Source organism: Saccharicrinis aurantiacus (genome assembly GCF_001660705.2).
Lineage (GTDB): Bacteria > Bacteroidota > Bacteroidia > Bacteroidales > Marinilabiliaceae > Saccharicrinis > Saccharicrinis aurantiacus.
Map to the genome: position 1 here is coordinate 57,672 of NZ_LYBV02000027.1, position 57,671 is coordinate 115,342.

A 57,671-nucleotide genomic window follows, 5' to 3' on the forward strand; every position below is an offset into this window, starting at 1 on the left:
GTAACCCAGATAAGTTTACCTTAAAAGGGGAGAACGCCTTGGGAAAAGAGTTTTTTGTCGTATCTCAAGATGATTATCAAAATTGGACAGGCTATAATGGAGATGCTAATGAAAAAGCAGATATAGTTGCTACGGAAGATAACACCGTTGTAACAATTATACCAAAAGTTAATATTACCGGGCATACGGCCGATGTACCTTATACTATAAACCTAAATAAGGGACAAACTTATTGTATAGAGTATAGAGATATTGGTCATAACGCCTCTTTAGCAGGTACATACATTAATGCAGATAAAGATATAGCAGTAACTATTTCTGACGATTCTGTAAATGAATCAAGTCATCCACATGATCTTATTGGAGATCAAATGATTCCGACATCAGTTATTGGCTATGAATATATCGCTGTTAAAACTAGTGATCAGACTAATGCAACTCAAAAGGTTTATGTACTTGCAACTGAAGATAACACTCATATTTTTATTGATGGGGACAATTCTAAAGTAGCTAGTTTAAATAAAGGTGAGTTGAAGAGTTTTCATATTACCAATCATGCTATTCATATTAGAGGAACCAAACCTATATATGCCTATCAGTTATGTGGTTTAGTTAACGTTAATGGTAATGGAACAGCTAATGAACTTGGCTCAGCGTTGTTACCAACCATAGAATGTACGGGTTCTTCTTTTGTATCCTTTACAAGGATATTTGCCCGGTTATTTTGGGTTCAAATTTTAGCAAAGGAAAAAGATTTGAATTATTTTGTGATGCGTGATGAGAATAATAATGTTGTAGATGATATTAATAATTTAAGTTGGCATAAAGTTGCAGGTACTGATTCTGGAAGTAGCGACGATACATGGTACTCGGCAATCATAGATTTAAATATTACAACTGGAGTTCCTTATACTATTCAAAATACCAATGGATTGTTTCATTTAAGTGTACTTGATGAAAACGATCCTAGTAGCGGGCCTGGGAGTGTTAGTTATGGTTACTTCTCGTCATATGGTAGAATGAAACTTCAAGGGCCAACGCAGGAGTGTGTTGGTAATGCTATTGAGTTAAGTTCTAGCGTAGCAATGGATTCTTATAATTGGTTTTCAACCTTATCAAATGGAACTATTATCTCAACAGATCCCTCAATTAAAGTTACTGAATCAGGTAGATATTGGTTAACAGCAGAAACAAAATTAGGAGGTTGTGAAATTACGGATAGTATAGATGTGGATTTTATGCTACCAGAAGTTGACCTTGGTGATGATGTAGAAGTTTGCCCAGGAGAAACAGTATCACTTACAACGCAAGCTGGCTATCAAAATTATAATTGGAGCAATAATGCCTCAGGTAATAGTACCACAGTAACTACCTCCATTGGTTCATCGGAAACCATTAGAGTTGAGGTTACTGATGAGTTGGGGTGTGTGAATTCGGATGATGTTTTAGTTGAAGCTTTGCCGTTACCTCTTATAACGCTTGATAAAACAGTAGTGTGTGCAGGACAGGTAGTTACAAATACTAGTTCAGCTGAAAAATACGAATGGGAACTTGAAGGGAGAATCTTAAATGCAGATTTAACTCAAAATTTCATTATTCCTGAAAGATCAGGTGATTACACCATAAGGGTTTGGAATGCTGAAGGCTGTATGGCTTCACAGGTGTTTACAATTACTGTAAATTCGCTTCCTGTTATTACATCATTAGATCAAATTTTATGTGATGGGGAAGAGGGTACTTTCACTGCTCCTTCAGGTACAGGATATACCTATTTATGGCATGATGGATCTACAGCTAGTAATTTTGTACTAAGCTCTCCAGGTAATGTTTCTTTAACAGTAACAAATAATTTAGGTTGTGAGGCTTCAGATGAAGGTAGTTTATCCTGGTACGCTCCAAGTTCTATTGATTTAGGTGAAGATAGAGAAGAGTGTGCAGGGGTATCGTTAGAAATAGAAGAGCCTAACTTATATTCAAATTACCAATGGTCGTTTATTAAAGAGGGTACAACAAATGAGGTGATATTACCAACTCCAAGTCCTGAACATATTTACGAGATAGTAAATTCAGGTAGCGATAATAACGGAAACTATATTGTAAATGCTTTAGATAATAATGGATGTCCTGTGTCGGATGGCGTTAATGTTGAATTTACTGATACACCTGCTCCAACAATTACACCCGATAGAAATTTGTGTCAAGGTAATACGGTTGAATTGGTAGCTTCAGGTGGATATGATTCATATGTTTGGTATAAAGATGGTGTAGATATGAATGTATCGAGCAACCAAAATAAGGTTACCTCAACAGGAGCTGGAAGTTATGTTGTTGAAGCTACTTTTGCGGGTTGTTCTAAGCGAACAGAAGTTGATGTGATTGAGTATGCTAACCCATCAGTTATTTTAGTAAACGATTTCAATATTTGTGATGGAACCTCGGTAAATATTGAAGTGTCTAATTTTACGGATGGAGATGCAGTGTTCGATTATTTGGTTTGGAGTAATGGAGTAAGAGAAAATGATTGGAATACGGCTTTAATGCGTGTTGATGTAGCTGGTGATTTTTCTGTAACAGCCTACGATGAAAATGGCTGTTCTGATACCGACCAAGTTAGAACTTCAATGGTATCTCCTGTTATTGTTGATTTAGGAAATGATATACCAAGCTGTTTAGGAACATCGGTTACGCTAACTAACCCTGTTTCGCCTGTAAATAGTTATAAGTGGTTTAAGGTTGAGGCTACAGGAGATATTGAAGTGGCTGATAATTCTGATTATATCACCAATATTGCGGGTACTTATCTTTTAAAGGTTGAGGATATAAATGGTTGCGAAGCCCAGGATGATATTGTGCTAAGTAGCTTGCCATTGCCAGCCCTTAATTTAGGTGATGATGTTGATATATGTGCTGATTCTTATACCATTTCTGTAGATGATATATATAATATTTATGAGTGGAATAATGACCCACTATTAAATACGCACCAATTAGAGGTTATAACATCCGGAACCAATATTTTAAAGGTTACTGATTTAAACGGTTGTGTGGCGAGTGATGATGTAGATATTACCTTAAAGCAATTGCCAGTTGTTGCTTTAGATTATACACAGGCATGTGCAGGTGAAGATATGTATTTAGGTGTAAGTGGGAGTTCTTCTAATACATATTCTTGGTCTACGGGAGAGGCTACTAGCTCAATAAAAGTAACTCCTGGAACATATTGGCTCGATGCGATAAATATTGAAGGATGTACAACACGTGTTGAAGAAAGTGTTAATTGGTTCCCTGTTCCAAAAGTATCCTTAGGGCCTGATGTTATCGTTTGTCCAATGCTTTCATTAGAGGCGTTAGATGCAGGTAGTGGTTATGCTTCATATTTGTGGCATACGGGTGATCGTACTCAAATGATTTACCCTACCATATTGGATACAGTTAATATGGTTACTGTGAGTGATGCAAATGGTTGTAGTGGGTTTGCAACCAAATCAGTAAAACATGAAGCATATGAAGGTCCAAAGTTGATATCGGATACAACTGTTTGTGAGTTTGAGATTATTCAGCTTGATGCAGGGCCAGATTTTATTAGTTATAAATGGAACGATGGTGATGAATCGCAACTGAAAACGATTGAAGAAGCAGGGCAATATATAGTCGAAGTATCGGATGCGTGTTATATACATACTGATACTGCCAATATTGTACATTATGAGTCGCCTGTAATTGCAAGGCTTGATACGAGCATCTATGCTCAAGTTGTAGTCTTCGCTGAGGGTGGAAGAATACCTTACACCTATACTTTAAATGATGATTTTCCTCAAAATGAGAATGTCTTTAAATCATTAGATAATGGAGATTATACCGTATATGTAATTGATAGAAATGGATGTACTGCTGAAAATGCTTTTAGTCTCAATAATGTATTCGATATTGAGGTTCCATCATTTTTCACACCAAATAATGATGGTATAAACGATCGTTGGGAAATTGATGGAATTGATCGCTTCCCCGATAGTATCATTAAAATTTATGATCGTTTTGGTAAGCTCCTTATTAAATATAAAGCTTCTGCTCCAGGTTGGGATGGAAGATATTTAGGGCAGCCAGTAAAGACTGATGATTACTGGTATGTAGTAGAATTAGTAGAGGTGAAAAAAGCATTAAAAGGCCATTTTACTTTAAAACGATAATTATTAACCAACCATAAAAATAATACAACCACTAACTAAATGAAAAGGCACTATAAAGTCATATTATTTTTTTGTATCATGTCGATGTCAATGTCGGCACAGAAATATTATATCACAAATTTGTATGTGTATGATATGTTTTTAATGAACCCAGCTAGTGCAGGGGGTGATAAAACGTGCTATAACATTGGTGCTTTTTATCAGAATCAATGGTTAGGTATGGATAATTCACCTACCACTCAAATCATAAACTTTCAAGGTCCAATAACAGGTAAGTTAGGTTTTGGTAGTTATGTCTATAATGATAGAAATGGTAATATGGGGGAGCTTGGTTTGCATCAGGCTTTCTCTTACGAAGTGCTGCTTTCTAAAACACGGCGTCATATATCTTCTCTTTCCTTTGGTTTGGGATTTACGGCAGAACAAACTAAAATTGATGAGTCAGGGTTTGGATTGCCCGGGGCAAATGACCCTGCCATTTCAGGAGGCATTAATAGTGGGTGGGGATTTAATTTTAATTCAGGCTTAATTTATAAGTTTGATGATTATCAATTAGGAGTTTCTGTGACTAATATGTTGGAGCAAAATAACCCCTTATTTATGAGCCCCGAGGAACCTGAGCAGCCAATTGATTTTCATATTTACGCAAGTTCGATGTATAAAATTGTGGATAGAGATATTTATCTCGAACCAATTGTTATGTATCGACAAAATACACTTTTGGATAAACGACTAGATTTAACGCTTAAAGGTACTTTCCCAACACCTGATCCAGATTATACTTTATGGAGTTTGGTTTCATATAGGCATAATGTCGACTATCAGATAGGGAAAAGTATTGGTTTAGGTGCAACAGCCGGTATTAACTATAAAAAGATTGGTTTTGGTTTTGAGTATCAGTTAGGTTTAACGGGTGCTCAGCTTGATTATGGTAGTGCTTATCAATTGTTACTTCGTTATAGTTTTTGCACATCACGAGAAAATGGAGCTATCCCTTGTTCAATTGCGCGACAAAATAAGAAGTCGCGATATAAAGGTTTAAGTTGGTAGTATTGCTATATTGCGTTAGTAAAGTATGAATATCGATAGAGAATTAAATTTTAGCTTTAATCGAAAAGGAAGAAATCATATAGTTTTGGTTATCTTCCTTTTGTTGCATCTGTATATCAACGACGTTAGTGCTAGTAATTTGCCCATAGTAAACAATACGGTTATTGCCAATAGTGATATTGCCATTCTGATTCAGGGCGAGGAAATAAAAATTAATGTTTTAAATAATGATTTTGGTTTAGAGGATGGTGTAGCTAGTTTGGTAATTAGTGTTGAGTCTCAATATGCAGAAACTACAGTCACTGAGAATAATGAAATTCTGTATAAACCCGATCCGTCATTTAATGGTAAAGATGAGTTTACGTATAAGGTTTGTAACGTAAACGGAGGTTGTGATGAGGCCAAAGTAAGTGTTGAGGTATCTTATTTTAATTATATTCCCACAGCAAATAATGATACGGTTGTAGCTTTTGCAGGTGAAGATATTAATATAGATGTTTTGAATAATGATGAGGGTATATTCGATGCTCCACTTGATTTAATAATTATTACCGATTTCAATGAAGGGTATGCTTCAGTAAATAGTGACCTAAGTATTAATGCTATTTTCGATACTGGTTTTACGGGTGTAGATTCACTTCAGTATCAGGTTTGTGATGTGGATAATGATTGCGATGATGCATGGGTTTTTATTCAGATTGAAACTCCTGAAGGATATGAGGTTTTTATCCCGCAAGGTATTTCGCCCAATGGAGATGGTCTTAATGATGTGTTTTATGTGCCTGATTTTAAGGATAAGAATCTCGAGATTCAAATCATCACAAGTATTGGAGAGGTTGTTTTTAAGGATTTAAACTATCAAAATAACTGGGATGGCATTGCAAATACAGGCAAATATAAAGGGCAATTATTGAAGCAAGGGACTTATTATTACACTATAAAAGTGCTCGATTCTAAGGATGTATATAGTGGTTACGTTTATTTAAACTGGTAGGGGAGATGCGCATTAAGGTATCAAATATAACCATGTATATTACCTTGTTTGCAATTTGCATTGCAGGTAAGTTAAATGCTCAATTTGAGGTGTCGTCTTCTCAATTCATGAATACTCAGTTTTTTCTCAATCCGGGGTACACAGGCGTGCAAAAAGCGCTTAATATTAATGGTGCAGCTCGCCAACAATGGATTGGAATGGAAGGAGCGCCTAAGAAATATCAAATTGGTTTCGATTCTCCTTTAAATAATTCTCTTGCCGGTATTGGAATGGGGGTGCAAATTGAGCAGTATGGGCCTTATAAAATGAATCTTATTCATGCTAATTATGCCAGATTAATAAAACTATCCTCAAAAGGCTTTCTTTCGTTAGGGTTTACTGGCTCAGTGACTAACTACTCATTGGGCTTGCGCGATTTAGATTTAAATGACCCAAATGACCCCATGTTTGGAACGGATATCAGTAATAGTTTTACGCCTAATATTGGAGTAGGTGCTTTTTACTTTACCCAAAATTTCTACTTTGGCATTTCAATGCCAAAAATTTTAAACGAGAAACCATTTATTCAAGAAGATGGTGAAGACAATCCTTTGATGCGATATTCATACATCAGTACTGGTTATTTACGGGCAATAAATAAGAATGTTGCCATTAAGCCTACATTTCTGTTACAAATGAAAAACTCTAAGTTTAGCTATATCTCTGCGGGAGGACAAGTTATTTTTAATAATCTATTGTATTTAGGTGTGTTGTATCAAACTCAAAAATGGGTTTCTGCACTTGTTAATGCTCAAATATCAAATGCAATAAGTATTGGTTATTCTTTTGATTATGGTTTGGAGCAAGAATATTATAATAATTATTCCCACGAGATAACTTTTCGCTATAGTATTACAAATCTTTATAAGAGAAATAGAAAAAGAGATTTTACTACAAATAAGAAAAAGCGCGCCCTGCCTAGGGAAGAAAGTATGAAAAATCTGCGTGATTTTTAAGGTTTAAAACAAGGTTGAAAGTATTTTATAATTTTTAACTAAATTTGATTATTGCGGTTTTGTATTTTTAATTATGTTGAATAAGTCTGTGGTTTTATTGAATATATAAATCGGATGTTTATATTTGGGTGTTAAAATCTTTAATATAGATATGATCAAAGGATTGAATTTGCGTAACCTACTTATTTTAATTGTTATAACTCTATATGTTAGTTTAGTTCTTAATTTTCTAAGTAAGCCTAAAAATATGTGCGCTGGTGAGCTGGCTGTAAAATATGTAGAAATTACTGATACAGATTCAATAAAACACATTGTTGGTTCTGAAGTTTATCCAGTTATTTATAAAAATATACCAAACCTTTCGGAGTTGGATAAAGATGAAAAGAAAAGGATATTTCTTGATATCATGATTCCATCAATTTTAATGGCGGAAGAAAAAATCAAGCTTAAACAGGATAGTGTTATTCAAATCAAGCAAAAGGCTATTGAGGGAGATTTAAATCATCAAGATTCAATTTTTTTAAAACGGGTTACCAAAGAGTATCGTACAGATAGTTTGCAATACATTGTTGAATCGCTTCATTCGCACCCTTTATCTATAACTCTTGCCCAGGCTGCTATTGAGAGTGGTTGGGGAACTTCCCGTTTTTGTCAAGAGGCGAATAATGTTTTTGGTATTTGGTCGTACAATACAAGCGAAAAACGAGTGAGGGCAAATAATGCTAGAGGAGGAAAGGCAATTTATCTCAGAAAGTACGATTCTGTTTTTGAGTCGGTTTATAATTATCTCGAAACCATTTCTCGGGTTCACTCCTATAATAAGTTTCGAAAAGCGCGATCAAAAAGTGATAACCCTTATCAATTAATATGGCACTTAAGTAATTATTCCGAAAGACGTTATGAATATGTAAAGTCTCTGCGAGATATAATTGAACACAATCAGTTGAATAGGTATGATTCTGTGGAGTTAATGCCTTTTAAATCTGATGGCATATTTATTGATTAGTATAGCATTGAATGCATTAGAACAGTTGTAAGTATTAGTATATAATACGTACTTTAGTGAAGTAAATTATAAGTAATGAAGACGAAGTTAATTATAGGAAGTTTATTAATATTAATTCTATGTGCGGTTATCTTTGATTGGCAATATGGTTTAGAAATTGCGAATAGAATTGAGGCGAATATTGAGAATAATCCCTTAATTAAGAAGAATTTTTCCGAAGTATCTTATTCTCGGATTAAAGTCTCTCCAATTTTATCGAAAGTTACATTCATAGCTTTTAAAGCCAAAACTGATTATTTAATAGAGTGTGATGAATTGGTGATTAAGATGGCCTATGATGAGGCGCAAGAACTTGCTCAAACTAATAGATTGGAAAAGTTGACTAAGTTGTCTTTATCTGCTTATAATCTAAATGTGCTTAAAAACAAAGAGTGGTATAAAGCAAGTAGTTTTTTATTAACATTTAATGGTGATGTAAATCCAAATGATTTGTCAAATGCCTTAAGTTCGTCCCAGGATATTAACTTGGATGTTGAGAATATTAAAACTAGCGGAGAGATATTTGGAGATCTTAAGTGGAATGAGGAGATTGATGAAATAAATAAGTTTAGCGCATTATTATCAAATAACGCAGAAGCTAAAATGGCTACGTTAAAGAAAATGGATATTGTTTCTACGCTTATCAATGCAGACTTAAAAGCAAAGTATCATTACAATAATGACCTGAAGCCTGAAAAAGTCCAGTTTGTAAGCGATATTGCAAGTGTTGGTAATACCATCAGTTTTGGTGATATAAAGGATATGGGTTTGTATTCAATAGATGGTTTAGTTCAACGCGCTACAGGAGAAGTTGTTTTTGATGCTTTCGGAAAAGTAGATGATAAAAGAACAAGTTGTAAAACGTATATGGCCTTAAATAATGCAATCCTGGATTTCAATAAAGAAACAAGACGAATGTATACCAATCAATTGTCCTTGATAGGTGTTAGCCTTGATGATTTGCGTATCAATAAACTTGATTTTAATGGAGAGTTAAGAGGTGGAGATTTATACTTATCAGATACTAGACTATACTCCCCTTTGTTAAAAGCTAAGATACAATCTCAAATTAAGTTTGATTTTATTAAGCCACACGAATCTTTAATAAAGAGTTCTGCTGTGAATGTTAATATTATAGATCCTAATTTAAAAGGAAGTTTTGAAGGGATTGAGCGATTGTTCGGTTTTCAGATTCCTCGTTCTGGTGATGAATTAGTCCTTGAGCTTAAAGGTTCGCTTAAAAAACCACTAGTAAAAGGAGTGCATTATAGATAGTTAATTTGTGAAGCCAACCATTAAAGGAAAAGTAAATTAATATCCCTGATATATCTGCAATTTGTTTATCCCAAGGTTTGAGAAGCTAAGTTACTCCAAGTAATATTTCGTCAAGGCTGCATAATTAGGAGTGCGTTTCGCACTCACGTTTGTAAAACTATATTTCTCTATTGTAGGGAATAAAAGAGCATAAAAAAAGGGAGTCAATTTGACTCCCTTCTTATATTATTGTGACTGTAAATTACTTTACAGAATCCATGTACTGAATTAATTCACATACTTTAGCTGAATAACCCATTTCGTTATCGTACCAAGATACAACTTTTACGAAGTTATCAGATAAAGAGATACCTGCTTTAGCATCAAAGATAGAAGTACGAGTATCACCGATAAAATCGTTAGATACAACCATATCCTCAGTATAACCAAGAACACCAGCTAATTCACCTTCTGAAGCTTCTTTCATAGCAGCACAGATAGCCTCGTAAGAAGCACCTTTCTCTAAACGTGCAGTTAAATCAACAACAGATACATCTGGAGTTGGAACACGGAAAGCCATACCAGTTAATTTACCGTTAAGCTCAGGAATTACTTTACCTACAGCTTTAGCAGCACCAGTAGAAGAAGGAATGATGTTTTGACCAGCGCCACGTCCACCTCTCCAATCCTTAGCAGAAGGACCGTCAACAGTTTTTTGTGTTGCAGTAGTAGCGTGAACAGTTGTCATTAAACCTTCAACGATACCAAACTTGTCATTTAATACTTTAGCTACAGGAGCTAAACAGTTAGTAGTACAAGAAGCGTTAGAAACAAAGTTCATATCGTTAGTGTACTTAGTGTTGTTTACACCCATAACGAACATTGGAGTATCGTCTTTAGAAGGAGCAGACATTACAACTTTTTTAGCACCAGCGTCAATATGACCTTGAGCAGACTCTTTAGTTAAGAATAAACCAGTAGACTCAACAACATACTCAGCTTCTACGCCACCCCAGTTGATGTCAGCAGGATTTCTTTCAGCAGTAACACGAATCTCAGATCCGTTAACAACTAACTTACCATCTTTTACTTCAACAGTACCATCAAAGATACCATGAGTAGAATCATACTTTAACATGTAAGCCATGTAGTCAACGTCGATAAGGTCGTTGATAGCTACAACTTCAATAGTTCCTTTGGCAACAGCCTGACGAAATACGAAACGACCGATACGGCCAAATCCGTTAATACCAATTTTGATTTTTGACATTTTAATATGTTTTTTTAGAATTATAATTACAATTCCTTTAAAAATGAGCCACAAAAATATAAAATCAATTATTAATCTTCAAAGAAAAGCATATTGTTTTTCAACAATGTTTATTAAAAAATGTAAAAAGTGCTCGTAATATGTTTTTTAGCATACTTTAGGTCCAAAAAAAAAGGGGTACGACATTATCGTACCCCTTTTTCTAAATTTTTCTAGGTTAAGCTTTCTCCATGTTTGTCTCAACCTTAGCTTTGCTATAAGCAGGACAATCTTGTGTTGTTTTACAAGAAGTAAAACCTAATGCCAATATAAAAACAACTGCGACACCTACAATAAATGTTTTTTTCATAATAATATTATATCTAATTAATGACTCCTTAATTTCATAACTATTCAATCTTAACGAAAGTATATCGTAATGGGTTACAAATTTATTTTTTTTTATTATTAACGGCATATTTTATTTGACGAAAATCATAAGCAATTCAAATATTTACTTTAAACTCGATAATTATATTCATTAAAAGACCTTTTGGGGTTTATTTTCTAGCCAAATGAGACCCGTAATTTGTTATCGAAAGTTACCTTTGAATAAATTAGCGATTTATATTTTCTCGCAAAAGTGTTCAGTCAAGATTTAATGTAATAATGCATATTTATAGATTCGTATTGTTATTGTCATTCCTAGTTGGGAGCACCTTGCTATTTTCCCAAGAGGTAAAAGAAGAACCGCACTTTGTTAATTCAAAAGTTGTGAATGGCGATACCGTACCGCATATTAACATAGTTGAAGTTAAGGTATCGCCACCTAAAAAGTTTAAGAGTAAACGAAAGTATAGAAGGTATACCAAATTAGTGCGTGATATAAAAAAAACGTTACCCTATGCGCGTAGAGCAAACGAACAAATTATATTAATAGCTCAAACTGTTGATACTATTGTTGGAGAGAAGGAGCAAAAAGCATACTTAAAAAAAGCAGAGAAAGAACTTTTTGAGGAGTTTGAAGCTCCTTTGCGCAAATTAACTTTTTCACAGGGGCGTATGTTAATAAAGTTAATAGATCGGGAAACCGGATCGAATAGTTATAGTTTAATTAAGGAATTAAAGGGCGGATTTTCGGCGATGATGTGGCAATCAGTGGCACGAATCTTTGGTTCTAACTTGAAATCAGAATTTGAAGAGGAGGGAGAAGATGCTATGATAGAGTATATCATATATCAAATTGATTTAGGCTTACTATAGAAAAAAGATTTAAAAGACTGAATGATATTACCTAATATTAAAATAAGAGTATTCATAATACTCGCATATGTTTTCTGCCTGTCATTATTGCAAGCGCAAAGTGATGCAGAACTTAAGAAAATACGTTTTAAGGGTAATATTAGTGTCTCTAATTCACAATTACAGGATGCGATCTCACTTAAAAAGAGCAAACGATCTGATAAATCTTTTTTTTCTAACTCAGTCTATAAACAAGATGTTACTAAAGTCATTGAGCTATATCAACGATTTGGTTTTTTAAATGCTGAAGTGGCTGATGCAGAATTAAAGTATTCGCGTAAAGGTAAGGTGAGTGTTACATTTAATGTTGAAGAGAATGACCAAATTAGGGTTGGAGATGTACAATTCAGAATTAATGGTTCTCAGTCCTTAGATGAATTCTTTGCTACTTATAAATCTAGGAAGTTAATTAAAACACTAAGTGCTCGCAAAGGAAAGGTGTTTCGGGATGCTGCGGTTTATGAAGATGATGTTCTCATATCTCAAAGTTTTGAGAATATAGGCTATGCTTATGTAAAAGTAGAGCCAATAATAGATGTAGATGTTGAAAATAAATTAGCTTCCATTATTTGGGAGATCGATACTAGAGATTTATGTTTTTTTGGGGACATTACTTTTATTGGACAAACAAAGGTAAGGCAAAAGATATTGGATAAGCAGGTAGTATTTGATAAAGGTGACATTTATAACCCAAGAAAGATAGAACTCACACAGCATAATTTATATAACATTGGTGTTTATAGAATTGCCAGTACAAAAACAGTTCGGTCTGAGGAGCAGCGAGATTCCATTGCTACTTTAGTTAATTTGAGAGAGGCTCCTCGTTTAACCAGTAAATGGGGAGCTGGGTATGGAAAAGAAACCAATGTTAGAGTATTTGGGCAATTTACTTATTTGCATTTTTTAGGAGGTGCGCGCCGTGCTGAACTAAATATGAATCATTCTGCCATTGAACCCTATGATTTTAAGTTGAATTTAATTCAGCCCTCTTTTTATAGTCCAAAATCTCAACTTATTTTATCGCCTTATATCTCAAAAGAAAATGAGCAGGGATATTCTCTTGAAAAGAAGGGAGCTAGTATTACGATTTTGCAAAAAATAAGCAAGCGCTCCAATATGTCATTAGGTTATTTAAATGAGAAAGTGGATTTAGATACTACCAGTGTTGGTGATATTCCAGATGCGAGTGAATTACAATCGGCATATAATAAGGCCGGGTTTACTTTTGGATTTACCTATACAAATACACAACCTATTTTTGATCCAATTGGAGGTATATATTTGGCAGCAAATGTTAAAACAAATGATTTTTTTAAGAAAGGACCCTATAGTTTTAACAAATTTCTAGGTGAGTTTCATAAATATCATTTATTAAAATACGGTTGGGTATTGGCGTTAAAATTGAAAGCGGGTACAATATTAACCAACTCAAGTACAGAGTTTATCCCCATTGAAGAACGTTATTTTGGAGGAGGATCACAATCCATCAGAGGATATAATCGGCAAGACATTGGTCCTCAAGATGCCAATGGTCAACCCATCGGAGGTAACACCATTTTTGAGATGTCAATCGAAAACAGAATATTGCTTCTGCCAAGGTATGGGGTGGGAATGGTTTTATTTATGGATTTAGGAAATGTTTGGGAACAAAGTAGTTACTTTGATGCTAAGGATTTGTTGTACTCAGCAGGAATTGGACTTAGGTACAGCACACCCATAGGACCCATTGGCATTGATTTAGCAAAACCAATTATAAAGGATACAGGTAAGCCCTGGCAATTCTATTTTAGTATCGGTCATAGTTTTTAAGTACAATAAACGAGGTGAAGAAAGTTGTAAAATATATAATATGGTTTCTAGTTGCATCATTAATGCTTCTACTGCTATTGTTGTTGCTTCTTCAAAGTACTCCTATCCGAAAAAAAGCCGCTAGTTTGGCCATGGAGGAGCTAAATAAAAGCCTTCAAGGTACTTTCTCGATAGCAGGTGTTAGGGGTAACTTGTTTAACACAATCATCATTGATTCTATAATAATATCAGATTCTACCACCACAGTTTTAACTGTGGATAAAATAGAGATGAATTACGATTTGTTAGCATTATTAGACAAGCAAATAGTAGTTGAGAATTTAATATTACAAAATCCGACTGCTAATATTCATCAGGCTAGCAAAAAATGGAATATTGTATCGGTTTTTAAACCGAATACTGTAAAAGAGAAAAAAGAGAGCCAACCTTTTCCATTTTCTATATACGGGAAAAGTATACGTGTAAATGGTTTGAGTAGTGATTTTATTACAAAATCGAAAGTAATCCCAGAGCACCTGGATCAATTAAATCTTGATGCTGCTTTTTCGATGATTAACGGTGCAATGTTTTTATCACTAAAACATCTCGATGTACAAACCCAGAAGCCCATTTATAAAATCGATGATTTAAGGTTTAATGCAGTGTATGATTCTTTGGGTTTTAGTGTTGATTCCTTATTGCTCAATACTCCAAAAAACCATATTGCCATCGGAGGTAATTATCTTAATTTGTATAAGCATACAGTTTCACTTCAGTCCGATAGTATCAATGTTTCTGAATTCGAAATGTTTATTCCTCAATTGTATTTTAAAACCTTACCTAAGGTTGATATTAATATTCGCACTGAAGAATCTAAACTTTATTTGGAGTCAACCTTACGGCAGTTGTCTGAAGAAATAAATATTGAGGCTGTCTTTAATTTGGATGAATCAACACATAGTTTTATTCATAATTCGCCTTATGATTTAAAGTTAAAATGTAAAAATATTCATCCTTCAAATTGGGGAATAAAGCAAAATTTGCCTATTGAGTTCAATGGAGATATTCAGTTAAAAGGATCCGGATTCAAGTTTAAAGAGACTCCTATTAAATATCAATTTAACTTAAATGCAATAAATGCATATGGTTACGATGTTCAGCAGTTAAATGCTAAAGGTGTTTTGGAATACCCTAATGTAAATTCAGAAATTACAATTGTTGACCCTAAAATTAAAGCAGCTGCGAATATAGTTTTAACTGATTTTATAAAAAAGCAAGAGTATTCCTTAATGGTGGATGCTGATTATTTCAATGGAAATGCATTTAATAAGAAACAACTTGATGAGTTAGGCGGAGCAATTTCAATAGATGCAAACGGTTCTGGCTTTAATACAAACAGAGTGAATGCATCTGTAAATTTAAAATCCGACTCCTTGTATATAAAAGGAGTGACATTTAATAGCTTAATAAGTGATTTTAAAATAAATGATGGAGCTATAAAGGTGGATACTTTTTCTATGGGTAGAGGAGATGCACTAATTAATTCCTCTGGATATTATTCTTTCAAGAATAGAAATATTGAAGGAACCTATGCTCTTGAACTTGATAGTTTAAACATGTTGTATGCTTTAATTAATGATAGTAGTATTAACTCAAGTTTAATGGCTGAGGGTACGGTTACTGGGGCTACAGATTCATTGTTATTGAGTTGTAAATATCTTTTTAAGGATGTAGTTAGGAGTACCGTTAAACTCGATACTTTGGTGGGAGAAGCATCATTAATCATTGCAGATTCTTTAGTGGCAAATTCCAAATTCCAAACTTCCGGATTATTATTAGGGTCTACGCACGTAGATAGTTTAAAGGCAAGCGTTGCGTATACAAAAAATGAAATAGAGGCTCATTTAAAAGCTATTAAAACAGATACTCTTACAATCGATGTAGATTCAAAGATTTTGCTAAGTGACAGCATAACAATTCAGGTTCCGTATGCTTTTATTGAAACTCCTTTTTTCGATATTCAGAGTAGGTATCAATCCATGGCGTTTGTTATCGATTCAAGTAATATAAAATGTGTAGATGTAGCCTTTGTTGGAACAGAAAATGAAAAAGATTATGAATTAAATATATTAGGAAACTTCAATCCTAAGGGATATTCTGACTTAAATTTAAGTGTTGATAATTTTAGACTAAACATCCTAAACCAAATAATTAAGGAACGAGATTTTCAGGGACTAGTTTCTTATAATGCAAACCTAATAGGTGAGGGACGTAATCCTAGTTTTACTTCGTCTTTAAAAATCGATGAGGCGCAATACGATTGGATCAACCCCAATGTTGTTAATTTAGATTTCAATATTCTGAATCAACAAGCAAAAGCCGATTTATTATTGCTTGATAAAGCAAACGATACCCTTGCTGTAGATTTTAGTTTTCCGGTTTCTTTAAATTTTAAAGATTCTGAAATAGGCGTAAAAGATACTTTCGATATTAGTGGAAATGTGCATTCATCAAGGGTTAATTTGAGCGAATATACCAATCATAATAATAAAGGTATTGTTTTAGATGGTGATGCTGTACTTAATTTTACAGTTGGAGGAACCAATGTGAAACCACTATATTCTGGATATTTATCCTTAATTGATGGTTTGTTTAATATGGAAAAATATGGGATTAGTTATCACGATATTAATGCATCAATAAATGCTAATAACAGCCAGTTCGGAGTAGATTCATTAATAATGAAATCGGGTAATGGTTATTTAAGAGTTAATGGAACTACAGAAATAAATGATTCAATATTATCCGGAAAATATGGTAATCTCGATTTTAATTTGGAAGCTAAAAATTTTCATGTTTCAAATATAAAGGCTCACGATATTGTTATAGATGCGAATGCGCAATTAAAGTCAATAAACGATAGTGTTACGTACACGGGTAAAATTGATGTGTTACGCTCCAGTTTTTTCTTGCCCGATTTAGCTAGTTCGCAAAACTCAAAAGAGCAGGAAAAGCCTTTGTTAGTTCAAGCACTTAGAGCTCAAAGTGGCGATAGTCTATTTGTTGATGAACAAGGCCTTCGTTCTGATACTGTCAGTTTCTCTAATAGCGATTTTGTTGTACAAGAGCTGTTTGGTAGTTTAAAGATTATCATCCCTAAAAACACGTGGGTTAAGAGTGATGTACTTAAACTAGAAATTAATGGGGATATTGATGTGGTTAAAACGGGTCGTTTTTTCGAACTGTTTGGCTATATACAAGTCTCAAGAGGTTCATATTATCTATATGGTAGGCGATTTAATTTAGAGGGTGGAGAAATTAACTTTACCGGTGGAGAAACCTTTGAGCCAAGCTTGAATTTGAAAGCTGAATATGTTTTTAGAGGTGCTGATAAGGATGTGCAAACACTAACCTTAAATATATTAGGCACAGTAGTAGAACCCGAATTAAGTTTTTTAATTGACGGAAGAAGTATTACGGAGAGTGATGCAATTTCTTATATAATATACAATCGCTCTTCTGATGAAATAGGATACGATAATCAAAAAGGATTGGCCTCAGCAGTTTCCTCCGGAATTATGACAAAAATGGTATCTTCGCAATTGAGTAAAACTTTGGGTAATCAGCTAAATTTAGATATGATTGAGCTCAATACCGAAGATAATTTTCAGAGTATGGATTTTGTGGTAGGTAAATACATTACTAAAGATCTATTTATGAAGTATCAACGAGGTTTTGGTGAAAATAATAATAATGAAATTACACCGGAATCTGTTACTTTAGAGTATGAGGTAATTGATAATTTGTACTTTCAGGTGCAAAGCGGAAGCTCAAAAACTTCGGGAATTGATGTAACCCTTAAGTTTGAAAAAGAAAACAATTGGGATAATACATCTAAATCTCGAAAAGAGAAACGTAAAGAAAAGCGAAATCTAAAAAAGTAAAATCGCATGGAAATTCAGGAAATAAAAAAGTTAAATCAAGAAATCAATAATGCCTTGTGCAAAAAGCAAATAAAAGATGCTTTGGCAATGATTGGTAATTTAGCCAAGCAATTTCAAAGTGGTAGTATTATTGATGATCATTATAATATACAATTTACCTATAAAAGTTTGCTCTCCTATGCTGTTGAGGGAGTAAACGATCCTGAGCAACAAAAAATGTATGATAAAATTATTGGTGATACATTTAATTTATCCGACCGTTTGTTTTCGTTTATCTACAAGCAAAAATCGAGTGATTATTTATATCAGTTAAGACGGCAATCTGACAATGCTAATTCAGTTGAGAATGTAATAAGTAATTTTTATGATGCTTTAGAACGTGATGCATTAGCTGGTCAGATTGGTCAGCAGTCGAATACTGCCGATGAAAGCATTAAACACATTTTCAACAAATTATTTTCTGTTCATGATATTAGTTTATCCGAACATAAGGCTATTGTAGGTATATTATTAGATGAAGATGTAAACTATACATACCGAGCGCTTTTTGTTTCAGCCATCACTGTGGGACTTTTGCAAGAGTTTACGTTAGAAAAGTTGTTGGTTTTATTTGAAGTTTGTTCCAGTAAAACTCAAGAAGTGCGACAGCGATCTTTGGTTGGTTTAATTTTGAGTTTATATAAATATGATGATCGCTTAAAGTATTATCCAACCATAACAAAACGTATCGACTTATTAGTTGATGATGAAAAAAACATCAAGGCTATTTCGTCTCTACTTATTAATTTAATTAGAACTAGAGAAACAGAAAAAATCATAACCAAGTTGAACGAAGAAATTTTGCCAGAAGTGGTAAAAATGCATCCTAATCTTCGTAATAAGTTGGATATTGATGATATGATTGGTGAAAAATTTATTGAAGGAGAAAATCCTGATTGGGAAGATTTCTTTAAAGATTCACCAGAATTAAAAAGTAAGCTTGAGGAAATTACCGAGTGGCAAATGGAAGGTGCCGATGTGTTTTTAAGTACATTTAAAACACTTAAACATTTTCCATTTTTTAATGATGTACATAATTGGTTAATCCCTTTCGATGTGAAAAATCCTGCTTTAGCTCCAAATTATGGAGACGATCAGTTTATTTTTGGTAGTAAATCGGTGCAAGAGAGTTTAACAAAATCAGGATTCTTATGTAATTCTGATAAATATTCATTATTCCTAAGCGTTCCTTTTATGCCATCGTTTCAAAAAGATATGATGGCTAAAATGTTTGAGCAACAGCTCGAGCAAATAGAAGATATTGAAAAAGATGATTCCTTAGTTAAACCAGATAAAAAGGAAGCCAATATAAATAACCGTTATATACAAGACCTTTATCGTTTGTATAAATTATATCCGCATCGCAATCAATTTGAAGATGTTTTTGCATGGAAGATGGCTTTTCACAAAAAGCAGTTCTTTTCTATTCTATTTAAAGATCAATCCTATCTCCGTCAAATTGGAGAGTTCTATTTCAAAAAGCAGTATTATCTCGAGGCTTCTGAGGTTTTTGCAATTCTATTAGCTGATAATAGTAGTCATGTTGAGTTAATTCAAAAATCGGCATATAGTTTACAGCAAGTTGGTAAATACACTGAAGCTCTGGACTTATACCTCAGAGCAGATATTTTAAAGCCCGATCAGCTGTGGACCATTAAGAAAATTGCCTTGATGTATAAATCTATAGGGAAACCTCAGGAATCCTTAAATTATTATCTGCAAGCAGAAAAAATAAAACCTGAGGATTTACACACTCAGGCTCTTATAGGTCATTGTCATCTTGATCTTAAAAACTATAAAGATGCACTGAAGTATTATTTCAAGGTGGAATACTTAGATTCAACTAACACTAAGGTATGGAGTCCAATTGCTTGGTGTTCGTTTGTGTCCGGAAATTTTGAACAAGCAGAAAAGTATTATCAGAAATTATTGATTAGCTCCTCAAATAATCAAGATTTAATTAATATTGGGCATGTTTATCTTTGTTTAAAAGATAGAAAACAAGCGTTAGTGTATTACAAGAAGGCCATTAATTTAATGAATAATAGTGAAGAATTCTTCAATACATTTTACGAAGATAAAGAACAACTTATTCTGAATGGTGTAGATGAATTAGACTTGCCAATAATAATAGATCAATTAAAGTATAGCATAGAAGAGTAATGGCGAAAAAGAAAGTTAGCACAGAATTATATAGCTACGGAGTATATTCGAGATGGGATAGAGGTACTAAGGAATTACCTAAATTATTGGATATAACAGATCAAATACCATTGGAGCTTGATGTGGAATTTGGTTACGTGATAATTATTAAAGGAGCTAAAGGGAAGAGAGTAAAGTATAGAATTGATCATCCTCCATTTAAGGATGATCAAGGAAAGGTAGAACCTTCTTTTACTGGAGAATATTTTATTAATTCAAACGACTATGAGTTCTTTTTGGGAGATACCATATGGGCTCCCATCGAAGACAAACAAGGTGAATGGTGCTTAACTACATGGTTGGATGGTAAAATTATAGCTAAAAAATCTTTATTTATAAAAAGTCTTTATAAATAAAGGTTTAAGCTAAAACTACAGAAATTAAAAAGAAGGTAAATCCTAAAAGTGCTATAACTAATAATACTTCAATAACAAGAAACCAAAATATCTTTCTTTTTAATTTAATAGTTGTATCCTCCGTCTTCCTAAACATATCTCCCAAATTTTTTAAACTATAACTCATCATCTTTTATTATAATATTATCTCAAATTATTGATGTGTTTTTATAATGCATCCATTGCTTAAACACCTGCAAATTGAAAATAATTAATCGTTAATTAATGTTATTTAGCGAGAAGAAAACTGCTTTTCGCCCTTGCTATATTTTTAAAACTATTAAAAAAGCTACTGTTACACAAGTTAAAAAACGCTAATTGTACATATTCCCCCTATATTTAGTACAGATACACCACCTAATTGGACTTACAGGAAATCATGTGAACTTAAAAAGAATAAAAGTGAACTATCAAACACATTTCACCACCCTAAAACGACTTTTTTAACCCTATAATAATAGCATTCATAAGCGGGTGTAATTAACAAATGATAACGAATACCACAATTAGGCATTAATAAATATAACGTTATTTTATAAACGTTCTATCATTAGATGTTGTCGAGTGTGATCGAATTTTTATATAAGATTTTATCCAATAAGGTAGGACTAATCACTCATTAGAAACCAAGGCTATGATAAAATTACAATTAGAGATATAATTACCAGTATGTACTGTATTAAAAGAATTGTAGTTGGAAATTCGAGTTTAATTTTGAGTTTGTTCATGATGGGTGTTTGTTAAAGGGTTTATTATAAAGATAGTTAATATACATGGTACCTCATTCGCTAAATGAAACTAATTAGTGGAGTGCCCTTTTTTTTATATAAACTAGTCTGTTTTGTAAATAAAGCATATAAGTTTTTACTATTGAAAGAAAATTATGTTTGTAAGTTACTACCATAATCGTTACTTTCACATTTCATAATTAGTATACCAAGGCTACATATCTGAATAAAAATGTTGAGAACCATTATTGTTGATGACGAAAATAGTGCTCGTCAGAGTATTAAAAAAATACTAGAAATGTATTTGAACGATGTAGTAGAGGTAGTCGGTATGACCGATAATCTTGATTCTGCAGTTTCGTTAATAAAAAAAGAATCACCAGGACTTGTATTTATGGATATATCGATGCCTCAACAATCGGGCTTAGATGTATTTAATTATTTTGATGTCATAAATTTTGATGTGGTATTTATTACCGCACATAATCAGTATGCTGTAGATGCCGTTGGTTTAGGAGCTTCTGGTTATATTCTAAAACCGATTAAGCCAAAAGATTTAGTAGATACAGTTCTTAAAATAAACATGAAGCGTAAAACCAAACCAAATGAGCCAAAAAATGGCGATTTGGATTATGGTTATAGTAAGTTGATGGTAAATCATCAGAAGGGTGTTCACATTGTTGCTTATAATGAAATACGAGCTATTGAAGCAGACGGCAATTATTGTAAAATATATAAGGCTGATGGTGAGCCATTGTACGTGTCAAAAACAATAGGTAGTGTTGAGGAAAAATTACCAGAGTCACATTTTTTTAGGGTGCATAGATCGTGCTTGATAAATATTAATTACGTATCTGAAATTGATAAGGAAAAAAATATAATTCGCTTGGGAGAATTAGAAATGCCCTTAGCAGCTATTAATTTTAAACCACTAATTGAGCATATTTCTAAAATAGCTAACAGTTTTATTTAATTTTTGATAAATCTCTTATTTCGAATTCAACTACTTTACTGAAGTCTATTTTATTTGATTCAAATTCTTCATCATAAATGAATAAGTAACCGTTAACCAGCTCGCTAGGTTTTTCTTTTTTGCCTTTATACTTCTTGAAATATGTCTTTATCTTTTTAACCTCACTTTCGTGGATGGCAACAACGCACTCTAAGGCAGTGTTCTCAAACAATATATGTTCGTTTTTTATGCTTCTTAATATACCCATATTATAGTTTTATTTTCTCTAAATCGTCTTCGTAATCTAATTTGATATCTTCATGCAGAGTATCCATTGCTTTATAAATATTACTTACTTGGCGCTCATATAAATTCTTGAGTACTTTGCTATTTTTAAAAGGAACATTACAGTTTTTCATTACATAACAAAAGTGAATCAGTAATTCAATTTGAGTTGTTTTTTTACCTGAATATTTAATATGCTTAGTGACAATTCTAAGCACCTTGCGAATGGTCTTTTTTGCAAAGTATAAGGTGTTTTTATTTATACCTTTAAAACCATCTTCAATTTCTAGTTTAATCTCATTAATGTAATTTTCTTCGTCAGAGGCTTCGTATAGCAGGTAGTGTAATAACTCTTTATTTTCTTTTTTATACTTAGCTAAGCGTATACAATGCTCAACTAACACTTCTTTCGGAAGATCTTTGAGTTCTTTTTTTATTGTACTTATGCTATTTGTTTTAATGGGCATTTAACTTACCAATTAAGTTATCTAAATTAAATATCGTTCAAATATACATTAAGAAAGTGGTACAAATTAATTATTATCGATTATTCAAGTTGAAATTCTATAATGCCCAAATGCACTTGGGCATCATATTTCATGAAGTATACATTTATGAATGTTTTGTATTTTCTTTTATTTGAGCATCAATATTAGCAATGGTAATCATGTTAACAATTTCTCTCACCGAACTGCCTAATTGAAGAATCTGAACGGGTTTGTTTAAACCCAATACAATAGGGCCAATAGCCTCAGCAGTTTTCATTACTTGTAATAATTTATACGCAATGTTTGCTGCCGCAAGGTTAGGGAATACTAACACGTTGGGTTCGTTATTTACCAAGTCTGAAAACGGATAATTCTTTTCAAGCTCTGTTTGATTAAAGGCAAAGTTGGCTTGTATTTCACCGTCAGAAATTATTTCAGGATAGCGTTGTTTCATAATTGTGGCTGCTTCTCGAACCATTTTAGGTTCTTCACCATCTGTAGAACCAAAATTTGAATATGATAGAAAGGCCACTTTGGGTTCAATATCCATCATATTGCGCACTGTTGTTGCCGCCTGGTAGGCTATAGTTACCAATTCTTCGGCAGATGGTTTGGCAAGCATTGTGGTATCAGTAAAAAATAGAGGCCCATTTTTGGTGAGCATTAGATACATACTAGATGCTTTTACTTTCTTTTTAGTGCCAATAATTTGCAACGCAGGCTTAATGGTATTACTATATTTTCGGCTGATACCAGATATTAGCGCATCAGCATCGCCTTGATCAACCATCATGGCTCCAAAGTAATTTCTTTTAATCATTAAATTATGAGCTTCGTATTTATTGTAGCCCTTTCGCTTTCTTTTGTCAAAGAATAGATCGCCATATGCCGCAACAGTTTTGCTATTTGCACTTGAGGTTGGATCTATAATTGGGATATCGTGTAATTCGAGGTTGTGCTTTTTAATGAGTGCCTTTATTTGTTTAATATTTCCTAGTAGAATAGGCTTGGCAATACCTTCATCTAATGCAATTTGAGCAGCTTTAAGTACCCTGTAATCATCAGCTTCAGCTAATACCACCCTTTTAGGATTTTGTTTTGCCTTATTGGTTAAGCGTCTAATTATTTGCTTATCATTTCCTAGGCGTTGCGTTAACTCTGTTTTGTATTGCTCCCAATCTATAATTTCAAGTTGCGCAACACCACTTTCAATGGCCGCTTTTGCAACAGCAGGAGCCACTTCAGTAAGTAGTCTTGGATCAAGTGGTTTTGGAATAATATAATTGGTACCAAAGCTCATTGTCTCTTGATTGTAAGCTTTTATGACCATATCAGGAACTGGCTGTTGTGCAAGGTCAGCAATGGCTTTTACGGCAGCCAACTTCATGACTTCATTTATTTCGGTAGCTCTAACATCAAGTGCACCTCTAAATATAAACGGAAACCCAAGTACATTATTTACCTGGTTGGGATGATCAGACCTGCCTGTAGCCATTAAAACATCATTACGAGTTTTCATGGCAGTTTCGTATTCAATCTCAGGATCAGGATTTGCGAGAGCAAAAACAATTGGCTTAGGAGCCATGGATTTTAGCATATTTGCGCTTAGAACATTGCCTTGCGACAGCCCCAAAAATACATCGGCATCAACAATGGCATCTTCTAGTGTGTTGAAGTCTAGATTAGTTGCAAATTCGTTTTTTAGTTTGCTTAGGTTTTTTCGATCTGACCTTATAACTCCTTTTGAGTCGCATACAATAATATTGTCTTTGTTTAGGCCCAGTTCTATAAATATTTTAATGCACGACAGCGCTGAAGCACCAGCCCCAGAAACTACCAGTTTAACTTTGTTTCTATCTTTTTTCACTACTTTGAGGGCGTTAATCAACCCTGCCCCAGATATAATTGCCGTCCCATGCTGGTCGTCATGCATAATTGGGATGTTTAGTTCTTTCTTTAATCTGCTTTCAATTTCAAAACAATCAGGCGCTTTAATGTCTTCTAGATTAATTCCTCCAAAGGTGGGTTCAAGAGCCTTTACAACGGTTATAAACTCCTCGATATTTGAGGTGTTTAATTCTAAATCAAAAACATCGATACCAGCAAATATCTTGAATAATAAGCCTTTGCCTTCCATAACGGGTTTAGATGCTTCGGGGCCAATATTACCAAGCCCAAGCACCGCAGTACCATCAGAAATAACCGCAACTAAATTTCCTTTTGCAGTGTACTTATATACCTCTTCTGTATTATCAGCAATTACTCTGCATGGTTCTGCCACTCCAGGGGAATAGGCCAATGCTAAATCGCGTTGTGTTTTGGTGGCTTTGGTAGGAATAACTTCAATTTTTCCAGGCGTTCCTTTGGTATGATAATCTAAAGCATCTTGCTTTCTGATTTTAGAATTTGACATAAATGTAGATTTTAGTTCGTTGAGAAAACAATCAGAAGTACGTATTAGTTCGATGGGAAATTTACTAGATGTAATTTTATACAAATTGATAGGAAGATGACTTTGTAAACCTATTTTTCTACAATTAGAGTGTGTAATTGGTCTATATTTTACGTAATGTATTTTGGTGTAAGTTTCTGTTTATTAATATATATGTACTAATATTATTTATATATTTTGCTATATTAAGGCTATAGTGGCAATTTTGACAGACTGTATAGTCAATTGGGTTTGGATAATTCCTTACAAGGTATTATTTGATTTACGACAGTGAATAAAACGATTAAATAATTAGTTAAATATGATGCATAGAATAAGATTTTGTTGGATGTGTTTAATGCTTTTTGCGAGCATTTTAATAGGGGGATGTCAGTCGCCAGCTGATAAATTGATTACTCAAAATAGCGATAATGTTATTATTGATAGTCCCAAAGGGCAGATCGTTTTAACTCCCTTATCCGATTATTCTATTGAGGCGAAATATGAGGTTGAAGGATATTCTAATGCGCCTTCTTATGCTTTAACAAATGATATAACTCCGGTTGAAGCTTCTTTTTCGAGTAAAGAAAATTACTGGGAATACGCTACAAATTACATGTCGGTACGGATTGATAAGGAAACCTTTGCCTTATCTTATTTTGCTGATGATAAGCTTATTTTGTCAGAGGAGGAGGGATTACTTTATACCGACTCTATTAAAGGTTTCAGAATGAATCTATCGCCAGATGAGAAGTTAATGGGCGGTGGTGAGCGTGTTCTTGGAATGGATAGGAGAGGGAAACGATTGCATTTATACAATAGAGCTAGCTATGGTTATGAAACGCACGCTGATTTAATGTACTATTCAATGCCGATAGTTATCTCATCTAATAAGTATATGTTATTGTTTGACAATGCAGCAGATGGATATTTAGATTTAGGAGCAACGGAAGAGAATATCCTCCAGTTTGAAGCTGTTGGTGGTCGTTTGGCTTATGTTGTGGTTGCATCCGATTCTTGGAAAGATTTAACAAATAAGTATACTGAAGTTACAGGTCATCAGCCTATGCCGCCGCGTTGGGCATTGGGTAATATTACTTCGCGCATGGGGTATCGCTCTCAAAAGCAAGTTGAGAAAGTAGTAGATACTTATCGAAAAGAAGACTTTCCTTTAGATGCCCTGGTTTTAGATTTGTATTGGTTTGGACCCGATTTACAAGGGCATATGGGAAATCTAGAATGGGATAAAAAGGCCTTCCCTGAACCAGAGCAAATGATGCAGAATATTAAGGAGAAAGGCGTTAAAACGGTTTTAATTACAGAGCCTTTTATTTTAAAAGAGAGTGGTAAATATAAAGAAACCGCAGAGCAGAACTTACTGGGTACAGATATCAATGGTGAACCTTATATTTTCGATTTCTTTTTCGGAACAACTGCATTAATTGACATATTTAAGCCAGAAGCACAAAAATGGTTTTGGGGTATTTATAAAAAGCATACAGCAAGTGGTGTAGAAGGATGGTGGGGAGATCTGGGTGAGCCTGAGGTTCACCCAGATGATTTGCAACATGTTAATGGTTCTGCCAATACCGTTCATAATGCTTATGGTCACGAGTGGGCTAAAACCGTTTATGATGGATATGCGCAAGATTTCCCGAATAAGCGTCCTGTAATATTGATGCGTGCTGGTTTTGCAGGTTCACAACGTTATGGTATGATACCGTGGACCGGTGATGTGAACCGTACTTGGGGAGGTTTAAAACCGCAGGTAGAAATTTCGTTACAGATGGGAATGCAAGGTATGGCATATATGCACTCCGACTTAGGAGGTTTTGCAGGTAATTATAAAGACTCTGAATTGTATACGCGTTGGTTACAGTATGGAGTATTTCAGCCAGTTTATAGAACGCATGCCCAAGAAGATGTGCCACCAGAGCCCATATATTGGGATGAAAAAACGAAGGATATCACGCGCAGGTACATTAAACTACGTTATGCTTTAACACCGTATTTATATACAATGGCCTATAAAAATAGTACTGAAGGTACTCCTTTAATGCAGCCTTTATTTTATGTAGATGATAATCCTGAGTTATTAAACGAAAAGGATACTTATTTGTGGGGAGATAACTTTGTGGTTTCTCCGGTTACCGATAAGGGAGCAAGCGAATGGACATTACCACTACCATCAAATGCCAATTGGTATAATTTCTTCACAGGCGAAAAGTTTGTTGGTGGGCAAGAAGTAACTATTCCTGTAGATATACATAATATTCCTGTTTTTGTTAAAGGGGGATCTTTTATTCCAATGGCTCCTGTTGTAAATAGTATGGATGATTATAGTACTCAGAAATTAAATCTACATTACTATTTCGATGAGGATATCGCCTCGTCAGAAGATTTTATGTACGAGGATGATGGAGAATCCAACCATAGTTGGGAAAACAATCAATTTGAGAAGTTATTCTTCAGCTCTAAGTTTAATCATCAAAACGGATTGATAATAAAAATCCATCCAAAAGGATTCGATTATAAAAACAAACCCGAAAGCAGAGATATTCAATTAATAATACACCACCATCGTACCCAACCGAATTATGTGAAGGTTGATGGTGAGGAGGTTGATTTTGATTGGAATGAGATATCAAAAGAAATTAAAGTGGCCTTAACAGTGTCAAATAGTAAACTTAGTGTTGAAATAAAATAGTTCTATCCATTATATAATAGTATTATGAAAAAGTTAATATATAGTTTAGTTACAGTGCTTGTATTTGCAACTGTAGCTTGTACTACAGGAAGTAAATCGGAGCCTGTTAAAGAAGAAGGCCCTAAAAAGGCAGTAGTTTACCAAGTGTTTACACGCTTGTTTGGTAACCAAAATACCACCAACAAACCTTGGGGTACCATTGAAGAAAATGGGATAGGTAAATTCAACGACTTTACGGATAAAGCACTTCAGGAAATTAAAGACCTAGGGGTTACACACCTTTGGTATACTGGCGTGCCGCATCATGCCACCATTACGGATTATACCAAGTACGGCATCTCAAACGACGATCCGGATGTGGTCAAGGGTAGGGCAGGTTCACCATACGCGGTTAAAGATTACTATCAAGTAGATCCGGATATGGCTGTTGATCCAGCTAAGCGCATGGAAGAGTTTAAAGCCTTAATTGACCGTACGCATAAACACGGAATGAAGGTGATTATCGATATTGTTCCCAATCATGTGGCCCGTAAATACGAGGGAAAGAATAACCCAGAGGGAGTTATAGATTTTGGTGCCGACGATGATTCTTCGGTAGAATATGCAAAGAATAATAATTTCTATTACGTACCGGGTGCATCTTTTAAAGTGCCTGAAGCATTGGATGGATACAAACCTTTAGGTGGAGAAAAACATCCTTTATCGGATGCGAAGTTTGATGAAAATCCTGCAAAATGGACTGGTAATGGTTCGCGTTTAGCACAGCCACATCATTACGATTGGTACGAAACCGTAAAGATTAATTATGGCGTTCAACCTGATGGAACTTATGATTTTGCAGAATTACCAGAGGGATATGATAAAAAGAACCATGCAGAACATATGGCATTTTGGCAAGATAAAGATGTGCCAGACTCATGGAAGAAATTTACAGATATTGCTTTATTTTGGATAGAAATGGGTGTTGATGGTTTCCGTTACGATATGGCTGAAATGGTTCCTGTTGAATTTTGGAGTTACATTAACTCATCTATTAAGGTTAAAAACCCGGATGCCTTTTTAATGGCAGAGGTATACCAACCGCATCTTTACAGAGACTATATACTAAAGGGTAAAATGGATTACCTATATGATAAAGTAGATTTATATGATACCCTAAAGCACATTATGCAAGGGCATGGTTCAACAGATAACATTGCACCAATACAAAAATCGTATACTGATATTGAGCATAACTTATTGCACTTTTTAGAGAATCATGATGAGCAGCGTATTGCAGCCCCAGAATTTGCAGGAGATGCTAAAAAAGGAATGCCTGCCATGGTAGTTTCGGCAACTTTGAGTACGTCGCCTACTATGATTTATTTCGGACAGGAAGTTGGGGAGCCAGCAGCTGAAGATGCTGGTTTTGGAACCCATTCTCGAACCACCATATTTGATTATTTTGGCGTGCCAAATCACCAAAAGTGGATGAATAATGGCCAATTTGATGGCGGACAACTTAATGCTGAAGAGAAGGAATTGCGCGACTTTTACAAGCGCTTACTAAACTTCACTATTAATAGCGATGCCCTAATGGGTGAATATGCCGATATACATGCCTACAACCGCGAGAATACAAAAAAATATACCAATAAAGTACATTCTTTTGTTCGTTGGAAGGGAGCAGAGAAACTCATTGTAGTTTCTAATTTTAGCGATGCGGATGTATTTACTTTCGATTTGCAGTTGCCTAAATCTATACAAGTAAAAATGGGTTTAAAAGAGGGGAATCATAAAATTGTAGATCAGTTATACGGCACCGAAGCTATGACATTAGAAATTAATGATGGCATTGCTAAAGTACCCGTTCAAATAGAACCACTACAATCCTATATATTTAAGATTGAGTAAGGTAAAATATTCCATACAATACATATTGAATCCGATGTTTTCATAACATCGGATTTTTTATGCATTTATGTGCTATGTTTGTACGAACAATACCCAATATTGGGCGTTTATTCAACTTAAACGAACAAACACACATATTTGAACATGGCAGGAATTGGTCCTTTATTTTATATTATAGTTGCACTCATATTAATTGGCTTACTAGTAGTTTTACAACCCATTATATCCAACCGAAAGAATAACAAATCAAATAACAAGCCCAAAGGCACTCCCATAAAAGACACCTTAATTTTGTATGGTACGCAATCGGGTAACTCGCAATTGGTTGCCACCGAACTTCAGGCAGCTATGGAAAAAAGCGGATATGCGCTTGAGTGTCACAGCATGCTCAATACAAGTACAGAAAGCATCGAAGGCATCAAGCATTTGTATATTATAATTAGCACCTATGGCGAAGGCGAAATGCCGCCTCAGGCCGAAGACTTCTACAATAGTTTAAAGCAAAAACAAGCCGGTAGTTTATCCGCATTAAAATATAGCATTTGTGCTTTGGGCGACAGTAGTTACGATTATTATTGCGAATCGGGCTTGCAGTTCGATAAAGTTCTATCCCACTTGGGGGCAAAAGCAATCAGCACCATTCAAAAGTGCGACGAGGATTTTTCAGAAAGCGCACAGCAGTGGATCAACACCAGTAAAAAGCAGCTGTTAAAACAAGTGGGCAGTAGCCATCTCTCTAACAATTCCGAAGTATCTGTATTGAGTAATAATAAGGCCGAATATACCGCTACCCTTATTGAGCGATCGGTTTTAGCCAACGATTCTGATGAAAATACCATCATCCACCTTAGCTTAAAAGCAAACGGCAATTCGTTTCAATATAAAGCAGGAGATACCATTGAGGTACAGCCTAAAAATCCAGCAAGCATAGTTTCAGCCATCGCTACACAGTTAAAGCTTAAAGATGCTAAGGAGCTTCAGGATAAAGAACTCACCAATGTGAGTAAAAATACCTTAGTTGCCTATAGTGTTTTGGGCAAAAACCAACAGCTAAAAGCTTTGTTATCAAAGCCCGAAAAGTTGAAGGCATACTTGCATAAGGCCAATGTGCTCGATTTAATTAACGATTATAAAATCAACGCACCTCTTACAAAAATATTGGGTGTGCTACCATCCCTGCGCAAACGGGTTTATTCCATTGCCAGTAGTCCTTTGGTATCGCCACAGCAAATCGATTTGTGTATAAAAACCATTCGCTATCCCTTTAATAATGCTGCTCACGAAGGGGCTGGTTCAATCTATTTAAACGAAACCACAGCCTTGCAATCAACGCTCAGTTTTACCTTAAAATCGAACCCTAACTTTACACTTACCAAAAGCGATGCACCTATTATAATGATTGCCACCGGAACAGGTATTGCTCCGTTCCGCTCCTTTATACAAGAACTTTCTCAGCGCAATGCCACACGCAGCACTTGGCTCATATGGGGACAAAAGTTTAAGGCCAATTACGCAATGTATCACCACGAGTTTGAACAAATAAAAACCGAGGGTTATAATTTGCAATTCACGCCCTGTTTTTCAAAAGACGAGAGCGAGTATGGTTATGTACAAGAAGCCTTAAAACACCAAAAACAGCATTTGTTGCAATTATTACAACAAGGTGCTATGGTTTATTTGTGTGGATCTCAGGCTATGGCCGCAGGCGTTAGGGATACCTTTAATCAGCTATTAAAAGGCAGTGCAACCCCATCAATTTCTGTTTTAATGAAGTCAGAAAGATGGTTCGAAGATATCTATTAAACCCACATTCGGTATCCATTCAGTTATCAGGTACAAGCGCCAAGTGCCTCTTGTATCTATCTGAACTTTTGTTTTAACCCGCAGTATGCATTAGAACTTTGTTATCAATATTGAAATAGGTTTTATAATGCATATTCCGAGTTAAAAGACTAAAAGGTGTTTTATTTTTGCTACACTGATTTTTGTTGGCTTTTTGCTGCTTGTAAATAATTAGTTTTGCCCACACATCATATAAGTTATTGATGTTTAACTAACGTATACTAGCACATTATGGAAAATACCAACACACAATACACTACTTATTTAAATATATTAAAAGAAGAGTTGGTTCCCGCCATGGGATGTACCGAACCCATTGCCATTGCCTATGCAGCAGCCATGGCGCGTAAAGTTTTAGGTGCTTTGCCTGAGCGCATCGAGGTTGAGGTAAGTAGTAATATTATTAAAAACGTAAAAAGTGTTGTTGTACCCAATACGGGCAATTTAAAAGGTATCGAAGCCGCTGCCGTAGCTGGTGTAATTGCCGGAGATTCAGATAAAGTGCTTGAGGTAATTTCAAAAGTTTGCGAAAAAGGAAAAAAGGACATTGCCGCATATTTACAAAACAAAGAAGTAAAAGTAATTAACTCGCAAAGCGGATTAATATTCGATATCATTGTAACCGTTTTCTCTAATACCGATGAGGCAAGCGTACAAATATCGCACTTCCATACCAACATTGTTAAGGTAACTAAAAACGGAAAAACCCTGGTTGAAAACTTAGGTTGTAACGATACCCCACAGCCCGATAAAACCGACCGCTCGCAAATGACCGTGAAGGGCATTTTCGATTTTGCCCAGGAGCTCAATGTATCCGATGTAAAAGAAATGCTCACCACACAAATCACCTACAATACCGCCATTGCCAACGAAGGTATTAAAGGAAAATGGGGCGCTAACGTAGGCTCGGTATTGTTAAACACCTGGGGTAACGATGTTAAAGTACGCGCCAAAGCCATGGCTGCAGCAGGTTCCGATGCACGTATGAGTGGTTGCGAACTTCCTGTGGTAATTGTTTCAGGCAGCGGAAATCAGGGACTAGCCACCTCTTTACCCGTTATTGAGTATGCCCGCGATTTAAAAGTAGACAACGACAAACTCATGCGCGCCTTAGTATTGGCCAATTTGGTTACCATCCACCAAAAAACAGGCATCGGCCGTTTATCCGCCTATTGCGGAGCCATTTCAGCCGGTATCGGTGCAGGAGCCGGCATTGCCTACCTATTAAGCGGCGAGTACAAAGTAATTAGCCACACCATAGTAAACGCCTTGGCCATAGTTTCAGGTATAGTGTGCGACGGCGCCAAACCATCATGCGCAGGCAAAATAGCCTCGGGCGTTGAAGCCGGAATACTCGGATACCATATGTATAAAGACGGACAACAATTCCTTGCCGGCGATGGTATTGTAGAAAAAGGCGTTGAAAACACCATTAAAAACGTAAGTCGCCTGGGTAGCATCGGCATGCGCGAAACCGATAAAGAAATCATTAAAATGATGCTAGGCGAGTAGTTTAAAAATGTAAAGTTATAAATGGTTTTACAACTTGCTTGTATTACAGCGTTTATAACTTATCATTTACCACTTATAACTTTCTATGGCGCTCATTCCCGCTATCCGTTATAGCCTTTATAGCTTGCTTTAAGTGTAGCTAAGCAATTCGTGTGCTCCTCTGGTCGCATCCGTTTGCTAAGCTACACTAAAACCAATCCACAAAGGGCTGCCACTTCTATCGTGGCGCAGGTTAGCATAAACCATAAGGCATGCAGATTTTTCTGTCAATCCATATTCACTTTCACAAGAGTAAAATATATTTCCAGAAGGAAATAACCTTGTTCTTAAGAAAATTAACCACCTTCTTAATAGTAAAATACACTTCCATATAAAAATAACTTTGTTCTTAAGAAGGATAACCACTCTCATACGGGTATAATATACTTACAGAAGGGAATAATCTTATTCATAAGAACGATATTATTGCACAAGATAAGTTGTGTTGTAGAATAAGGGACAAGAGTTTATTAGAATAGGCGGAGTTTTAAATTAAAACAGGGAGCAAGCTTATTTTTCATAGGTTTAGCTCCTTGTTTTTGTGTAAAGCCCTAATTTATTCTTAATCCAAATGTATTTTATGCCAATTAACATAAAATATTTTTTTACATTCACATCAAATTATGTATTCTCATTGATGCGTATATCACAAAATAAAGTGCGTATGCAGCATATGGGTTAGCTATATGTAGGGAGTGAGGATATCAGAGAGTTCCTAAACATTACAAACAAAATTTAAGTACACTTAAACCCAATTATGTACCAAATCAAATTAGTAGTTGATAGCTACGAACGCTGGCTTACAGGTCTGCATTATGAGTATTTCTGCCCCATTGAAGTAGATAAAGCATATTACAGAAAGTTCTTACAAAAGAATTTTCCATATGAAATGGGAGATGCCTACAACTTACATCCTTACGCAAATAAACTGCCATTGGTAAAATGGAGTCAATTGGACGAAAGATTACAACAAGATTGTATGCGCCAAGCGCAATCTGATTTCTACCAAACTACTCCAAAATTTAACGACCTATGCTTAGGTGAATTTGGCGAGAGTGATACTAAAAAGGTAGGCTATTACAATACCCTTGCTATGGCAAGGCATAAGGCAGGTCTCGATTATGGAATTGTTCCCAATTACACTCACAACTACGATAAATACCTTAGCCCTGTTCAGAACATTACTGCCCGCACTACTTACAACAAAATTGGCGGACTGTTTAGTTTAGAGCTTAATAGTTCCGAAAATGATGATTATTTATACGAGTGGCTATTAACAAGCCAAATGCGCCAAGGCAAATTGGTGTTTTACGATGGCGATGGCGACCAAGCCTTTAAAATTGAGTTTTGGGATTGCTTTTGTATAGGTGTGCAAGAAAACATGAGTGCCGAGGGTAACACTGCCATGAAAATGAATGTTCGTCTATCGCCTGCCATCACTCGTAACCGCAGTGCAGAACACCAAAAGGTGTGGAAAGTTACCGATATAACACCAACAAATAGAGCCTTCGGACCTAGTTCTGTAAGCGAAGAACCTGACGAGGAAAAGCAGAAAGATAAATTATTAGTTAAAAAAGTCGAAGGTCCGTTTTTTGAGAATGGGCAAGTTGCCGAAGAAATGATTGAGGGTAATACCTATATCTATAAAGCAACAGAATATACACAAGCAGAAGGAGACAAGCTAGCACTTACCCAATGGGCCGAACAGCTTAGCGATGATGGGCAAATAACAAATATTAGAGGTGCTAAATCATATTTAGATAATGATGGTGTGATTTGTTTTAAATATAAAGCCAAGAAAGCGGAGAAAATAAGGATTTATGCTTACGTAGAAAGTGCTGCTGAAAGGGTTAGTGTGCTAACTAATACAATAGTTAAAGAAACTATCATAATCGTTGGAACAGAACAACATTCAGCTAATTCTGCAAATAAACTAATGTTTCCAGCACAAGCTGTTAGGGAGGTTAGGGAAAACTTAAGTGAATACCCTTATCTAAAAATACTTATTTTTAAAGATGGGTACACCAAAAATCAATTAGAAGCTTTTTCTAAGGTAATACTTTCTTATAACGAAAAAGCAAAAGTTCTACAAATTAATAGTATAGAAGAGCTAATTAATTTCATTAATGGAGGTTCAATAAAAATGAACAAGGAGAGTAAATATCGAGATTCTAAAAAAATATCTGATATTAAGATTTTTGCACATGGTTATGTAAGAGATAAAACTAATGAAGGTGTAATTGCTTTTGGACTTGATGGAAAAAATGCTAGTAAACAAGAATTAGACTATAAAACTTTTAGTGAAATAAAGGAGAATGTTTTTCTAAAAAATAATCAATCCCATTTATACTCTTATGCTTGTAGAACAGGCATCGGTGTTTCCTCTGAAATTGTAACGAACCCATTAAAATCAAATAGTTTAGCTCAAAAAATATCAAATCACAGTCAAATTATAGTTCACGCATATATGAAAAGATCTTTGTACGAAGACACTTGGGGTACTCAAAATCATAGAGACACATATATTTCAGATAATGATAAAGGAGAATCGTTTTTTGAAAACCTAAAGACGGACATAAAAGATGTATTTGCTGATGACCCAAAAGATATGAATTTGTTTACTACATATATATCAACAGAGAAGAAAATTGATGGAGCTATTTGGAATTCAAAAGGCGCATATTTACCAGTAAAAGCTGGAGACTTTCCTAAAGGAATTTCCAGTAATTATGAAACTTATAAACCTCAATAAAAATGCGTAAAAGAAAAATTAAAAGTGCATTAACAATTAGTTTACTGTGTGCCATATTTGGCGCATTACAAATGTATTGGTTCCTTCCTGATGGATTATCTTGCATTGATGCTAAAAGCGGTGTTGTAGAGGCAATTTTTAAATTTATGGGAATTCAATTTTTAGTTGTCTTTTTTATTCAATTAATATTAAAATCAAGTTTTAAGCTTTATGTCATTGCGGTATCTTTATGTTTTTTTTGGTTTTTTATTAATAAAAATGAGTTTACTTACAGATATGCATGCTGGTCAACATTTTCTAGTTCGGATATATTATATTATTCGTTTAAAAATTCTATTGCACCTATAATCACTTGCTTAACAGTTTTAATACTGAGTATTTACTTTTATAAATCAAAAAGTAAATACTAACATTAAATTTACTAGTAATATAAATGAGGGAAAAATAGAGCGTAATGATAAAAGAGAAAATTGATAATCTACCTGAATTTAAAAGCCTATGAGAATGCTTTGCATACGTCAGTTGTTGAAGTATCTATTTTACCTTGGGGACAAATAAGAATATCTAATAAAAATGAAAAAGAACCCTTTTTGTGGCAGTACGAGGTTGATATTACTGTTTGCGATGAGGTGAAGAGCAGAATTATATAAAGAATTAACTGAATGGCTTATTAGCTAAATACATAGTATGCGTAATTGAAGCATTCAATTACTTCTGCATAGCTTTATTCCTCAACTTTTCTTTAACAACGCAGCCAACTTCGCCCTCTCGGTAACAACCGTTACATGAAACGCATCGGGGCTTATATTCCTTATCTTTTTTCCATTTATTTACTAGGTCGGGTTCAAAAAGCAAAGGCCTCGCAATTGAAAAATATTTAATATTGCTTTCATCCAAAATGCTTTGTAAACGATTAAAGTTTCTGTTTCCGCCCATTAATATAATAGGAATAGAAACGGCATTTGCTATTTGTTTGGTGGGCTCTAAAAAATAAGATTGCAACTCGGGTTTATGAATTTTTGTACGTGCCGGCCCAATACCTTTCCCCGAAGTTTCATTCACACCACTGATCTCTAACATATCGGCACCAGCCTGTTCAAACATTTTAGCTACTTCAATGGCTTCAGTAACAACCAGGCCTTCGCCTTCATCCATATAATCATCATGATTCATTTTTACCATAATGGTAAAGTCGTTGCCAACAACCTTACGGATACTGGAAATAACTTCAACAGTAATACGTGCTCTGTTTTCAATGCTTCCCCCATACTCATCTACTCGTCTGTTACAAAATGGAGTTAGAAACTGGCTTAACAAATACCCATGTGCACTGTGCAATTCAACGGCATCGTAGCCCGCTTTTTTAGCGCGTACCGATGCGTTGGTAAAGCTATCTATTACATGCTGAATATCCTGCTTGCTCATTTCTTTGGGCGTAATTCCGGTAACTCGATTTTTAACAGCAGAGGGGCCAAATAACTCGGTATTCTGAAAATCAGGATGATTGGTTTGTGAACCACCATAGGCCAGTTGAATTGCAATAGGCGTTCCATTAGAGTGCACCTTTTCTACCAATTTGCGGTGTTCATCAATAAAGGTATCATCATAAATTCCCATCATGCCAGGGTTTGGTCTGTCATTTGGGTCAACCATTGAGTAACCTGTAATGATTAATCCAACGCCTCCTTTAGATAACTCTTCATACACCTGATAAAGCTTAGGGGTAATGTGCCCATCTTTATCTGCCATATTCATCCATAATGCCGAACGAATTAAACGATTATTTAAACCTACATTTCTAACCTTCGATGCTTCTAAAATCTTCATAACAACAATCCCTTAAGTTTCTGACGCAAAATTATTGCAACATTTAGTTCTATACAAATAATACAAATCATATATTTGTATTATAATTATAATAGATATGGTGAATTTAGAATGGTACCGTACTTTTAAAGCGGTGTACAACACACAAACAATGACAGCAGCAGCCGAGGCCTTATTCATTTCTCAACCAGGGGTAAGTCTGCATTTAAGTTCCTTAGAAAGTTATGTAGGGTCAAGGCTTTTTGATAGGGTGGCAAAAAAAATGATTCCTACAGAGCAAGGAAAGGTTTTATATAACGCCATTAGCGAGCCATTATCTAAATTAGAAGAGGTAGAAAAGCGCTTTCAGAAAAGTACAGAATTGGAGGTTCCTACAATTAACATTGGGATGTGTTTTGAAACATTTCAGCACATACTCGAAAGGCATCTTCATACCTTAGATTTTAATATAATTAGTAGTTTCTCGGGATATCAGAACTTATTAAGAGACTTAGAGAAGGGCCTTATAGATATTGTTATTACGCCAACAAAAATTGATATTAAAGGTGTAAAGTATGTACCCATTGGCATTGAAACCATTGTGTTGATAGGAGGTAGGGATATTGATAAAGCTGCTTTTACATCTGAAATTACAAAAAGTAGTAATGCCGAGATACTTGCGCTTTTGAAACAAAACAAGTGGTATGGCACATCGAGCGATAATGAGCATTTTAAACGTTTTTGGTTGACCAACTTTAAGGCGTTGCCTGATTTTAGAGCAAATTATATAGTTCCTAATTTTAAGTCGATCATTAATAGTTTAAGTTATGGCAGTGGATTAGCTATTGTGCCAGACTTCCTCTGTAGAACCGAAATTGAAAAAGGCAAGCTGCAATTGTTGTGGAAGGGAGCTACTCCCATCACAAATACATTGTATCTTGCCTACCGTAACAAGTCTATATTTGAAGCGCAAGTAAAAGAGATTCTGAACATATTTCAGTCAGATATGAATAAGAACATTCAGGCCAATGGCGATTAGAAATTACACTAGTATATATAATACACTGGGCGTGCCAGTGGAAATGAAAAACCCCAATGTCCTAAATAGATATTGGGGCCTTCTGTTTTGTTATTGGTAATTATTTTGTTTTCAGAACTAAGTTTTGCTGATTTACTTTAACATTCCATCCGTCGGTTTGAAAAGTTAGCTTTGTAATATCACTCAACTCAGAACGTGATGTATTCTGTAAGCTCCCACTTAAGGTTCGTGATTCGCCAGGCAAAAGGTTGATGTAGTTATCATCTAAATAAAAACGAAGTCCCATAGGTAAATCAATAATTAGTGATTCTAAGCCCATAATAACGTTATCAGTGTTGTTGGTGTAGTTTATGGTAAAGGCTTTTTCTTCGCCTTGCATTAAACTTTCGGGCACATTATTGAGCTGAGCCGTAATGTTGTTTTTAGTCCATTTACGATATTCGCCAAAATAGCCTCCTGTAACACTTACGCGTTCGTTATTTTCTAGAGCACCAATCATACACGTATATTCGTTGTGCGAAACTAGTTCGTTGTTTTTGTTATACATGTTTAATACCACCAAAAAGTTATGCTCTTTATTTGCAGTTGGAATAGTCCAATCGAGCTTTCCGATAGTTGCAACCGAATGCGCATCAACAGCTCCATTAAAACTCTTTTTATATACTTTTTCGGCTTTCTGACCTAAGTAAATGGCAACATCTACCTTAAGGTTTTTGTGTTCTTCTAAGGCATCGTTAATAACACTGATGTCTATATCATAGGCTTCTCCCGGAAGTACAATCTGATTTTGTTGCGATGCGGTAACCAATAAGGGTGATGCTGCTCTTTTAAAGGCGTAATAATGGTTTTTGCAGGTTCCATATGAGTTAATCATCGACCACGATGTGGCTGGCCAAACATCGTTCAGCGCCCAAAATAAACAACCCGAAACTTTATATCGTGCCAAGCGTGTATTTTCCATTTGGGCCTGCCATCCAATAATGTTGTGCATCATTTCAGTATGAATCACCTCTTCCACGGTCTGCGGAATGCCATATACATCGTTTTGCCATTCAGGATAACTTGCCACAGATGAGTTGTGAACAGAAAGCCAGTACTGGTTTTCCTTAAGCGGGAATAGCTGATCCTTATCTAAAAACTTAAGCATATCAGATAGGGGAGGCCACGATTGCTGATACCCTGCCTCGCTACAAAAACGAGCATAACTTTGCGAACGTTCCTGATTATTTACAATACCCATTCCGCCATGCACATTTCCGCCATGCGGCGATGCTTTATGGAATTCTCGGGTGCCATCGTGTTCTTTAATTAATCGGTCTAACTCATTAATTTGCTCTACTCTATCTTTTCTATTGGCATCAAATTCGTTACCTCCGCAATACAATACTAAACTTGGGTGATTGCGCGTTCTGATAATGTTGGTGCGCACAGCCTCCCATGAGGCTGTTTGATCTTGCGAGGGCGCATAACTACCTACCCAGAAATCTTGCCACACCAACAGACCCAGGCTGTCGCAAATCTCATAAAAGGTATCTGTTTCATATAAACCTTCGCCCCAAACACGTAGCATATTAACGTTTGCTTCAGCAGCTGCACGTAGGGTATATTCGTAAATTTCGGGCGACAAATCAAACATGGCATCCATTGGTATTGTGTTCATACCTTGTACAAATACTTTTTGCCCGTTCACTACAAAAGTCCAATCGTACTCGCCATCTTCCAAGTCAGGATCTATAGCATGGTCAAATTGAAGCACTTTTTCTTTAGTCCATTCAGGATCTTCATTTCTAATTTTCTCAATAGTTCTGATGCCAAATTGGTTTATGCTATTGTCAATTACCAAACCTGCTTCGTCACTAATTTGAGTTTTAATTTGATATAAGTTCTGATCGCCATAATGAATAGGCCACCATAATTTTGCTTCATTTATATTGATTTCTTGGCTTTCAGAGAAGTCACTATTGGCCAGGACTGAAGCATTAAAACGACCGGTTTTGACAATGGCTTCAGTAGCTTTTTCAATAATCTGATATTGTACAAACAAGTTTGTTTTGCGCGTTCCTTTATTTGAGAAGTTAAAATCCACTTCGAGCTTTGCTGTATTACTCGAAATGCTTTTTGTTTTAACAAATATATTTTCAATTTTGGCATCTTCCTTTGCAACTAACTTAATGGGCTGCAAAATACCAATAGGCACAATATGAGGACCCCAATCCCAACCAAATACACATTTCGATATTAGGTATTCGCCTGCTTGTGGATTAGATGGTGTAACCCAAGGACGCTCATGTAAGTCGCCATCAACCCCAGTTGTCCAGTCAAAGAATTTATTGTTTTTAATTTCTTTATTTGAATTTTCAGGAGCGCGTAATCTTAAAATGATGTCGTTCAAAGTACCTGCTTCAATGCATTTACTCACATCAATTTTCATTTCTTGATAGTTACCAACCGTAACGCCACACCAAGTCCCATTAACCCAAACATCGGCTTTGTAGTTGATCATATTACAATCGAGTGTAATGTTTTTGCCTTGCCAATCATTGGGTACTTCAATTTGCTTTACAAAGTACCACTCTCTATCCTCAACCCAGCGTAGGTCTTTTACATTATCTCCAACGTAAGGATCTTTAGTCAAGCCAAGTTCAACCAAATTGTGTTGTACACTTCCGGGTACTTTTACTGTTATGGCTTCCTGTGTTAATGAATCTACTTCGGGAGGTGGAAAGGCCATAAAAATACCCCAAGCAGGACTCCAAGTACCCATTCCAAACTCAAAACTTTTCATGGTCCAATCGCCATCAAGCGATATCTCATTGTTTAGTTGTTTAAATTCAACGGGTTCTTTATCAATATTGCAACTTACCATCAATATAATGGCAATTAATAAGCTTATCTGTTTCATTTGTTTATGCTATTTTACTTCTGTTAATTCTAAAACTACACTCGGATTATCTTCGTCAACAGGTATGTTTAGGCCTACTTTCATTAAAAAGTCGCCACTATAGGTCTGTTCATTTTTAATTTGTGATAATGTGTTTGGGAATAGGTTTATTTCATTAACTCGGTATTGCTTGTTGGCATCTAAACCGTTTAGTTTTATAGGCTCTGTTTTGGTATGATAGAGAACGCGTGTATTTACCAAGTAAGAGAACATGATAATGCGGTCTTTTTCCTTAGAAGTGTATAACAAAGAGGCCACATCATAATCGTAAGGGTTTTGCAAACGGTATTGATCACCATGCCAAATGATTTCCTTGAAACTATTGTAATTTTTAACGGCTTCTGTGCAAAAGGTAAGTTCATCTTTACTGAGTTCGCTTGCTACTATGTCGAAACCTAGCTTTCCCATACTTGCCACATCAACCTTGTATTTTAAGCTTTGGTTACCCCAATTGGTTACATGGTTGTCTGTTACAATGGAAGGATAGAAGTATGAGTAATTCCATTGTTGAAATACCCTTTCTAGTGGATCGGTATTATCGCTCACCCAAAACTCAGTGAAATATTGCAAAAAGTTATAGTCCGCTCTTCCGCCACCACCAGCGCAAAGCATCATTGGCACCTTTGGGTATTTGGCTCGTAGGCGTTCTAATACTTTGTAAAGGCCCTTTGTGTAATCAATATACAAGTGCGACTGTGGTGTGTTTTCTTTGGCTAAATAAGCAGAATGTGCATTGTGGATGATAGAGTTACAATCCCATTTAATGAAAGCCAATTCTGGATTGTCGGTAAATAATCGATCTACCACACCATAAACAAAATCTTGAACTTCCGGATTGGTTAAATCCAAAACCAGCTGATCGCGTTGGTATATCTCCGGACGTTGGCTTTGTTTAATAACCCAGTCTGGATGATTTTCATACAATTCACTTTCTGGGTTTACCATTTCAGGTTCAATCCAAATACCGAACTTAATGTCTTTTTTGTGGGCTTCTTTAATTAAATAACCAATGCCGTGTGGCAATTTCTTTTTGTTTTCAGTCCAGTCGCCAAGCCCGGCATCATCATTGTTTCGTGGGTATTTATTACCGAACCAGCCATCATCTAATAAAAATAAATCTACACCTATTTCTTGTGCATCTTTAAAAAGCTTGGTGATTTTCTTTTCGTTAAAATCAAAGTAAGTGGCTTCCCAATTATTAAGTAAGGTGAGGCGCTCTCCTTGTCCATCCAGAACTCTGTGTTCGCGAGCCCAATTGTGCATGTTTCTGCTTGCTTCACCAGTTCCGTTGTTGGATAGGGCATAAATTAATGCAGGGGTTTCAAATACCTCCTTAGGTTTTAAATAATACTCAGAGGCATGTGGGTTAATGCCTGCAATTAAGCGTAGGTTATCGTATGAATCTACCTCAAAGTCAATTTTAAAATTGCCGCTCCATGCCAATTGAGCAAGCATTACTTTACCTGTATTTTCTTTCGCTTCATGCCCGAATGATACAATGAAACTTTGGCTTTGTAGCATCACATTTCTTGAGCCCATTTTAGAGTCAAGTGTTTTTATTCCCCGCGTTAATCGCTGACTATTGGCCTGCATTTCCATTGCCCATTGGTTATGAAAACTTTTTAGGTATGGATCTTTATCTGTAAAATATAAATTAGCTGATGCATATTTTTGCATTCTTAAAATACCATCCTCGTTATGAGATATTTCTGTCCATTGTTCAATTAAGTTTTCAGCCTCAAAAACCTTGTAGAATAATTTTACTTCAATAGGATAAACTGGGTCTTTTAAAACAATGGTGTATTGTTTGGCACCGTTTGTTAGTGGATCAATGGTGTGACTGTCGTATTTTAGCTCTAAGGAATTATTACCGTCGCTATGAATCACCTTCAAGGCAGGTTCAGATAAGTTCCATGTTCCTGATGGGGTATATGCTGAGTTGCAGATGCCAATATTTTCATCTGTAAAATTAAACATATCTGAAACGTATTTCAATTCATCATTATTGGCTAATCTGTCACCAAAGTAAGATAAGATTAACCTATTTTCATTATCAGTTTGAAGTAAAAGACTAAAATCTTTTGTGTGGATAGGGATGATGGTTGCATTGGTTGTAATGTTGCTGAAAACAAGAACTATAACTAGGAGTAATTGCTTTAGTTTACAAGCGGAATTTTTATTAGTGTTCATAATAGTATTATACTTTTGATTTAATTGTACAATGTGTGTTGCATCAGAATCAAAAATAATACCTATTGTAATGTTAACTCGGCTATAAGCTAGCGAATGATTGTAATCTAAAGTGCAAAGCTTATGCTTTCATGAATTTTTATAAACAACATATGAAATAATGAATTTTGTTAAATCAAATTCTGTGATGAAGCGTTAAAAGGAATGTTGCTTGCCTTCTTACTTTGAGAGATTAAAATCGATCTTTTCAAATTCAGTTCCATTTACAATAACCGCCACTTGATGCAAGCCTAAATGGAATTTACGTGTGGTAATTAATTTAAAAGGTTGTTTTCTGTTTATCATGGTTTCTGAATTCGGGGCATAAACCTTTTCGCTAATCTTATATACTTTTTTTGAGAGTGTGCCATTCGCCTTTTGATAATACACCGCATACTCCAAACGTATTTTTGATTTCGCATTGCTCTTGTTCACCAATTGAAATTGAAACTCTAAATACCCACCAATCTTCACTTCTGGAGTAACAACTTTGAAGTTATTAAATGCTATATGCTCAATACTACCAAATCCAAATAGTGTCATCACTTCAGGGAGGCCTTGCTTTAAAAGCGTGCGACAAGCGTGTTTAATTAAAGCGTCGGTTTCTTTTGTTTTTCCCAGCCAGGCTTTCGCTATTTTAATTATTAATTCAGGATTGTCCTTTGAAATATCGTTTAGGTTGTTAGCCACGCTTAAACGAACAAAGTCAGTATCATCGGTTCTTAAATTCTCTAAAATAGGAAGAATGGGCGAGGGGTCTTTTTTTAAGGTAGGGAGTGCCATGGCCCATGGTAAACGTGGTCGGCACCCTTCAGTAGCCAAACGCCTAACAAAGGGGTTTTCGTTCTTCGACCATTGTAACATTTGCTTAAGCATTCTATCCTGATCATTAATAATGAAAGGCCTAACTGCAAATTCGCAACTAATAAAAGTGGTTATCTTTTCAAAAGCTTTCATTGATAAGTCAAAATCATTGATGCCATATATCTCGATAAAATCAGGAAGAAAAATATAAGCCAAACGATGTGCTTCATTCTGATCAAGTAGGGGAATGATATCGGTAAGCAAATTGGCGTTTGCTTTAAAGTTATTAGGCAATTGCTTTCCAAGTGTTAATGTAGTATGACGCATGCGCTGTTTTAATTCCATATTTTCCCACTCTTTTGTGAAAACATCCTTTATGAAAGCATTGCTATTGAAGGTTGGAGATAGTTTTTTTACTGCATTGGTAAAGTCGTTAAATAAATCTTTTGTGTAGATGTTTTTAAAAAGCTCAGCCATAATTTGAGATTAAATTGTAAGATATATCACATAGGATACTTGTGGAATTTAGTTTAAAGTTACAGCAAAAAAGAGGGAATATCCTAATGAATATTCCCTTTGTATTATTATAATGAGCTTTTAATTTTTATTCAATAAACTCTAAATAGTTTTTGCATTGGTATTTATAAGTCCATTTCGTATCCTTATATAAGTTATCGGGTTTGCTCTCAACTAACTTATTAATTTGGCTGACTAAATCACCCTCGCAATTATAGAAAAGACCATTATCTCTAAAGTCGTTAAATTGCTTAAAAAAAGAATCCATTATTAGGGGCTTATTAAAGCCAAAGGCCAAGTTAAACGAACCTGATATTTTATCTTGATACGTTTTAGAAGTTGAATGGTCGGTATGAATGAGTGGTAAAACAAAATCACTCATTTTCATGTATGTATCAAAAGTATTTGGGTTGATGTATTTATCCCAAAAGATGCAATTGTTATTTGCATCGTATTTCTCAAATTCTTTTCTAATATCCTGACCATGGTCATTCTTAAAAATACTTTGCCCAAGAAAGATAAGTTTGATGTTTTTATTTAACGTACCATTTTTAAATGAATGAAGTAGCGTATTATAATCTCTTCGGTTTTGTTGCATTTTACCAGGTATCGCAATCCAAATTTCCTCACTTGCTTTTTTAATATTTAAAAGTCTAGAGTCTTGAAAAAATATGGGGTAGTATGAGTTTGTTTTTACATTTGGTTTAACAAAGCTATCGATGCCATTTAATAAATAGTCATTTAAAAATAGGTAACCATTCACCTTTCTATTGTTCTTTCTTAGCAACTCATTTCTATCATGCACAATGCCAAAATACTTCCGTTTGCTTGAAGCTATATTTAATAATCGTTTGGCACTTGGGTGGTGTATTGAATTAAAAACACATCGGCTGATGTTATGCTTTCGTAAAAATTGAACGATTTTGATATAGCCAATTCCCCACTGATTACTTCCTAAAAAAAGTACATCATCTATTTTGTCCCAATAGTTGATTCTATCTTTAAGTCTGTAATTGCAAATTAAAAAAACCTTGTTTTTTTTCGATGTTTTTAAAAAATCAACTTGTGAGTGCAAGCATTCATCATGAAAGCCATTAAACTCTATTAATGCGGTGTTCATTTTCTTTAGGAAGTATTATTTTGTTTTGATACCGTTTGTACGCGCAATTATTAAAAAGGTTTGTATTGTTTAGGGTTTACTCTTGTAATAATGTTTGAGATAATTTTAAACTGTGTTTCATCTATAAAAGACTGAATGAGATATAAAGTTTAAAAGTGTTTTTGAAATTTTGGGAAAACCCAGATAGAAAAGAGAAATATTTAAACGACTAATTTCTGAAACCCTTAATTTTACTAGTCCCCGAGTAGGTTTGCCCCCTGCAATGGGACTTTTTTTATGTGCACGAGCAAAATATCGCATTGCACGAGTAAAATAATGCACATAAATAGCAGTTTTACCCACTACAAGAGTGCGAGTCACCCATAAAATACCATCCTTTTTTGATTATTTGACCATACTGATGCTCTGAATTAGCAAAAAGAGGCTATGCATCAGCAAAAAACTGCTCTTAAAGACTAGTTAAAACTGCTTTTAGAGTACTGTTTACCAAAAATACTACTCCCCCTCTCACTATCTGACTTAGTTGATGTTCTTGAAGATGGTGATATAATATTTCAAACTTTATTATATAGACCTCAATAAATAAGCAATACGATAAACCTAAAACGAAGGCAACTCCTTTTGTAAGAGCTGCCCTTGTTTAATTTTTAGTTATTAATCAAATAGACCAGATGTGGCAATTTGTCTTAAATATTTCTGAATACGATGTGTTGGTTCTGTTGAGAAAAATGCAATTACTAAATCTTTATCAGGTGAAACATACAGTCCTTGACTATTTAAACCTGATTTAAAGAAGTCACCATCTTCGAAAATAGCATCCCATTGGCGTGCAGCAGTTCTTACGGTTTTATCTCCAAGGCGATCCATAAAACGCTCACCCGAACCAGCTTCGCCACCAAGATAAAAATCTTTATCTCTAGGAGAATTCATAATTCTATCTAACATATCAGGTGATACTATTCTTTCGGTTGATATTTTACTCCAACTAGGTGTATAAAGCATACCAATACGCGCTAAATCTCTAAGGTTAGATGAGGCTGGACCATGAACGATAGCGATGCCATCAGGCGATAAGTGCATTTGTAGTGGACCTTCAACACCCATTTTTGACCAAACGCGTTCATCAAAGAAATCGGACCAACTTTTACCACTAACCGCTTCAACCAAGAATACTAGTGATTGTGTAGCAACAGAAGAGTATGCATAATGCTTTCCTGACTCAGCAACAGGTTTAGCATCAAGCATCACATCAAGCATGTACTCTACTTTTCCTTTTGTTTCTTCGCCTAATTCGGCTCTAAACATACGAGAAGTAACCGACTTTGGATTGGCGAATTGTGAAGCATTATCTAATGCATCTAAACCTGTTGACATATCTAATGCATCAATAATTTTAATGTTTTCCCATGCAGAACCTTTAAAGTCTGGAACATATTTACCTAAAGTTTCGTTTTGGTCAATTAAACCATCTTCTATAAGTAAATCAACAGCTAAAGAAGATAATACTTTAGTTACAGATGCCCAGAAGTGAGTGTCAAGGTCATCCATACCAGGGTATGATTCATAAGCTACTTCTCCTTTATGTAGTACCACAAAACCTTGTGCAAAACTTTGAGGATGCACCAAGTAATCGTTAAGTGAAAGAGTACCTAAGTTTGTTTCTGCTTCAATTTTACCAATCTCAGGTAATTTAGACTCGGTTAATTCCATTATAGGCTGACGTCTTAGCATAATTGCCGTTTTATTGGTTTGCGAAGCGTGCGCATGATACCAAAGGGCTGCTGGTTTAGCTGTTGTTAAGTCAGTTACCTTAAAGTTACGGATGAAATCTAAAGTTTCATCGGCAGACCAACCATCAAGTGCTTTTTGCACTGGGTCTGGTTGTTGAGCATTCATGTTTATAGATAACACAAGCATCGTTATCATTGTAAATAGTACTTTCAAGTTTATACGTTTCATATCTATGTAAATTTGTGACTCTTTGTAATCTGATAAATAGGATGTACAAGTCAGTTAATATGTAAATTAAAAATATTCTGTAAGGTTCAAGTATAGTGCTCCGGTTCCGTTATGGTTCCATCCGTAATCTATACCTAGGTTAGTTCGTGTTTGTTTTTGAATTTGAATACGTAAGCCTACACCTGCTGCTCCAGCCCAGTTATCAAAGAGGCCTACATTGGCATCGCGAGCAGAAGCTGATGTTGCATTTGCAAATATAACTCCGCCAAATAGGTCTGGGTTATTTGCTAATATAGGAAGTCTGAATCTATATTCGGCTTCGGCATAAAACATATCATCACCTCTCCAACGACCTTGTGCATAACCACGCCCCGAGCGTCCCATTTGATCCCAAGCTGTTGATGGTAATAGCATATAGGGTAAATTTCCGTGGGTAGTAACATTAGCATAGGTCCAAACGGCAATTACATTACGGGCTACGCTGTTACTTACGCTAAAATAATCTCGGTATTCCATCCATAATGTAGATGAACCTACATCGCTACCTAGAAAATCAGCATTGTATTTATAAGATATATTTGCAAAACGCCCAGTATAAGGGTTAGCCATATTATCACGAGTATCATAAATTGCACTTGCTGATACACCTACTAGGTCGTATCCTGTGGGATCAAAACCGTGCTTAAAACTATAGGTATAGTGGTTTGTATATACATTATTTTCAATATCTAACATTTGATCATCGATGTTAGAAAAACGATCGAAATGAATTCCTCCACCAACATATAAAGAGGGTTTTATTTGTTTTAGAGCAGTTTGATGTGCCCTTATAAAATTAAACTCCATTTGTTCTCCATCGTACAAATCAGCTTCATCAAATGTTTATTAAAATCGAATATCCCACTAGGGTTTGGAATATCTGTTATACCTACCGTATAGTTATAATAGTATTCTAAATGAATATTATATCGTGGCTTATGATATCCTATAATAAAATCGGTTTCCTGATAGTATCCATCAATGCCAGATCCTCCGTACACACCGATTAACCAATTATTCCAAGTTACATTTCCTGTCATAGAAAAAGCTGGGGCAGGAGAAGGTAGTAATCCTCTAAAAACATTCTTAGTTTTAAAGGTAAGCGACATGTCCCAATCAACTTTTTTTTGAGTTACATTGTTATTTGCATCAGAAACAATAGTTGTATTGTTTTGAGATTTTGAAATGTTTGGCCATAATAACAAGCAAACTAATATGGTAATGATCTTATTCATATTCAATAATTCAATAGGTAACTATTTCTTACCATGCAAAACTATTATGAAAATAATCTTATACTTATCCCAGAATGTTCATTAAAAAGCCCAGAATGTTCATATTTATCTTACGTCAATTTTTTTCTTACATTTTATCTCTTACTTTTAAATAATTAAGTAAGCTTTATAAATACTATATGATGAATAGCTTTAAGGTTTTAGAAGGTAAGTCGGTAAATTATTTTAAGGCTTTGAAAGAGTTATTAGGAGGGGAGTACACCGATACGGAGTATTTTCTCGATAAGGGCAAAATTAAAATAGATGCACGAGCCTTTTGTATAGATCCTAATTTTGAGGTTTTGGTTGTTGATGCCGTGGTAGATAGATTGATAATTCAAGAGAGGATGGCCGATGATAACCCAGAACAATTATATTTTTCACTTGCATTAGAGGGCAAATACATACAGCACTTTAATAATGAAAAAACATACCTAGAAGCAAATACTCCTAATGGAATATTTTTGTATAATGGATTATTTCCAATGAAAACAGAACATCCCGAGGGTGTACCCTATAGTGTTGTAAGGTTTAGAACCACAAAATCTTTTATTTATAAATTAATGCCAGAGGCTAAGGGTATTATAGAATTATTGTTTGGTAGCAATCAGCCCATTACTTACCATACTGAAATACCTAAGGAGTTGGAATCCTTAACCAAAGATATTTTTTACTATAAAGAACAAGAGTTTGGAAAAAACTCGATGGTTTGGGCAAGATCTCTTGAGCTATTTACTCTTTTAATACAATCAGTTAGTAAGCTAAATAAAGGAGAAAAACTTCATGGCTTGCATATAGACGATTACGAACGTTTAATAAAAATAAAACACCAATTAATATCTGATATAGAAGGAAAAATTTTAGTTGAAGATATTGCCAGTATCTATGGAATTAGCATATCGAAATTAAACCGAGACTTTAGGGCGATGTTTAATACTACTGTTTATCAGTTTTATGCACAGTTAAAAATGGATGAAGCGTTTAGGAGGCTAAAAACAGGTAAATTTTCGGTTACAGAAGTGAGTTTTGATTTAGGCTATAATAATATTTCTAAATTTTCGCAGATGTTTAAAAAAGTAAAAGGAGTTAACCCTAGTGATGTAATACCTGTTTAATTCGATAATAGGTATACAAGCTTATATTGCTACTCCAAATAACAATATAGCTCCGCTATTTGATCATTCTTAAGCAGTTGGGTGATTAGCCTTTGCGGAAAGGATAATTGCTCAAATACTTCCTCTGCTTGTGCATCTTGCTTGACAATGGCCCTTTTAAATTATTGTACTGAATATAAATGCGAATATTAAGCGGTTCAGCACTACTTTTCATATAACGTTTATAAACGTTATGAATGGTGCTATTCACATCAAGTGGTTCGCTGAATGGGATCACTTCTTTGGATAGGTATTTGATCTTTCTGTTTGCTGTAAGCGTATAATCACTAAGTAAGAAACTGTTTCCATTAACCAGGAGACTTAAGCTGCCAGATTCATAAGCGTCGAGATGTTGATACTTTTGTACAAGGCGCACAAAATGCCTTGATAGATAAATGAAAGCGTTTTTCGTGCGATAAGCTCACGATCATACCCCTGCATAATGGAGTTCCTGTACGTATTAATGCTTTTAGAAACCGTTGAATAGCTTTCTAAATATTCATTGCTACGCATTTTTAATACACAATGCTTGTTATCTGTTAAAGAGGATTGCTTCGTATAGTAGTAGAGGGGTAAAAAGTAAGTCTAAACCATACGCTTCCAAATCGGTTTCAAGGTTAAAACCAAACACTCCAGATGTCTTGATTATTCGAGCAAATGACACAAGCTTAGCTTCAGATAGCAAGATATAGTACCTTGAAAATCTACACTACCCATATACACACCTCTAAATAAATACCTCAGGCCTATTAATAAACCACTAGTGCTAGCCAATATTCTGTCTAGCACCAGTGATTTAAAATCTAATCAATCATCGATCAATAGATTCTATTTTTCCTGTAAAGGCCTGTAGTTGTTGAAATGTAGGGAAACCCTCGCTATCTCCTCTCACAAGCGTAGCCATAGCGCCAACACCATTGGCATAATCGCCCGCTTCCTCTATGGTATGTCCTTTTAATCGGCTACTTAAATATCCCGCAGCAAAGCCGTCGCCGGCACCTACGGTATCTTCAAGTTTTTCAACGGTGTAGCCAGCAATAAATTCAGCTACCTTGCCATCAGATACCATGCAACCCTTTTTGCCAAGTTTAAGCGCTATTTCGCCAATACCCATGGCATGGAAGCTTTTAAATATTTCTTCAGTATCTGTTGTGCCAAGTAGTATTTCCGATTCGTCAATGCCTGGGAAAAGTATATCTACATGTTGGCAAATCTCAAGTATGGTTTCCTTGGCTTCCTCAAGCGACCATAGTTTTAAACGAATATTTGGGTCAAAAGAAACCTTAACACCCGCTTCTTTGGCAATTCTGATGGCTTCAAATGTGGCCTCTTTGGCCGATTTACTAATGGCTGGGGTAATGCCGGTTATATGCAGAATTTTGGCACTCTGTATATATGCCTTATCTATATCAGAAGGCTTTAGGAAACTAGCTGCTGAGTTTTTTCTATAGTAGTATACATTGGGGTTCACATGTTCAAATAGCTCCTTAAATAAAAGTCCGGTTTGGTGTTCCTTATCCACTCTAAGTTGCGAAACATCCACACCCTCGCCTCTAATCATGAACTCAAGGTATCTGCCAAATTCATCATCGCCAACCTTTGAAAACCAACCCACCTTATGACCTAGTCGGGCCAAGGCCACCGCAACATTAGACTCGGCACCAGCAATTGATTTTGTAAAATTATGTATGTGTCGCAAAGGTCCTTTGTCACCAGGACTAAATAGAACCATTGACTCTCCGAATGTTATAACTTCAAAATTCTTATTCATAATTAAGTTACCTTTTATAAGATACCCAATGGGGTACCTTGTATTAGTTTATAGTTTTATTAAAATTATTTGAGGTTTCAACTTGCTGGATCTTATATAAGGGTGCTTGTTTATTTAACTGCATTAAGTTGGCAGTGAAACAGAGTCATTAGCATTTCAAATGCTGCTAGAAGTGATTACAGAAATACCTAAAATGAGATTCAGCTTTAAGGTTTTCCATAATACTTGTTCATCCAGTAAGTTAAGGTTATCGGAAGCTTGCTTTTCCAACCTTAAGGGAATAATAAGGATATTCCGTTTGTTATAAGTAACACTATTAATGGTGGATAATAGCCTTTTTAAAACAGGTTACAAGATAAGTAATTACGGATTATTTACACCAATAATCTGGCGAAATGATTAAATGGATATTTCAACTAATAAAAACGTGCTTCACTCTATAATTTTAGAATGACTGATATCATTTAAATCAAAAAAGGCCCTATAAAGGGCCTTTGAGATATTATAACATGAAATAATACTATTTTTTACGCATATAAACATGCACTGGTACACCGTTAAAATCGTATAGTTTACGTAGCTTGTTTTCAAGAAAACGCTTATACGGATCGCGTACATACTGCGGTAAGTTGCAGAAAAATGCAAACGAAGGTGTATTGGTTGGCAACTGCATAATGTATTTAATTTTTATATACTTACCTTTTGTTGATGGCGGTGGGTTAGCGCTAACAACATCTTGCATGGCTTCGTTAAGTTTTGCAGTAGGTATTTTGCGCGTTTTATTGCTGTAAACGGCCTCTGCCATTTCAATAACCTTATGTATACGTTGCTTGGTAATAACCGATGTAAATACAATTGGGAAATCAGTAAAAGGAGCAAACTTTTCTTTAATAGCTTCTTCAAACTTCTTAGTAGTCATGGTATCTTTTTCAACCAAATCCCACTTGTTAATTACTACAACTAAACCTTTGTTATTTTTTTGTATCAGTTGAAATATCTTCTGATCCTGACTTTCAACACCGCGTGTGGCATCAATCATTAGAATACATACGTCAGAGTTTTCAATGGCACGTATGGCACGCATTACCGAGTAGAATTCTAAATCCTCGCTCACCTTTGATTTTTTACGAACTCCTGCTGTATCTACTAAATAAAAGTCATGACCAAATTTATTGTAACGTGTATAAATCGAATCACGAGTAGTTCCTGATATCGGTGTTACAATGTTTCTTTCCTCGCCAATAAAAGCATTTACAATAGATGATTTTCCTGCATTAGGACGTCCTACAACAGCAAAACGAGGAATATCTAAAGTTTCAATACTCTCTTTACTTGGGAAAACCTCAATAAGGCGATCGAGTAACTCACCAGAACCCGAACCATTAATTGAAGAAATAGGGAACATTTCGTCTAATCCTAAAGCATAAAAGTAACTAGCCTCAGCAAGTCTATCATGGTTATCCACTTTGTTGGCCACCATAATTACTTTTTTATTACTTCTGCGTAATAGGTCAGCAACCATCTCATCGTAGTCAGTAATACCCGTAACTACATCAAGCATAAATAATATAACATCAGCTTCTTCAATGGCAATTAATACCTGCTTTCTAATTTCCTCTTCAAAAAAGTCGTCAGAACCCATTGCATATCCTCCTGTATCAATAACAGAGAATTCAACGCCATTCCAAATACTTTTACCATAGATGCGGTCACGTGTAACACCACTTTCTTCGTTTACAATTGCAGTACGCGATTCAGTTAATCGATTAAATAAAGTCGATTTTCCCACGTTTGGTCTTCCTACTATAGCTGCTATATTTCCCATTATATGTTGGTTTCCTTAATTCAAATTTAAACTGGCCTAAAAGGCAAAGTTTTGCAAAAATGCGTGCAAAGATAATTAATTAGTTGATATTTTTATAGTTAGTTAGTTTTTAGCCGTTGTCAGTAATGATTCATACAAACTCTTCATAATTAATTTTATACAAAAGCAATTAACCATTCTGTCTAATGTCTAAACTCTAACAATCTATAATCTAAATCAAGCTATTTCTGATCGTAACCAAAATTACGAAGATTACGGTCGTTCTCTCTCCAATCTTTACTTACCTTAACGTAAAGTTGTAAAAATACTTTTTGCTCAATAAATTTCTCTATATCCTTACGAGCCTCTGTTCCTACCTTTTTAAGAGCCGAACCTTTATGGCCAATAATAATACCTTTTTGCGATTCGCGTGCAACGTGAATTACGGCACGAATATCAACACGCTTGGCCGTTTCTTTATATTCCTCAACTTCAACCTCAACAGAGTAAGGAATTTCTTTTTGGTAATACAAAAGAATTTTTTCGCGGATGAACTCAGAAACAAAGAAACGCGTTGGTTTATCCGTTAACTGATCTTTATCGTAATATGGGTCAGCTTCTGGTAAAAGTTCTTTAATGCGTTTATCAAGATTATCCGTGTTGAAACCACGCAATGCACTCATCGGAAAAATTTCAGCATTAGGCAATTCTTTCGACCATTGCTCAACCAAATTATCCAATTCTTGCGGATCTGATTTGTCAATTTTATTGATGATTAATAAAACTGGTGCGTCTGTTTTCTTTACGCTATTTAAAAAGTCACTGTTTTTATCAATTTTCTCAACTACATCAGTCATGTACACAATTACATCGGCATCCTGCAAAGCAGTACGCGAAAATTTTAACATCGACTCTTGTAGCTTGTAATTTGGTTTTAGTACACCGGGAGTATCTGAATAGATAATTTGATAGTTTTCTTCGTTAACAATACCCAGTATCCTGTGTCGCGTGGTTTGTGCTTTAGATGTAATAATTGACAAACGTTCGCCAACTAACTTGTTGGTTAAAGTAGACTTACCTACGTTTGGATTTCCTACAATGTTTACAAAACCTGCTTTATGCTTCATATATTTTTACTTTCTAGATGATCAGGACAATTTATTTTGCTGTCCTCTTATGCAATTTTGCTGCAAAGATACAAAACTGTACTTAGTATTATCACTATAAAACAGTATATACCTAAAAGCTTATATTTATTTAACGCTTAATTGTTTTGCCCCTTTGTAGTTAGTGCACTTAAAAAGATGAAATTTACGCTGAGGTTTTCCATATCTATCTCTAATTACAATGGGTTCCAATTCTTCACACGTATCGAAATACGCTTGTATACTTTCAGGTATTGATCCTTTTTTATCGAGGTTCTTAATTCTTTTATCTGAATCAATAAAAATGGCATCATTTCCTATCAAATGGCTTAAGTCGTTATCAACAACCATATAATGCAAAGCATTCCCGCCAATTATGTTTTGAGCATATACCTTTTCATCTAAATAGTAATTCATAACGGCTGTTGTTTTATAATCATCAGCTGAAAATAGAAAAGCCTTAGGGTTTGCCTCTTGTACCTTATGGATGGCAGCAGCGCTTTCTTCCCAACCAAACCAAGTATCATCACTTTTAATAGGCACATAAAAGAAAATCATTTGCGATAACAACAATACGTGTAATACCATTGAAATGATAAGTGTGGGTTTTAGGTATTTTGTTTTAATATAAATACCGGTTAAAATAATTCCGGCAATATAAGCTGGCATTAACCAGTTTAATTTTACCCAATATATTAGAGATATTCCGTAAAAGAATAACATAATAGGTAAGGAGAAACAGATTAAAAATAGAACCCGCTCATTAGGCAGTTTCCAGGTTTTAAAAAGCTTGGCAATGTGTTTATACATTACCACCATCATACCCACAAATAAAATAGGTAGCAGCAACATAATTTGCGTTCCTATATTACCGCCAAAGTAGTGCGGCTGTATTTTAAATTTCATGATGGAATCTGTTCTTTCCGATCCCTGAAATTTAAACGACATCCAGTCGTGTTCAATATTCCAAATGAATACAGGAGATACGGTAGCTGCAAATACAATTAATAGTAATAAAAACTGATACGAGAATAAGTACTTACGATATTTGTTGGATAGTAATAAAAACAGCACCAAACAGGCCAATAAAAATAAGGCAGTGTATTTACTATCAAAAGACATTCCGATGAATAAGCCTGATAAAATCCAATGCAACACTTTTCCTTCAAAAATGGCTTTATATAAGCCAATTAAAGAAAGTGTCCAGAAGAATATCAGTGGAACATCTGGCGTAGTATTCATTGATAAAACCGTAAGCAGAATGGAGCTTCCGTATAATATAGCACTATGCTTAGCGCGAGTTTCGCTTACGAATAACTTGCCGAGGTAATAGAAACTTAAAAAAGAACCCAAAGAAAGTAAAAAGTTACTCAGCTTAATGGCCACAACACTCGACCCTAATATTGAGGTAAATACCTTTAAGAAATAAGCTACCATTGGAGGATGGTCAAAATAAGATAAAGCAATATTCTGACTGTAAAAATAGTAATAAGCATCCTGAGGCATCATACCCATACTTAAGCTAACCGCTAGCCTAATGATATAAACACTTATAAATCCGATACAAAGTTTATTAAAAGTTGACATATGTTGTTTGTTGTGTTTTTATATTTTTTAATTCCAGTTACCTGCTTCTTTGCCTGTTATGCTATCAATCTTTAATTGTAGCACATTCATTTTATTAACGGCGCGCTCAATATAAGCGTTTTCCATTTTACCATGCTGTTGCATGATGATATCTAAAGCATTTATTTTCTGATCAAAGTCTTCAATTATTGTGATGGTTCCATAACCAATAACAGATCTGTATTTTGTGGTCCAATCGCACGAAACATCGCCTTTAACTATTTCATAATCCTGCTCAATTTCAAAACAAACCTTATTGTTTTGTCTAATCATTTCAAGCTTTTTCCCCTCTACGGCGCAGTGAAAGAAAATATCTGTTCCATCAAAACCATAATTCATTGGCACGAGGTAAGGATATTCGTCACCCTTAA

At 35.0% G+C, this 57,671-nt stretch carries 39 protein-coding genes (2 of these 39 cut by a window edge); 21 read left to right on the forward strand and 18 right to left on the reverse strand.

Annotation, left to right across the window (positions count from 1 at the left end; translation table 11 throughout):
• The 6 genes from A8B35_RS11725 to A8B35_RS11750 all read left to right on the forward strand — a co-directional run.
• A protein-coding gene (locus A8B35_RS11725; RefSeq protein ID WP_075602958.1) for a T9SS type B sorting domain-containing protein crosses the window boundary here: on the forward strand, nucleotides 1–4,187 show its 3' portion. 355 nt of this gene lie to the left of the window's left edge; 4,187 of the gene's 4,542 nt are visible here — the last part of the coding sequence; its start codon lies off the left edge, out of view; its stop codon occupies nucleotides 4,185–4,187.
• Between the two features lie 39 nt (nucleotides 4,188–4,226).
• Nucleotides 4,227–5,237 (forward strand): PorP/SprF family type IX secretion system membrane protein, encoded by a 1,011-nt coding sequence (locus A8B35_RS11730; protein WP_075602959.1) that lies wholly within the window; start codon nucleotides 4,227–4,229, stop codon nucleotides 5,235–5,237.
• A 25-nt stretch (nucleotides 5,238–5,262) separates the two neighbouring features.
• On the forward strand, nucleotides 5,263–6,231 hold the full coding sequence (locus tag A8B35_RS11735; protein ID WP_075602960.1) for an Ig-like domain-containing protein: 969 nt from the start codon (nucleotides 5,263–5,265) through the stop codon (nucleotides 6,229–6,231).
• A gap of 5 nt (nucleotides 6,232–6,236) precedes the next feature.
• Nucleotides 6,237–7,226 (forward strand): PorP/SprF family type IX secretion system membrane protein, encoded by a 990-nt coding sequence (locus A8B35_RS11740; RefSeq protein WP_075602961.1) that lies wholly within the window; start codon nucleotides 6,237–6,239, stop codon nucleotides 7,224–7,226.
• Between the two features lie 151 nt (nucleotides 7,227–7,377).
• Nucleotides 7,378–8,232, forward strand: coding sequence for a glucosaminidase domain-containing protein (locus A8B35_RS11745; protein ID WP_075602962.1), 855 nt, complete (start codon nucleotides 7,378–7,380; stop codon nucleotides 8,230–8,232).
• 75 nt (nucleotides 8,233–8,307) lie between these two features.
• Nucleotides 8,308–9,546: a hypothetical protein gene (locus tag A8B35_RS11750; RefSeq protein WP_075602963.1), complete on the forward strand. Its 1,239-nt coding sequence runs from the start codon at nucleotides 8,308–8,310 to the stop codon at nucleotides 9,544–9,546.
• 241 nt (nucleotides 9,547–9,787) lie between these two features.
• Here A8B35_RS11750 and gap read toward each other — a convergent pair whose 3' ends face one another.
• Together gap and A8B35_RS11760 are read right to left on the reverse strand one after the other, a co-directional pair.
• The gene (gene gap, locus A8B35_RS11755) at nucleotides 9,788–10,795 is read right to left on the reverse strand and encodes a type I glyceraldehyde-3-phosphate dehydrogenase (protein ID WP_075602964.1); all 1,008 of its coding nucleotides are present in this window, start codon (nucleotides 10,793–10,795) and stop codon (nucleotides 9,788–9,790) included.
• Between the two features lie 217 nt (nucleotides 10,796–11,012).
• Nucleotides 11,013–11,252, reverse strand: a complete 240-nt coding sequence (locus A8B35_RS11760; protein ID WP_075602965.1) for a hypothetical protein — start codon at nucleotides 11,250–11,252, stop codon at nucleotides 11,013–11,015.
• A 191-nt stretch (nucleotides 11,253–11,443) separates the two neighbouring features.
• Between A8B35_RS11760 and A8B35_RS11765 the strand changes: the two genes are divergently transcribed.
• The 6 genes from A8B35_RS11765 (at nucleotide 11,444) to A8B35_RS11790 (ending at nucleotide 22,145) form a co-directional block, all read left to right on the forward strand.
• The gene (locus A8B35_RS11765) at nucleotides 11,444–12,037 is read left to right on the forward strand and encodes a DUF4294 domain-containing protein (protein WP_083634426.1); all 594 of its coding nucleotides are present in this window, start codon (nucleotides 11,444–11,446) and stop codon (nucleotides 12,035–12,037) included.
• Between the two features lie 21 nt (nucleotides 12,038–12,058).
• Nucleotides 12,059–13,885, forward strand: coding sequence for a BamA/OMP85 family outer membrane protein (locus A8B35_RS11770; RefSeq protein WP_075602967.1), 1,827 nt, complete (start codon nucleotides 12,059–12,061; stop codon nucleotides 13,883–13,885).
• A 14-nt stretch (nucleotides 13,886–13,899) separates the two neighbouring features.
• Entirely contained in the window at nucleotides 13,900–17,808 is a 3,909-nt protein-coding gene (locus tag A8B35_RS11775; RefSeq protein ID WP_139314875.1) for a translocation/assembly module TamB domain-containing protein, read from the forward strand.
• 6 nt (nucleotides 17,809–17,814) lie between these two features.
• Complete coding sequence (locus tag A8B35_RS11780; protein ID WP_075602969.1) at nucleotides 17,815–20,010, forward strand: tetratricopeptide repeat protein; 2,196 nt, start codon at nucleotides 17,815–17,817, stop codon at nucleotides 20,008–20,010.
• On the forward strand, nucleotides 20,010–20,405 hold the full coding sequence (locus A8B35_RS11785) for a DUF3859 domain-containing protein (RefSeq protein ID WP_075602970.1): 396 nt from the start codon (nucleotides 20,010–20,012) through the stop codon (nucleotides 20,403–20,405). Before A8B35_RS11780 ends, A8B35_RS11785 begins: the two co-directional genes overlap by 1 nt.
• 999 nt (nucleotides 20,406–21,404) lie before the next feature.
• On the forward strand, nucleotides 21,405–22,145 hold the full coding sequence (locus tag A8B35_RS11790) for a LytR/AlgR family response regulator transcription factor (protein WP_075602971.1): 741 nt from the start codon (nucleotides 21,405–21,407) through the stop codon (nucleotides 22,143–22,145).
• On the opposite strand, the gene A8B35_RS11795 is transcribed toward A8B35_RS11790, so the two are convergent.
• From A8B35_RS11795 to A8B35_RS23820, 3 genes are all read right to left on the reverse strand, one after another.
• On the reverse strand, nucleotides 22,138–22,392 hold the full coding sequence (locus tag A8B35_RS11795; RefSeq protein ID WP_075602972.1) for a hypothetical protein: 255 nt from the start codon (nucleotides 22,390–22,392) through the stop codon (nucleotides 22,138–22,140). The genes A8B35_RS11790 and A8B35_RS11795 overlap by 8 nt on opposite strands.
• Nucleotide 22,393: 1 nt before the next feature.
• Nucleotides 22,394–22,876, reverse strand: a complete 483-nt coding sequence (locus A8B35_RS11800; RefSeq protein ID WP_083634428.1) for a hypothetical protein — start codon at nucleotides 22,874–22,876, stop codon at nucleotides 22,394–22,396.
• Between the two features lie 145 nt (nucleotides 22,877–23,021).
• Nucleotides 23,022–25,310 carry an NADP-dependent malic enzyme gene (locus A8B35_RS23820; RefSeq protein WP_075602973.1) on the reverse strand — a complete coding sequence of 763 codons (2,289 nt, stop codon included), beginning with the start codon at nucleotides 25,308–25,310 and terminating at the stop codon, nucleotides 23,022–23,024.
• 340 nt (nucleotides 25,311–25,650) lie between these two features.
• Between A8B35_RS23820 and A8B35_RS11810 the strand changes: the two genes are divergently transcribed.
• The 7 genes from A8B35_RS11810 to A8B35_RS11840 all read left to right on the forward strand — a co-directional run bounded on the left by A8B35_RS11810 (nucleotide 25,651) and on the right by A8B35_RS11840 (nucleotide 36,723).
• Nucleotides 25,651–28,035 carry a glycoside hydrolase family 31 protein gene (locus tag A8B35_RS11810; RefSeq protein WP_083634429.1) on the forward strand — a complete coding sequence of 795 codons (2,385 nt, stop codon included), beginning with the start codon at nucleotides 25,651–25,653 and terminating at the stop codon, nucleotides 28,033–28,035.
• Nucleotides 28,036–28,059: 24 nt separating this feature from the next.
• Nucleotides 28,060–29,928, forward strand: coding sequence for an alpha-amylase family protein (locus A8B35_RS11815; RefSeq protein WP_075602975.1), 1,869 nt, complete (start codon nucleotides 28,060–28,062; stop codon nucleotides 29,926–29,928).
• Between the two features lie 144 nt (nucleotides 29,929–30,072).
• On the forward strand, nucleotides 30,073–31,731 hold the full coding sequence (locus A8B35_RS11820) for a flavodoxin domain-containing protein (RefSeq protein WP_075602976.1): 1,659 nt from the start codon (nucleotides 30,073–30,075) through the stop codon (nucleotides 31,729–31,731).
• 270 nt (nucleotides 31,732–32,001) lie between these two features.
• A complete protein-coding gene (locus A8B35_RS11825; RefSeq protein ID WP_075602977.1) occupies nucleotides 32,002–33,282 on the forward strand; it encodes an L-cysteine desulfidase family protein in 1,281 nt (426 codons plus the stop codon).
• A gap of 796 nt (nucleotides 33,283–34,078) precedes the next feature.
• Complete coding sequence (gene tssD / locus A8B35_RS11830; protein WP_075602978.1) at nucleotides 34,079–36,073, forward strand: type VI secretion system tube protein TssD; 1,995 nt, start codon at nucleotides 34,079–34,081, stop codon at nucleotides 36,071–36,073.
• Nucleotides 36,074–36,075: 2 nt separating this feature from the next.
• The gene (locus A8B35_RS11835; protein ID WP_075602979.1) at nucleotides 36,076–36,483 is read left to right on the forward strand and encodes a hypothetical protein; all 408 of its coding nucleotides are present in this window, start codon (nucleotides 36,076–36,078) and stop codon (nucleotides 36,481–36,483) included.
• A gap of 60 nt (nucleotides 36,484–36,543) precedes the next feature.
• On the forward strand, nucleotides 36,544–36,723 hold the full coding sequence (locus tag A8B35_RS11840; protein WP_075602980.1) for a hypothetical protein: 180 nt from the start codon (nucleotides 36,544–36,546) through the stop codon (nucleotides 36,721–36,723).
• Nucleotides 36,724–36,781: 58 nt separating this feature from the next.
• Here A8B35_RS11840 and A8B35_RS11845 read toward each other — a convergent pair whose 3' ends face one another.
• Nucleotides 36,782–37,900 carry an NADH:flavin oxidoreductase gene (locus A8B35_RS11845; protein WP_075602981.1) on the reverse strand — a complete coding sequence of 373 codons (1,119 nt, stop codon included), beginning with the start codon at nucleotides 37,898–37,900 and terminating at the stop codon, nucleotides 36,782–36,784.
• Between the two features lie 97 nt (nucleotides 37,901–37,997).
• Between A8B35_RS11845 and A8B35_RS11850 the strand changes: the two genes are divergently transcribed.
• Nucleotides 37,998–38,918 (forward strand): LysR family transcriptional regulator, encoded by a 921-nt coding sequence (locus A8B35_RS11850; protein WP_075602982.1) that lies wholly within the window; start codon nucleotides 37,998–38,000, stop codon nucleotides 38,916–38,918.
• 100 nt (nucleotides 38,919–39,018) lie between these two features.
• Here the strand turns inward: A8B35_RS11850 and A8B35_RS11855 are convergent, their stop codons facing one another.
• The 7 genes from A8B35_RS11855 to A8B35_RS11885 all read right to left on the reverse strand — a co-directional run bounded on the left by A8B35_RS11855 (nucleotide 39,019) and on the right by A8B35_RS11885 (nucleotide 49,761).
• Nucleotides 39,019–41,820 (reverse strand): glycoside hydrolase family 2 protein, encoded by a 2,802-nt coding sequence (locus A8B35_RS11855; protein ID WP_075602983.1) that lies wholly within the window; start codon nucleotides 41,818–41,820, stop codon nucleotides 39,019–39,021.
• Between the two features lie 9 nt (nucleotides 41,821–41,829).
• On the reverse strand, nucleotides 41,830–44,049 hold the full coding sequence (locus A8B35_RS11860; RefSeq protein WP_075602984.1) for an alpha-galactosidase: 2,220 nt from the start codon (nucleotides 44,047–44,049) through the stop codon (nucleotides 41,830–41,832).
• A gap of 219 nt (nucleotides 44,050–44,268) precedes the next feature.
• Nucleotides 44,269–45,369 carry a DNA alkylation repair protein gene (locus A8B35_RS11865; RefSeq protein ID WP_075602985.1) on the reverse strand — a complete coding sequence of 367 codons (1,101 nt, stop codon included), beginning with the start codon at nucleotides 45,367–45,369 and terminating at the stop codon, nucleotides 44,269–44,271.
• A 127-nt stretch (nucleotides 45,370–45,496) separates the two neighbouring features.
• The gene (locus A8B35_RS11870) at nucleotides 45,497–46,528 is read right to left on the reverse strand and encodes a hypothetical protein (protein ID WP_075602986.1); all 1,032 of its coding nucleotides are present in this window, start codon (nucleotides 46,526–46,528) and stop codon (nucleotides 45,497–45,499) included.
• Nucleotides 46,529–47,182: 654 nt separating this feature from the next.
• A complete protein-coding gene (locus A8B35_RS11875) occupies nucleotides 47,183–48,487 on the reverse strand; it encodes a serine hydrolase domain-containing protein (protein WP_083634430.1) in 1,305 nt (434 codons plus the stop codon).
• Nucleotides 48,488–48,553: 66 nt separating this feature from the next.
• The gene (locus A8B35_RS11880) at nucleotides 48,554–49,333 is read right to left on the reverse strand and encodes a BamA/TamA family outer membrane protein (protein WP_075602988.1); all 780 of its coding nucleotides are present in this window, start codon (nucleotides 49,331–49,333) and stop codon (nucleotides 48,554–48,556) included.
• Nucleotides 49,315–49,761 carry a hypothetical protein gene (locus A8B35_RS11885; RefSeq protein ID WP_075602989.1) on the reverse strand — a complete coding sequence of 149 codons (447 nt, stop codon included), beginning with the start codon at nucleotides 49,759–49,761 and terminating at the stop codon, nucleotides 49,315–49,317. Before A8B35_RS11885 ends, A8B35_RS11880 begins: the two co-directional genes overlap by 19 nt.
• A gap of 179 nt (nucleotides 49,762–49,940) precedes the next feature.
• Here A8B35_RS11885 and A8B35_RS11890 point away from each other — a divergent pair, with 179 nt between their 5' ends.
• On the forward strand, nucleotides 49,941–50,915 hold the full coding sequence (locus tag A8B35_RS11890; RefSeq protein WP_083634431.1) for a helix-turn-helix domain-containing protein: 975 nt from the start codon (nucleotides 49,941–49,943) through the stop codon (nucleotides 50,913–50,915).
• A gap of 850 nt (nucleotides 50,916–51,765) precedes the next feature.
• Here the strand turns inward: A8B35_RS11890 and A8B35_RS11895 are convergent.
• The 5 genes from A8B35_RS11895 to A8B35_RS11915 form a co-directional block, all read right to left on the reverse strand.
• On the reverse strand, nucleotides 51,766–52,725 hold the full coding sequence (locus tag A8B35_RS11895; protein WP_075602991.1) for a sugar kinase: 960 nt from the start codon (nucleotides 52,723–52,725) through the stop codon (nucleotides 51,766–51,768).
• A gap of 520 nt (nucleotides 52,726–53,245) precedes the next feature.
• Entirely contained in the window at nucleotides 53,246–54,550 is a 1,305-nt protein-coding gene (gene der / locus A8B35_RS11900; RefSeq protein WP_075602992.1) for a ribosome biogenesis GTPase Der, read from the reverse strand.
• 221 nt (nucleotides 54,551–54,771) lie between these two features.
• Nucleotides 54,772–55,656, reverse strand: coding sequence for a GTPase Era (era, locus tag A8B35_RS11905; RefSeq protein WP_075602993.1), 885 nt, complete (start codon nucleotides 55,654–55,656; stop codon nucleotides 54,772–54,774).
• A gap of 126 nt (nucleotides 55,657–55,782) precedes the next feature.
• Nucleotides 55,783–57,261, reverse strand: a complete 1,479-nt coding sequence (locus A8B35_RS11910) for an ArnT family glycosyltransferase (protein ID WP_075602994.1) — start codon at nucleotides 57,259–57,261, stop codon at nucleotides 55,783–55,785.
• Between the two features lie 27 nt (nucleotides 57,262–57,288).
• Nucleotides 57,289–57,671, reverse strand: partial view of a pyridoxamine 5'-phosphate oxidase family protein gene (locus tag A8B35_RS11915; RefSeq protein WP_075602995.1) — the 3' portion only. 82 nt of this gene lie beyond the right edge of the window; only the last 383 of its 465 coding nucleotides appear in the window; its start codon lies beyond the right edge, outside the window; it ends in the stop codon at nucleotides 57,289–57,291.

Excerpts from the sequence above, each read along its gene's own strand:
- A8B35_RS11730 (WP_075602959.1), top strand. The coding sequence starts at position 4,227 with ATGAAAAGGCACTATAAAGTCATATTATTTTTTTGTATCATGTCGATG.
- A8B35_RS11735 (WP_075602960.1), top strand. The coding sequence starts at position 5,263 with ATGAATATCGATAGAGAATTAAATTTTAGCTTTAATCGAAAAGGAAGA.
- A8B35_RS11740 (WP_075602961.1), top strand. The coding sequence starts at position 6,237 with ATGCGCATTAAGGTATCAAATATAACCATGTATATTACCTTGTTTGCA.
- A8B35_RS11745 (WP_075602962.1), top strand. The coding sequence starts at position 7,378 with ATGATCAAAGGATTGAATTTGCGTAACCTACTTATTTTAATTGTTATA.
- A8B35_RS11750 (WP_075602963.1), top strand. The coding sequence starts at position 8,308 with ATGAAGACGAAGTTAATTATAGGAAGTTTATTAATATTAATTCTATGT.
- gap (WP_075602964.1), bottom strand. The coding sequence starts at position 10,795 with ATGTCAAAAATCAAAATTGGTATTAACGGATTTGGCCGTATCGGTCGT.
- A8B35_RS11760 (WP_075602965.1), bottom strand. The coding sequence starts at position 11,252 with ATGCCGTTAATAATAAAAAAAAATAAATTTGTAACCCATTACGATATA.
- A8B35_RS11765 (WP_083634426.1), top strand. The coding sequence starts at position 11,444 with ATGCATATTTATAGATTCGTATTGTTATTGTCATTCCTAGTTGGGAGC.
- A8B35_RS11770 (WP_075602967.1), top strand. The coding sequence starts at position 12,059 with ATGATATTACCTAATATTAAAATAAGAGTATTCATAATACTCGCATAT.
- A8B35_RS11780 (WP_075602969.1), top strand. The coding sequence starts at position 17,815 with ATGGAAATTCAGGAAATAAAAAAGTTAAATCAAGAAATCAATAATGCC.
- A8B35_RS11785 (WP_075602970.1), top strand. The coding sequence starts at position 20,010 with ATGGCGAAAAAGAAAGTTAGCACAGAATTATATAGCTACGGAGTATAT.
- A8B35_RS11790 (WP_075602971.1), top strand. The coding sequence starts at position 21,405 with ATGTTGAGAACCATTATTGTTGATGACGAAAATAGTGCTCGTCAGAGT.
- A8B35_RS11795 (WP_075602972.1), bottom strand. The coding sequence starts at position 22,392 with ATGGGTATATTAAGAAGCATAAAAAACGAACATATATTGTTTGAGAAC.
- A8B35_RS11800 (WP_083634428.1), bottom strand. The coding sequence starts at position 22,876 with ATGCCCATTAAAACAAATAGCATAAGTACAATAAAAAAAGAACTCAAA.
- A8B35_RS23820 (WP_075602973.1), bottom strand. The coding sequence starts at position 25,310 with ATGTCAAATTCTAAAATCAGAAAGCAAGATGCTTTAGATTATCATACC.
- A8B35_RS11810 (WP_083634429.1), top strand. The coding sequence starts at position 25,651 with ATGATGCATAGAATAAGATTTTGTTGGATGTGTTTAATGCTTTTTGCG.
- A8B35_RS11815 (WP_075602975.1), top strand. The coding sequence starts at position 28,060 with ATGAAAAAGTTAATATATAGTTTAGTTACAGTGCTTGTATTTGCAACT.
- A8B35_RS11820 (WP_075602976.1), top strand. The coding sequence starts at position 30,073 with ATGGCAGGAATTGGTCCTTTATTTTATATTATAGTTGCACTCATATTA.
- A8B35_RS11825 (WP_075602977.1), top strand. The coding sequence starts at position 32,002 with ATGGAAAATACCAACACACAATACACTACTTATTTAAATATATTAAAA.
- tssD (WP_075602978.1), top strand. The coding sequence starts at position 34,079 with ATGTACCAAATCAAATTAGTAGTTGATAGCTACGAACGCTGGCTTACA.
- A8B35_RS11835 (WP_075602979.1), top strand. The coding sequence starts at position 36,076 with ATGCGTAAAAGAAAAATTAAAAGTGCATTAACAATTAGTTTACTGTGT.
- A8B35_RS11845 (WP_075602981.1), bottom strand. The coding sequence starts at position 37,900 with ATGAAGATTTTAGAAGCATCGAAGGTTAGAAATGTAGGTTTAAATAAT.
- A8B35_RS11850 (WP_075602982.1), top strand. The coding sequence starts at position 37,998 with ATGGTGAATTTAGAATGGTACCGTACTTTTAAAGCGGTGTACAACACA.
- A8B35_RS11855 (WP_075602983.1), bottom strand. The coding sequence starts at position 41,820 with ATGAAACAGATAAGCTTATTAATTGCCATTATATTGATGGTAAGTTGC.
- A8B35_RS11860 (WP_075602984.1), bottom strand. The coding sequence starts at position 44,049 with ATGAACACTAATAAAAATTCCGCTTGTAAACTAAAGCAATTACTCCTA.
- A8B35_RS11865 (WP_075602985.1), bottom strand. The coding sequence starts at position 45,369 with ATGGCTGAGCTTTTTAAAAACATCTACACAAAAGATTTATTTAACGAC.
- A8B35_RS11870 (WP_075602986.1), bottom strand. The coding sequence starts at position 46,528 with ATGAACACCGCATTAATAGAGTTTAATGGCTTTCATGATGAATGCTTG.
- A8B35_RS11875 (WP_083634430.1), bottom strand. The coding sequence starts at position 48,487 with ATGAAACGTATAAACTTGAAAGTACTATTTACAATGATAACGATGCTT.
- A8B35_RS11880 (WP_075602988.1), bottom strand. The coding sequence starts at position 49,333 with ATGGAGTTTAATTTTATAAGGGCACATCAAACTGCTCTAAAACAAATA.
- A8B35_RS11885 (WP_075602989.1), bottom strand. The coding sequence starts at position 49,761 with ATGAATAAGATCATTACCATATTAGTTTGCTTGTTATTATGGCCAAAC.
- A8B35_RS11890 (WP_083634431.1), top strand. The coding sequence starts at position 49,941 with ATGATGAATAGCTTTAAGGTTTTAGAAGGTAAGTCGGTAAATTATTTT.
- A8B35_RS11895 (WP_075602991.1), bottom strand. The coding sequence starts at position 52,725 with ATGAATAAGAATTTTGAAGTTATAACATTCGGAGAGTCAATGGTTCTA.
- der (WP_075602992.1), bottom strand. The coding sequence starts at position 54,550 with ATGGGAAATATAGCAGCTATAGTAGGAAGACCAAACGTGGGAAAATCG.
- era (WP_075602993.1), bottom strand. The coding sequence starts at position 55,656 with ATGAAGCATAAAGCAGGTTTTGTAAACATTGTAGGAAATCCAAACGTA.
- A8B35_RS11910 (WP_075602994.1), bottom strand. The coding sequence starts at position 57,261 with ATGTCAACTTTTAATAAACTTTGTATCGGATTTATAAGTGTTTATATC.